At 60.6% G+C, this 57,671-nt stretch carries 49 protein-coding genes, 1 tRNA gene and 1 riboswitch (2 of these 51 cut by a window edge); of the genes, 30 read left to right on the top strand and 20 right to left on the bottom strand.

The genetic code is table 11. The features are described from left to right. From AA0535_RS00250 to AA0535_RS00285, 8 genes are all read left to right on the top strand, one after another. Nucleotides 1–190, top strand: the 3' portion of a protein-coding gene (locus tag AA0535_RS00250; protein ID WP_264813868.1) for a polysaccharide deacetylase family protein. Its footprint begins 836 nt before the window's first position; only the last 190 of its 1,026 coding nucleotides appear in the window; its start codon lies beyond the left edge, outside the window; its stop codon occupies nt 188–190. A gap of 191 nt (nt 191–381) precedes the next feature. Beyond that, the gene (locus AA0535_RS00255) at nt 382–636 is read left to right on the top strand and encodes a hypothetical protein (RefSeq protein ID WP_264813869.1); all 255 of its coding nucleotides are present in this window, start codon (nt 382–384) and stop codon (nt 634–636) included. A 149-nt stretch (nt 637–785) separates the two neighbouring features. After that, nucleotides 786–1,817 (top strand): LacI family DNA-binding transcriptional regulator, encoded by a 1,032-nt coding sequence (locus tag AA0535_RS00260; RefSeq protein ID WP_264813870.1) that lies wholly within the window; start codon nt 786–788, stop codon nt 1,815–1,817. Next, entirely contained in the window at nt 1,814–2,695 is an 882-nt protein-coding gene (locus AA0535_RS00265; protein ID WP_127101565.1) for a sugar phosphate isomerase/epimerase family protein, read from the top strand. The genes AA0535_RS00260 and AA0535_RS00265 overlap by 4 nt, the downstream gene beginning before the upstream one ends. Before the next feature lie 82 nt (nt 2,696–2,777). Next, a complete protein-coding gene (locus AA0535_RS00270; protein WP_264813871.1) occupies nt 2,778–3,794 on the top strand; it encodes a substrate-binding domain-containing protein in 1,017 nt (338 codons plus the stop codon). After that, complete coding sequence (locus tag AA0535_RS00275; RefSeq protein WP_264813872.1) at nt 3,791–5,278, top strand: sugar ABC transporter ATP-binding protein; 1,488 nt, start codon at nt 3,791–3,793, stop codon at nt 5,276–5,278. The genes AA0535_RS00270 and AA0535_RS00275 overlap by 4 nt, the downstream gene beginning before the upstream one ends. Continuing rightward, nucleotides 5,271–6,290 (top strand): ABC transporter permease, encoded by a 1,020-nt coding sequence (locus tag AA0535_RS00280; protein ID WP_264813873.1) that lies wholly within the window; start codon nt 5,271–5,273, stop codon nt 6,288–6,290. The genes AA0535_RS00275 and AA0535_RS00280 overlap by 8 nt, the downstream gene beginning before the upstream one ends. Beyond that, complete coding sequence (locus AA0535_RS00285) at nt 6,283–7,320, top strand: ABC transporter permease (RefSeq protein ID WP_264813874.1); 1,038 nt, start codon at nt 6,283–6,285, stop codon at nt 7,318–7,320. The genes AA0535_RS00280 and AA0535_RS00285 overlap by 8 nt, the downstream gene beginning before the upstream one ends. Nucleotides 7,321–7,386: 66 nt before the next feature. Here the strand turns inward: AA0535_RS00285 and AA0535_RS00290 are convergent, their stop codons facing one another. The 3 genes from AA0535_RS00290 to AA0535_RS00300 all read right to left on the bottom strand — a co-directional run bounded on the left by AA0535_RS00290 (nt 7,387) and on the right by AA0535_RS00300 (nt 12,370). Continuing rightward, entirely contained in the window at nt 7,387–8,799 is a 1,413-nt protein-coding gene (locus AA0535_RS00290) for an amidohydrolase (protein ID WP_264813875.1), read from the bottom strand. A 98-nt stretch (nt 8,800–8,897) separates the two neighbouring features. After that, a complete protein-coding gene (locus AA0535_RS00295) occupies nt 8,898–10,193 on the bottom strand; it encodes an MFS transporter (RefSeq protein WP_264813876.1) in 1,296 nt (431 codons plus the stop codon). Nucleotides 10,194–10,222: 29 nt separating this feature from the next. After that, a complete protein-coding gene (locus AA0535_RS00300; RefSeq protein WP_264813877.1) occupies nt 10,223–12,370 on the bottom strand; it encodes a TonB-dependent receptor in 2,148 nt (715 codons plus the stop codon). 449 nt (nt 12,371–12,819) lie between these two features. On the opposite strand from AA0535_RS00300, the gene AA0535_RS00305 reads away from it, so the two are divergent. Further along, nucleotides 12,820–13,761, top strand: a complete 942-nt coding sequence (locus AA0535_RS00305) for a LysR family transcriptional regulator (RefSeq protein ID WP_264813878.1) — start codon at nt 12,820–12,822, stop codon at nt 13,759–13,761. Nucleotides 13,762–14,151: 390 nt separating this feature from the next. After that, entirely contained in the window at nt 14,152–16,701 is a 2,550-nt protein-coding gene (locus AA0535_RS00310) for a membrane-bound PQQ-dependent dehydrogenase, glucose/quinate/shikimate family (protein WP_264813879.1), read from the top strand. Between the two features lie 490 nt (nt 16,702–17,191). Here the strand turns inward: AA0535_RS00310 and AA0535_RS00315 are convergent, their stop codons facing one another. The 3 genes from AA0535_RS00315 to AA0535_RS00325 form a co-directional block, all read right to left on the bottom strand. Beyond that, the gene (locus AA0535_RS00315; protein ID WP_264813881.1) at nt 17,192–19,906 is read right to left on the bottom strand and encodes a glycosyltransferase; all 2,715 of its coding nucleotides are present in this window, start codon (nt 19,904–19,906) and stop codon (nt 17,192–17,194) included. Nucleotides 19,907–20,053: 147 nt separating this feature from the next. Beyond that, nucleotides 20,054–21,493 carry a calcium-binding protein gene (locus AA0535_RS00320; RefSeq protein ID WP_264813882.1) on the bottom strand — a complete coding sequence of 480 codons (1,440 nt, stop codon included), beginning with the start codon at nt 21,491–21,493 and terminating at the stop codon, nt 20,054–20,056. Between the two features lie 688 nt (nt 21,494–22,181). Further along, nucleotides 22,182–24,218 (bottom strand): NAD(+) synthase, encoded by a 2,037-nt coding sequence (locus AA0535_RS00325; protein WP_264813883.1) that lies wholly within the window; start codon nt 24,216–24,218, stop codon nt 22,182–22,184. Between the two features lie 181 nt (nt 24,219–24,399). On the opposite strand from AA0535_RS00325, the gene AA0535_RS00330 reads away from it, so the two are divergent. After that, complete coding sequence (locus AA0535_RS00330) at nt 24,400–24,570, top strand: DUF1328 family protein (RefSeq protein WP_188425765.1); 171 nt, start codon at nt 24,400–24,402, stop codon at nt 24,568–24,570. A 110-nt stretch (nt 24,571–24,680) separates the two neighbouring features. On the opposite strand, the gene AA0535_RS00335 is transcribed toward AA0535_RS00330, so the two are convergent. Both AA0535_RS00335 and AA0535_RS00340 read right to left on the bottom strand, forming a co-directional pair. Then, nucleotides 24,681–25,334 carry a hypothetical protein gene (locus AA0535_RS00335; protein ID WP_264813884.1) on the bottom strand — a complete coding sequence of 218 codons (654 nt, stop codon included), beginning with the start codon at nt 25,332–25,334 and terminating at the stop codon, nt 24,681–24,683. 176 nt (nt 25,335–25,510) lie between these two features. Then, nucleotides 25,511–26,074 carry a DUF721 domain-containing protein gene (locus AA0535_RS00340; protein WP_264813885.1) on the bottom strand — a complete coding sequence of 188 codons (564 nt, stop codon included), beginning with the start codon at nt 26,072–26,074 and terminating at the stop codon, nt 25,511–25,513. A gap of 69 nt (nt 26,075–26,143) precedes the next feature. Here AA0535_RS00340 and AA0535_RS00345 point away from each other — a divergent pair, with 69 nt between their 5' ends. Both AA0535_RS00345 and AA0535_RS00350 read left to right on the top strand, forming a co-directional pair. Beyond that, on the top strand, nt 26,144–27,250 hold the full coding sequence (locus tag AA0535_RS00345; protein ID WP_264813886.1) for an A/G-specific adenine glycosylase: 1,107 nt from the start codon (nt 26,144–26,146) through the stop codon (nt 27,248–27,250). Nucleotides 27,251–27,322: 72 nt separating this feature from the next. Next, on the top strand, nt 27,323–27,925 hold the full coding sequence (locus AA0535_RS00350; RefSeq protein ID WP_264813887.1) for a hypothetical protein: 603 nt from the start codon (nt 27,323–27,325) through the stop codon (nt 27,923–27,925). Here the strand turns inward: AA0535_RS00350 and AA0535_RS00355 are convergent. Beyond that, a complete protein-coding gene (locus tag AA0535_RS00355) occupies nt 27,920–29,365 on the bottom strand; it encodes a cryptochrome/photolyase family protein (RefSeq protein ID WP_264813888.1) in 1,446 nt (481 codons plus the stop codon). The two genes, AA0535_RS00350 and AA0535_RS00355, sit on opposite strands and share 6 nt — an antisense overlap. Nucleotides 29,366–29,630: 265 nt before the next feature. Here AA0535_RS00355 and AA0535_RS00360 point away from each other — a divergent pair, with 265 nt between their 5' ends. The 8 genes from AA0535_RS00360 to AA0535_RS00395 all read left to right on the top strand — a co-directional run bounded on the left by AA0535_RS00360 (nt 29,631) and on the right by AA0535_RS00395 (nt 38,968). Continuing rightward, on the top strand, nt 29,631–29,825 hold the full coding sequence (locus AA0535_RS00360) for an entericidin (RefSeq protein WP_264813889.1): 195 nt from the start codon (nt 29,631–29,633) through the stop codon (nt 29,823–29,825). A gap of 229 nt (nt 29,826–30,054) precedes the next feature. Then, nucleotides 30,055–30,203: riboswitch (FMN riboswitch) on the top strand. A 121-nt stretch (nt 30,204–30,324) separates the two neighbouring features. Next, nucleotides 30,325–31,410, top strand: coding sequence for a bifunctional diaminohydroxyphosphoribosylaminopyrimidine deaminase/5-amino-6-(5-phosphoribosylamino)uracil reductase RibD (gene ribD / locus AA0535_RS00365; RefSeq protein WP_373319245.1), 1,086 nt, complete (start codon nt 30,325–30,327; stop codon nt 31,408–31,410). Further along, complete coding sequence (locus tag AA0535_RS00370; protein ID WP_264813891.1) at nt 31,410–32,021, top strand: riboflavin synthase; 612 nt, start codon at nt 31,410–31,412, stop codon at nt 32,019–32,021. The genes ribD and AA0535_RS00370 overlap by 1 nt, the downstream gene beginning before the upstream one ends. Further along, on the top strand, nt 32,018–33,307 hold the full coding sequence (ribB, locus tag AA0535_RS00375) for a 3,4-dihydroxy-2-butanone-4-phosphate synthase (protein ID WP_373319240.1): 1,290 nt from the start codon (nt 32,018–32,020) through the stop codon (nt 33,305–33,307). The genes AA0535_RS00370 and ribB overlap by 4 nt, the downstream gene beginning before the upstream one ends. A gap of 9 nt (nt 33,308–33,316) precedes the next feature. Then, nucleotides 33,317–33,790, top strand: a complete 474-nt coding sequence (gene ribH / locus AA0535_RS00380) for a 6,7-dimethyl-8-ribityllumazine synthase (RefSeq protein WP_264813892.1) — start codon at nt 33,317–33,319, stop codon at nt 33,788–33,790. Between the two features lie 116 nt (nt 33,791–33,906). Then, nucleotides 33,907–36,501, top strand: coding sequence for an MMPL family transporter (locus AA0535_RS00385; RefSeq protein WP_264813893.1), 2,595 nt, complete (start codon nt 33,907–33,909; stop codon nt 36,499–36,501). Nucleotides 36,502–36,619: 118 nt separating this feature from the next. Next, nucleotides 36,620–38,077, top strand: coding sequence for a carbohydrate porin (locus AA0535_RS00390; protein ID WP_264813894.1), 1,458 nt, complete (start codon nt 36,620–36,622; stop codon nt 38,075–38,077). 141 nt (nt 38,078–38,218) lie between these two features. Next, complete coding sequence (locus AA0535_RS00395; protein ID WP_264813895.1) at nt 38,219–38,968, top strand: TIGR00266 family protein; 750 nt, start codon at nt 38,219–38,221, stop codon at nt 38,966–38,968. Between the two features lie 27 nt (nt 38,969–38,995). Here AA0535_RS00395 and AA0535_RS00400 read toward each other — a convergent pair whose 3' ends face one another. Genes AA0535_RS00400 through AA0535_RS00410 form a run of 3 tightly spaced genes read right to left on the bottom strand, consistent with a single transcriptional unit; the run spans nt 38,996 to nt 41,807 of the window. Further along, nucleotides 38,996–39,724, bottom strand: coding sequence for a hypothetical protein (locus AA0535_RS00400; RefSeq protein ID WP_264813896.1), 729 nt, complete (start codon nt 39,722–39,724; stop codon nt 38,996–38,998). Nucleotides 39,725–39,780: 56 nt separating this feature from the next. Then, on the bottom strand, nt 39,781–40,596 hold the full coding sequence (cysE, locus tag AA0535_RS00405; protein ID WP_264813897.1) for a serine O-acetyltransferase: 816 nt from the start codon (nt 40,594–40,596) through the stop codon (nt 39,781–39,783). Then, nucleotides 40,593–41,807: a UbiH/UbiF/VisC/COQ6 family ubiquinone biosynthesis hydroxylase gene (locus AA0535_RS00410; protein ID WP_264813898.1), complete on the bottom strand. Its 1,215-nt coding sequence runs from the start codon at nt 41,805–41,807 to the stop codon at nt 40,593–40,595. The genes cysE and AA0535_RS00410 overlap by 4 nt, the downstream gene beginning before the upstream one ends. A 179-nt stretch (nt 41,808–41,986) precedes the next feature. Here AA0535_RS00410 and glnK point away from each other — a divergent pair, with 179 nt between their 5' ends. From glnK to AA0535_RS00440, 6 genes are all read left to right on the top strand, one after another. Continuing rightward, nucleotides 41,987–42,325, top strand: coding sequence for a P-II family nitrogen regulator (glnK, locus tag AA0535_RS00415; protein WP_127102951.1), 339 nt, complete (start codon nt 41,987–41,989; stop codon nt 42,323–42,325). Further along, nucleotides 42,322–43,662 (top strand): ammonium transporter, encoded by a 1,341-nt coding sequence (locus AA0535_RS00420; RefSeq protein WP_127102952.1) that lies wholly within the window; start codon nt 42,322–42,324, stop codon nt 43,660–43,662. Before glnK ends, AA0535_RS00420 begins: the two co-directional genes overlap by 4 nt. A 32-nt stretch (nt 43,663–43,694) precedes the next feature. Then, on the top strand, nt 43,695–44,198 hold the full coding sequence (locus AA0535_RS00425) for a hypothetical protein (protein WP_264813900.1): 504 nt from the start codon (nt 43,695–43,697) through the stop codon (nt 44,196–44,198). A 406-nt stretch (nt 44,199–44,604) separates the two neighbouring features. Next, on the top strand, nt 44,605–46,143 hold the full coding sequence (locus tag AA0535_RS00430; protein ID WP_264813902.1) for a hypothetical protein: 1,539 nt from the start codon (nt 44,605–44,607) through the stop codon (nt 46,141–46,143). A gap of 224 nt (nt 46,144–46,367) precedes the next feature. Next, nucleotides 46,368–47,057 carry a transaldolase family protein gene (locus AA0535_RS00435; RefSeq protein ID WP_264813904.1) on the top strand — a complete coding sequence of 230 codons (690 nt, stop codon included), beginning with the start codon at nt 46,368–46,370 and terminating at the stop codon, nt 47,055–47,057. A gap of 68 nt (nt 47,058–47,125) precedes the next feature. After that, entirely contained in the window at nt 47,126–48,100 is a 975-nt protein-coding gene (locus tag AA0535_RS00440) for a carbohydrate kinase family protein (RefSeq protein WP_264813905.1), read from the top strand. On the opposite strand, the gene AA0535_RS00445 is transcribed toward AA0535_RS00440, so the two are convergent. From AA0535_RS00445 to AA0535_RS00460, 4 genes are all read right to left on the bottom strand, one after another. Beyond that, nucleotides 48,075–48,332: a DUF4357 domain-containing protein gene (locus tag AA0535_RS00445; RefSeq protein ID WP_264813906.1), complete on the bottom strand. Its 258-nt coding sequence runs from the start codon at nt 48,330–48,332 to the stop codon at nt 48,075–48,077. The genes AA0535_RS00440 and AA0535_RS00445 overlap by 26 nt on opposite strands. Nucleotides 48,333–48,344: 12 nt before the next feature. After that, complete coding sequence (locus AA0535_RS00450) at nt 48,345–49,007, bottom strand: GIY-YIG nuclease family protein (protein WP_264813907.1); 663 nt, start codon at nt 49,005–49,007, stop codon at nt 48,345–48,347. Nucleotides 49,008–49,441: 434 nt separating this feature from the next. Continuing rightward, a complete protein-coding gene (locus AA0535_RS00455) occupies nt 49,442–50,614 on the bottom strand; it encodes a nucleoside hydrolase (protein WP_264813908.1) in 1,173 nt (390 codons plus the stop codon). Between the two features lie 516 nt (nt 50,615–51,130). Further along, nucleotides 51,131–51,216, bottom strand: a tRNA-Tyr gene (locus AA0535_RS00460). Nucleotides 51,217–51,311: 95 nt separating this feature from the next. Here AA0535_RS00460 and rlmB point away from each other — a divergent pair. The 3 genes from rlmB (at nt 51,312) to AA0535_RS00475 (ending at nt 53,894) form a co-directional block, all read left to right on the top strand. Then, nucleotides 51,312–52,103 (top strand): 23S rRNA (guanosine(2251)-2'-O)-methyltransferase RlmB, encoded by a 792-nt coding sequence (gene rlmB / locus AA0535_RS00465; protein ID WP_264813909.1) that lies wholly within the window; start codon nt 51,312–51,314, stop codon nt 52,101–52,103. 193 nt (nt 52,104–52,296) lie between these two features. Continuing rightward, nucleotides 52,297–53,295 carry a zinc-binding alcohol dehydrogenase family protein gene (locus AA0535_RS00470; protein WP_264813910.1) on the top strand — a complete coding sequence of 333 codons (999 nt, stop codon included), beginning with the start codon at nt 52,297–52,299 and terminating at the stop codon, nt 53,293–53,295. Between the two features lie 200 nt (nt 53,296–53,495). Next, nucleotides 53,496–53,894, top strand: a complete 399-nt coding sequence (locus AA0535_RS00475) for a DUF3597 domain-containing protein (protein ID WP_264813911.1) — start codon at nt 53,496–53,498, stop codon at nt 53,892–53,894. A gap of 145 nt (nt 53,895–54,039) precedes the next feature. Here the strand turns inward: AA0535_RS00475 and ptsP are convergent, their stop codons facing one another. The 4 genes from ptsP to rapZ all read right to left on the bottom strand — a co-directional run. Next, on the bottom strand, nt 54,040–55,866 hold the full coding sequence (gene ptsP / locus AA0535_RS00480; RefSeq protein ID WP_264813912.1) for a phosphoenolpyruvate--protein phosphotransferase: 1,827 nt from the start codon (nt 55,864–55,866) through the stop codon (nt 54,040–54,042). Beyond that, on the bottom strand, nt 55,859–56,143 hold the full coding sequence (locus AA0535_RS00485; RefSeq protein ID WP_264813913.1) for an HPr family phosphocarrier protein: 285 nt from the start codon (nt 56,141–56,143) through the stop codon (nt 55,859–55,861). Before AA0535_RS00485 ends, ptsP begins: the two co-directional genes overlap by 8 nt. Further along, on the bottom strand, nt 56,140–56,649 hold the full coding sequence (locus tag AA0535_RS00490) for a PTS sugar transporter subunit IIA (RefSeq protein ID WP_264813914.1): 510 nt from the start codon (nt 56,647–56,649) through the stop codon (nt 56,140–56,142). The genes AA0535_RS00485 and AA0535_RS00490 overlap by 4 nt, the downstream gene beginning before the upstream one ends. A 76-nt stretch (nt 56,650–56,725) precedes the next feature. Further along, nucleotides 56,726–57,671: the 3' portion of an RNase adapter RapZ gene (gene rapZ / locus AA0535_RS00495; RefSeq protein WP_264813915.1), read on the bottom strand. Its footprint extends 23 nt past the window's final position; the window shows 946 of its 969 coding nt (coding positions 24–969); the start codon falls outside the window, past its right edge — the gene reads right to left on this strand; its stop codon occupies nt 56,726–56,728.

Genomic DNA, 57,671 nt, shown 5'->3' on the forward strand with positions numbered 1-57,671 from the left:
AGACGGAACGCGCTTTATCACTCTGGAAGAGGCCCAAGCCGATCCTGCCTATGCTATCGAGCCCAGAATGGCTACCGTCTACGGACCTATGTGGGGCTATCGCTGGGCCAGGGAGCGCCATATTGCGGTCAATGGCGCGCTCGAGCCCGAAGCGCCCGCGTGGATACGAGGCTACTGCAAGACGAACTGAGTGATTTCTCTCGGCATTCTTGCGCAGCGCGTACTGTGTCGAACGGCGTATCCGACAGGTGCCGATAGCGGGAGGTGGCGCCCCAACGCAGTAATCCATCCGGTGCATCGTGATACAGGCAGGGTGGAGGTCAGAGGATCTGATATCCGATAATCGGGCGCGATGGCGACCTCGCGCGTGACCTGTATCTGGTGAATAAGTCCGATGGCTGGAGCTTCCATGCGTTGGGAGCAGGGGGGAGTCGCGATGCCGAATGTCTGGCTCTGCTCGCTGAAGTCTCTGCGCTGCCTTTCGCGGTGGAACTTCCCTTGCGTATGCGCCGGGGTATCGATGCTGCGCCCTGGCGCAGGGTGCGGCGTCTCGAACTGGCCTATATCGAAGAAAGGATCAATGATTCCCTGACTTTCGTTCGAGATATTCTGCCAAGCGAGGTCTCGGTTGCGTGACACCAGGCCTCTGAGCCATGCCGATCGCGCCGTTGGTAGGCGACGCCGAACCCTGGCGAGGCGTCAAGGTGACGAAAATGTCATTTCCCTGAAATGCGAAAGTCATCTTACCTCGTTTCCGCAAGTTAAACGTTTAACTAACGGGAGCGATGATGCCGCGCAGACCGGGTAAGGTGTCGATACGTCATGTCGCCGAGGCCGCGGGCGTGTCCGTTGCTACCGTGTCCAACGTCGTGCGTGGCCGCAAGAATGTATCCGATGCCGTTCGTGCGCGTGTCGAGAAGACGATCGATACACTCGGCTATCTGCCTAATCGTGCCGCCATGCAGTTGCGCGAGGGGCGCAACAGGATCGTCGGCGTGCTCGTGCCCAGCCTCGATAATCCTTTCTTTACTGCGATCATCGCGAGTATCGAAAATTGCGCCCGTCGCGACGGCTACGACATCATCGTGGCCAGTGCTGGCGAGGATAGCGCGCTGGCTTCATCCCGTCTGAAGGCGCTGCTGTCATGGCGACCGGCGGGTATGATCGTTCTGCCCAACGACGATTGTTTTGCCGATGCAGGGCTGCTCGACGCCTCAGGCGTGCCCTATGTCGTTCTGGACCGCCTGCCCGGTGCCAGCGTCGCCGATACGGTGGCCGTTGATAACGAGCAGGCAGCAACCGAAATCGCGGCGCATCTCGCCGGGCTCGGTCATCGTCATATGCTCGTCGTGGCCACCACGCTCTCTCTGGCCAATATCCGCGAACGCTGTGCGGGTATTCTAGCCTATTGCGCGCGCGCCGGTCTTCCCGAACCGCGCGTTCTTGAAGTCGGTCATCATTTCGAGGACGGGCCGCCCGGCCTGACCGAAGCGCTTGCCGGTGCGAACGCGCCGAGCGCCGTGATCGCCCTGACCAATTCCATCACTCTGGGGGCACTGCGTTGCCTGCACCAGAGCGGATACGCCGTACCCGGTGACATGTCGCTTGTCGGGTACGACGATTATGCATGGATGCGTGCCACCCTGCCGCCCATTACCGCCATCTGCCAGCCGGTGGATGCGCTGGGCGCCGAGGGCTGGTCGCGCCTCATGCTGCGTATTGCGGGCGAAGGCACTGCCCCCCTGCAGGTCAGACTGGCCTGCACGCTGGTGGTGCGCGGTTCGACCGCACCCCCCAGAACAGGAAATCTGTCATGAACAAGCTCGGACTCCACGCTTTTGTCTGGACTGCTGGCTGGACGCCTGAAGACGCCGCCATGGCCATCCGCTCGACGGCTGAACTCGGCTACGATCTGATCGAGGCCTCGACCATGGACCTCAAGGCCTTCGACGTGCCCGCAACACTGCGCGAACTCGAAGCCAATCGTCTCGGGATCACCATGTCCTTCGGCTTGACTGCAGATATGGATATCTCCTCGGGCGACCCGGAGCGTATCCGTCGGGGAGAGGCGCATCTGCTCGATGCCATTTCCCTTGCCCGAGATGTCGGGGCGACCCATGTCTGCGGCATTCTCTATTCCGCCTTCCAGAAATACGCGACGCCGGTGACGGCAGAAGGCGTGCGCGGCTCTATCGAAGTGGTGCGTCGTGTCGCTGAAAAGGCGCAGGCCAGTGGCATCACGCTGGGCATGGAAGTGGTCAATCGCTACGAGTCCAACGTGCTCAATACGGCACGTCAGGCGATTGCCTATGTGAAGCGCGTCGAGATGCCCAATGTGAAGCTGCACCTCGATTGCTATCACATGAATATCGAAGAAGCGGATTCCGCCGAGGCCATTCGCGAGGCGGGCGATCTGCTGGGCTATTTCCATACCGGGGATTCGCATCGCGGCTATCTTGGATCGGGTTCGGTCGATTTCCCGAGCATATTCCGCGCGCTGGAGAGCATTCAGTATCAGGGGCCGATCACTTTCGAATCCTTCTCCTCAGCGGTGGTCGGTCAACCGCTCGAAGGGATTCTGGGCATTTGGCGCAATCTCTGGGAAGACAGCCGTGATCTCGCGGCCCATGCCAAGGCCTTCACCGATGTGCAGATGAAATCGGCACGCGAGGCGCTCGGCCGCCAGAAGCGCTAAAGACGCGGCTTTTCTCCCGAACCCCATCCCGTCACGCGGGTGTCCCGACGACGCCCCGTGACGCTCTGAAAAGGTCGAGATCATGACCCTTTCCCGCCGCGGTTTCATGGGCGTCGCCGCCAGCCTGACCGCTCTCTCTCCTTTCGCTTCTGCCCGTTTCTCCGGTGCCTATGCCGAAGGGGGTCAGAAGAAAATTGCCATCGTTGCCAAGATCGGCGGCATACCGTGGTTCAACGCCATGGAGCGCGGTATCCAGAGCGCGGGCAAGGAGACCGGCTGCAATGCCTGGATGATCGGTCCCACCCAGGCCGATGCCGCCCAGCAGGTCAGTGCCATCGAGGATCTGATTGCACGCAAGGTCGATGTGATCGGTGTCGTGCCCAATGATGCCAGTTCACTGGTGCCGGTTCTGCAGCGTGCGCGCGCGGCGGGTATTCATGTGATCAGCCATGAAAGCCCCGGCCAGCAGGGCGCGGAATGGGATCTCGAATTCACGACCCCCGCTGCGGATGGCGAACGCCATATGGAGGCGCTGGCCAAGGCGACCGGCGGCAAGGGGGGGTACATCATCATTGTCGGGTCTTTGACCGTTCCCCAGCACAAGATGCGCGCCGATGCGGCCATCGCGTTGCAGAAGGCGCGATATCCCGACATGCATCTGATCGGGGATCGTTTCGGCTGCGGTGAAAGCGTGGATGACAGTTATCGCACCGTCATGGATCAGTTGCGCGCCCATCCCGATCTGACCGGGGTGCTCGCCTTCGGGTCGCAGGGGCCGATCGGAGCTGCACGTGCGGTCGATGCGCGCGGCAAGATCCGGAGCGTTGCGGTGGTCGGGCCGTTCTCTCCTGGGCAGGGGGCGAAATATGTGCGTTCCGGCGCAATACGCTGTGGCTATATCTGGAACCCGCTTCTGGCCGGGCAGACCTTGGTGCGTCTGGGCATGATGATGGCGACCGGCAAGCCCATCACCAATGGTATGGACCTGACCGATATCGGTGCCTTGCAGGTCGATCCGGCCCAGCGCAGCATTCTTGCTCCAAAGATGCAGATCATCGATCGATCGACCATCGATGCGCTGGTGGCGCTGGGGCTGTGACCGGCGCAGTCTTTCTGGAGCTCTGCCATGTGCACAAGACATTCGGCAGTTTCCAGGCATTGCGCGGGATCGACTGGGATGTGCGCGAAGGCGAGATCCATTGTCTCGTGGGCGAAAACGGATGCGGCAAATCCACGCTGATCAAGGCCGTATCCGGCGTACACGCCCCCGACCCAGGCGGGGACATCCGTATTGGCGGTCGGAATGTCCTGCCGCTCGATCCGATGCGCGCCCGTGCTCTTGGCATTCAGGTGGTGTTTCAGGATCTGGCTCTTTTCCCCAATCTGAGCGTGGCCGAAAACATCGCCTTCGATGCCAATCTGGGGCGTGGTTTTAGTCCGCGCGCTGCGATCCGGCGCAAGGCGAAGGAAATCCTGTCCCGTCTCGGGCATGATCTGCCTCTGGAGTGTCCGGTGGATGCGCTGTCGATTGCCGAGCGGCAGATCGTGGCCATTGCGCGCGGCCTTGCGGGTGAGGCGCGTCTGATTTTCATGGACGAACCCACGGCGTCGCTCACACGTGCCGAGGTGCGACGCCTGCTCGATCTGGTGCGCAAGCTCTCGGCAGAGGGGATTGCAATCGTCTTCGTGTCGCATCGTCTCGACGAGGTCTCTGCCATTGCCGAGCGTATCACGGTGATGCGCGATGGACGGATGGTCGGCACATATGCTGCATCCGGTCTCGACCAGAGAACGCTGATCCATCTCATGACCGGTATCGAGATCGCGACCCATCATGCTCCCCGCGATTGCAGTGCTCGTCCCGCCCTGCTTGAAACCCGGCAGCTCACGCGCAAGGGCGAGTATGAGAATGTCTCGATCACCCTGCATGAGGGCGAGGTTCTGGGCCTGACAGGCCTTTTGGGTGCCGGACGGACAGAATTTGCCCTCTCGCTTTTCGGCATGACCAGACCGGATTCCGGAACACTGCTCGTGCATGGCCGGGAATGCCGTTTTCGGACCAATCAGGATGCTCTGGCAGCGGGTCTGGCTTATGTCTCTGAAGACAGACTCAATCTCGGGATCAACGCCGAGCAATCCATCGTCGATAATCTCGATATTGCCGTTCTACCCCGCCTGGCCAATCGATTTGGTACCATCACCGATCGGGCGCGCGTGCAGCTTGCCGAGGACTGGGTGGCGCGTCTGAATATCAAGGTCAATTCTGTTCAGGATGCCATCAACACCCTGTCGGGTGGCAACCAGCAGCGCGTCATTCTGGCACGCTGGCTTGCATCCCATCCCAAGATTCTCATCCTCGACAGTCCCACAGTGGGTGTGGACATCAAGAACAAGGAGGGGATCTACGCCCTGATCCGCGAATTGAGCGCCCAGGGCGTGGGCATTCTCGTGATTTCGGACGAGATGATCGAGCTTTTCGCCACCTGTGATCGCATCCTGCATATGCGCAATGGCCGTATCGCGGGTGATTACTCCCCGGCACACATCACCGAACAGGCGCTGGAGGCGCAGATCTATGCCTGATTTTGCCACGCTGCGCAGTAGGCCCGAGTTCTGGCTGGCCGGGGTGATCGTGATTTTATGTGCAGCCCTGTCCCTGTCGACGCCAAGCTTTCTCAGCCTGTCGAATTTCGTCGATCTGACCGAAAGCTACGCCGTGCAGGCCATCATGGCTACGGGGCTTTTCGTCGTGCTCATCGCAGGGGGGATCGATATTTCCTTCGCGGCCACGGCTTCGGTGGCGCAATATGTCGCGGCTCTTCTGGCCACGCATTATGGGCTCTCGCCCTTCCTCGTTATCCCCGCCGGGCTTGTCGTGGGAACGGGGCTCGGCTTTTTGAACGCCGCGCTGATCCATTATGCGCGTGTCAATTCCATCATTATCACCATCGCCACCATGAATGTGTATTTCGCCCTGCTGATGTATGCGACGGGCGGTCACTCCATCTATAACCTGCCCGAATGGTGGAGCGAGCGCGTCACCTTCCTGCAATTCGAGACATCCGGGGGCGATCTCATACGCATCACTTTGCCCATCGTGGTCATGGTGGTGTCGCTCCTGTTGTGCTGGGTCCTTCTTACCCTGTCCAGAACCGGCAGGCAGCTTTACGCCATGGGCGGCAATGCCGAGGCGGCGCGTCGCATCGGCCTGAATATCTCGAAGCTGCAGTTCTTTGCCTATGGCTTTGCCGGTTTCATGGCGGCTCTGGCGGGGCTGGTCCAGGCCAATCGCGTGGGTGAAGCCGTACCGAATGCGCTTTATGGCACGGAATTATCGGTCCTTTCCGCCGCGGTTCTGGGCGGCGCATCGCTTCTGGGCGGCGTGGGGACGATCGGCGGGATCACGCTCGGTATCCTGCTGCTCGCCATCATCCAGAACGGGCTCAACCTGCTCGATATCTCGCCCTACTGCTTCGAGATCATCACGGGCGCGATCATTCTCGCCTCCACGACGCTCACTGCCCTTTCGGTCCAGAGCCGCAAGCGCTCCCGGCTTGTCGAGGAAGCGCCCATCCCGGAGCAAGCCCATGTCTGAAAATCTGCCCGTGACCGGCAATAAGACAGGACATTCCGCCTCCATGACCGATCTTGCCGCTCCGTTCCGGCGGCTGTTTCCTGCGCGTGTGTCGGGGCAGGCTCTGGCCGCGCTGGCGCTCGCCATCGGGTTCAGCCTCATCGTGCCCGGGTTTTTCAGCCTCGGCTCCATGCGCTCCATGATGTTCCAGCTCCCGCAGCTCGGTCTTCTGGCGCTGGCCATGGCGATCCCCATGATGTCGGGCGGGTTGAATCTGGCCATCATCGCGATTGCCAATGCCTGTGGCCTCGCCATGGTGACGGTGCTCGGCCATCTGCCTTTGGCGGGCCATGGCACGGGCTATGTCGGGTTCTGCATCGTGATCGTTCTCATGGTGGGGGCGGTGCTGGGGACGGCACTGGGCGGCGTGACCGGATGGCTGATCGTGCGGACGAAAGTCCATCCCATTCTGGTCACGCTGGGGATCATGTCGATTGTCGAGGGCACGAGCATCTGGCTGACGCGTGGTGAGGTGGTGTCGGGACTGCCTGCCCTTTATGGTCAGATCGGCAATGCCTCGCTGGCGCAGATACCGCTGGCCTTCCTCGCCTTTCTGGCGGTGGCGGGCGTGGTGCACCTTCTGCTTCAGCATACGGCTTTCGGGATTTCGATCCGCATGATCGGGTCGAATGCGCTCGCCACACGCTATTCGGCGGTCGATGTCGACCGCGTAACGATCAGGATATACGCGCTTTCGGGTTTCCTGTGCTTCTGCGCTGCCTGCCTGATGCTGGCGCGATTTAATTCGGCCAGCGCGGCTTATGCCAAATCCTATCTGCTGGTCACGGTTCTGGCCGCTGTTCTGGGCGGAGTCGATCCTAATGGCGGTTTCGGACGGGTGACAGGGCTGGTTCTGGCCATGATCATGCTTCAGCTGATTGCGACCGGGTTCAATCTGCTCGGCTTCAGCGATTATCTGACGCTCGCCATCTGGGGGCTGGTGCTGATCGGGGTGGCCTGTGCCCAGTCCATGGTTAAAAAGAGGCGCTGAGAGCGCCCCTTGACGACCTGAATCCTTAAAAGGGCGGCGGCTCTTACCCCGACCGCCCTGAGGGTTTTATTCGTTATCGGCAGAGGGCATGGTTTCCGCCGGAATGAGCGACACATAAGGCTGAACTGCCAGACGCGCCGCGTGATCGGCCTTCGCCGCTTCGAGCAACTCCGGATTGGTCGCAAGGTCGAGCCCGGTCAGGGCCATGATCTTCGCAACATGCACCATGCCCTTATGTGCCACCGCAGACTGCCCCTGGGCGGTCATTTGCCAGGAATGAAGCTGGGTACCGATAGCGCAGGTTGCGCCGAGCGCCTGAACGGTGGGCACGGTCCAGCTCACATCGCCCACATCGGTCGAGCCGAGAGACGAGCGATTGCCCCCGGCAGGCAGAACAAAATCGGCGAGCGGCTTGTCGAGATCGGGTCTGGTCCCGGCGTGATGAAAGGCGGCGATGATGTCGCTTTTGGGGAAGGTAGCCTGCATTTTTCGGGCGAAATCGCGGTCAGCCTCATCGAATGGCGGCGGTCCAAGACGCTCGACATGACCCTGCATGGCGGCTTCGAGCGGGGGGCAGGGCAGGATATTGGCCATGGCGCTGATCACGCGCTCTTCCACCTGTGTTTCGGTCATCAGCGCGGCACCCTGGGCAATCTTGCGTACACGCTCCGTCAGCGGCACCAGATCGGCCAGATCGAGCGTCCGTACCACGTAGCGTATGGTGGTTTTCGCCTGCACGACGTTGGGCGCAGCGCCACCTGCATCGAGATAGGCGTAGTGAATGCGCGAACTGGGCAGCATGTGCTCGCGCAGATAATTGACCCCCACATTCATGAGCTCTGCCGCATCAAGCGCGGACCGCCCCAGAAAAGGGGCAGCCGCAGCATGGGCGGCTTTGCCGGTGAAGGTGAAATCGAGACGGATATTGGCGAGAGAGGAGGGGGGGAACACGCCGGTGAAAAACAGCGGATGCCAGGAGATCGCGGCATCGACATCATCGAACACGCCTTCACGCACCATGAAGGCCTTGCCTGCGCCGCCTTCCTCGGCGGGGCACCCATAATAGCGCACGCGCCCCGGCAGATCATGCGCGGCAAGGAAGTTCTTCAATGCCGTGGCAGCGAGCAGCGCGGCGGAGCCCAGCAGATTATGGCCGCAGGCATGGCCATTCCCATTGCCGGGAAGCGGGGTGTGTTCCATGACCCCGGCGGCATTGGTCAGGTCGGGGAGTGCATCATACTCGCCCAGAAAGGCGATGACGGGTCCATCCTGGCCGGCCTCACCCATGACGGCTGTGGGCATGCCGGCTACGTTGCGTGTGACGCGAAACCCTTCTTCAGCCAGTTTCTCGGTATGGAGCGCACAGGAGCGGACTTCCTCGAAATTGGTCTCGGGCACTTCCCATACTGCATCGCTGAGCGCGATCAGGCTTGAAGCGCGGTCATCGACAAAGGAGAGGATGGCATCGGTGTTTTTCATGAGAAGAAGATCCTTGTCGGCGGAAGAGGAGAGCAGGCCCAGCGCGCGCGGAGGAGCGCGCTCAGGCAATGTCAGGAGGCCATGTTAGCTGGGGGATGTCACAAGGCGCGGTCGGGCAGGGGGGAAAAGGCGCCTGGGCGATGCTCTGGCTTCATGAGGTGCCGCAGTCCTAGATAGGCCAGAAGCGAGAGGGGCGTCAGCACACCGATCATCCAGGCAGGCACCATGGCATCATGGAAACGGGCGATCAGCAACACGGTAATCGGCTGTGTCAGGCCGCCGAAAACCGAGACGGCGACGGCATAGACGAGGCCAAAGATAAAGGCGCGGCTATGGTCGGGGATAGCGTCGAACAGCAGGCGCCATACGGGGGCGATGAGCAACCCCGAGGAGAGAAAGATCGTGACGTTCAGGCCTATCTGGGTCCAGAGCCCCGGATAGGTGATGGAAAGCCCATAATAGACCATGCAGAGCGGCGTGCCGAGGAGCGAAACCCAGAGCACGAAACGCATCGGATCGGGATTGCGATTGGCGATACGCATCCCGGCGATGACCGCCGTGACGCCGCAGATCAGGCCGATGGTCATGGCGAACATGGCGATACCGGGCGGCAGATGCAGCACCGCAATGGCATAGCTGACACCGAATGTGCGCAGGTAATTGGTGATGGTCCCGCAAATGATCAGTGCGAAGACCAGCAGGATTTTGGGCGTGACCAGCAGGCGCAGCGTTGCGCCGAAAGGATGGGGCTCATGCTGTGCCGTATGGGCGGCGGGAATTTGCTGACGGAGCCAGAATCCGAACGGGAGTATGGCAACGCCGATGACAAACGGCACGCGCCAGCCCCAGCTGTAAAGCGCATCATGGGAAAGGACGAGCGAGAGAATCAGCCCGAAAATGACCGCCACCAGCATGCCGAGGATCTGCGTCACATATTGCATGATGCTGATAATGCCGCCTTTGCCGGGCGGAGCGGCATCGTAGAGCATGGCGGTGGCCGGTCCGACCTCGCCACCATCGGAAAAGCCCTGCATCATGCGCGCCAGAACGATCATGAAGGGGGCGACAATGCCAAGCCAGCCTGCCGGCGGGGTGGCGGCCAGAAGCAGGGAGCCCACTGCCATGATGGCAAAAGTCAGCATGAGCGCGGCCTGATGGCCATGGCGTCTGGCATAGATACCGACGCAGAACGCGCCCAGAGGCCGCAGGAAAAAACCGGCACCGAAGGTAATGAGCGCATCGAACAGACCGGCCAGACCGCTCGTATTTGGGAAGAAGGCTCTCGCGATCATGGGCGCGAAAAACGCATAAGCCATGAAATTATAGAACTCGAGAAAATTCCCGACACAGGCGGCCATGATGATCCGCTTCCTGTCCTGTTCCGATCCTGTCATGGCGTCTCTTTCCTTGCGGGTGGGGGCGTTCAGTAGGTCAGGCCGATCCGGCCGCCGATAAAACGCGGCGGGCCGGGAATACGGAAATACGTCGTGGTCGATTGCGAACTCGTGGTGAAATACTCCCTGTTCAGGATATTCGACGCATAGAGCGTCGCTGTCCACGGTCCTTTGAGCGGATGCACAGTGAGATGCGCGCCGAGCAGGAAATAGGCCGGAAGCTGATAGGGACCGGTGCCGCCCGGCACCATGGATTGCGCGGATCGGAAATTCCAGTCGATCCCGGCCTCGCCTTCATAGCGCTTGAGGAAGGCGATGCGATAATCGCCGGAGCCATTAAGGGTCAGTTTCGGGTTCATGCCTTCTGTACCGGCATAATCGGTGTAGATGGGCGCCCATATGCCCGTGCGCGCGTATTGGGCATTGACGGCGGCAGCGTTGATGGCCTGGAAACGCTGGTATTTGCTGCGCAGATAGCCGAAATTCTGCGTCAGGTAGACATGGCGTATCGGATTGATTTCGGTATTGAACTCAATCCCCCAGATCTCGGATTTGGGGATGTTGTCGAAGCGCCCGAGAGGACCATAGCTGGGCACGACATAGGTGCCGAGATATTGCTGGTCGTGATAATCGTAATAAAAGGCGGCTGCATTGAGCCGGAAACGATTGGGAATGAGATCGGCCTTGAAGCCGAGTTCATAGGCCAGCACGGTTTCGGGTTTGAACGGGTCGAGCTGTCCCTGCACCACCGTGTTATTGGCGGTCATACCGCCCGGCTTCATGCCCCGGCTGACCTTAAAATAGGTCATGACGTCTTTCGTGGCCTGAAATTGCAGGCCCAGCGTGCCGGCAAACTGGTTCATGTTGGACCCGGTAGACTGGAACTGTAGGGAGCGCCGTCCGAACTGGACCGTACGCAGATCCAGCAATTGTCGGTCATCTGCCTCATGGGTCAGACCGCCGATCAGCGTCAGGCGATAGGGCAGCTTGTACGCCAGATGCACGAATTGCGAGAATGTCTGCTGGTTCTGGCCGAAGGATGTTTCCTGAAGATAGCCGCGTGTGGGCACGTAATCGGTGAAATCGAAAAAGGATTGCTGCGTCATGCGCACACGGTCGTAATAGGCACCGATCACCCAGTCGAGCGGCCGGTTCTTGCGTGATTCCAGACGCAGTTCCTGCGAGAAGCTGTTGGCAACGATATTGCGGTAGTTATCGCCCGTGGCCCAGAGCGTGCCATCCTGATCGGTATATTCGCCCACGCGCTCGGTTTCGAAGGCGCTGATGCTCCTGAGCGTCGCAAAGCCGAAATCATGCGACGCCTTGAGATCGGCCCCCCACATCGTATTATGCTCGCTGGGCTTCAGATTAGCCGGGCGGCCGATCAATCTGGCGAGACGCGTATTATAACCCCATTGGGCCTGCTGGTAGGTGAGTGACGGGTAGGGGCGGCTTGGCAGGAAATTCACGACGGGTTTGGCTGCGACGACCTCGGAATCATCCTGGACCCAATGCCCGCTCAGCATGATTTCCGTATGCTCTTCCGGCCGCCAACGCAGTTTGGCGCGCAACGCGCCCAGATTTGCATCCCCCAGATGGGCGCCATTGCTCGGATTGGTCTGCCAGCCGCCACCTTGCATGGTCTGCCCCGCGATCCTGAAGCTGAGCTTGTCTGTCACGATCGGACCGGACACAAAAAGATTGGTGCGGCTGCGGGCGTAGGAGGCAATATCCTGTGAAACCCCGCCATGCCAGTCATCGGTCGGGTCATTGGTATGAAATGCCACCTCTCCCCCTGTATCCGCCTGGCCATGAGAAAAACCGACCGGCCCGGGCTCGACAGCCGCGCCGGCGATATCGAACATCATGCCGGACGCCATGCGCGCCAGGGGATAGGCGACGTCGTCATAATAGACGAGAACCGAGGACATGTTGTTCTGGGTGTAGTCGTTCAGCCCTATGCCGCGCAGGAAGAAATTGGTCGTGCCTGTGCCGTTCACGCTCTGAACGGTCAGGTTTGGGGCCACACGGGGCAGATCGAGCAAAGACACCACTCCCTGACGCGTCAGGGTCTCGGCCGTAATATGGGTGGTGGCATCGGCTTCATGCTGGGCTGCGGTAAAATGGAAGCGCCGTCGTGCTGTGGTGACCGTCAGCGTTTCGGAGCCGCTTTTCATTGCCCCGGGACGTGATGCCCTAAGACGCGGTGCCCCGGGACGTGATGTCGCGTCCCGTGCGCTGCGGTTTCGTGACGATGCAGGGGCTGAGGCATGGCTGTATGCCCAGGTCGCCGGAGAGGCATGCCGCGAAAGCGCCTTGCGCGCTCCGTGCCCGCCTCCGGCAGAAGCAGCCTGAGTCTCAGCCTGGGCCTGAAAGCCGAGAGCTGGTGTCAAGGCCGTCGCTATCAACAAAAAGAAGGATGAACGGCACCACAGGGCCTTTTGGCGCGTCTGGAATGGCTTGTCTGTCATCATGCTTCCTGCCGGTTATTATTAGTGCAGGCGGCGGTAACACCTGCCGCCCTGCGCGGGCTGTAGGAAAATAATGAAATCAAAACGTTTCGTTATAGAAGCGAAATAAGGTTATGCTGCGTCAACCGTCTGGTTGTCGAAGGAGCGGGCAGGGCATGGTGACTGGATCGAGGCTGCATCGTCAGCTCAAGCTGCGCCATCTGCATTTGCTGGAAATGCTGAATGCGACGCGCAGCATGCGCCTGACCGCACAGAGACTGAACATCTCACCCGCCGCTGTCTCGAAATCCTGCATCGAGATCGAGGCCCTGCTCGGTCAGCGCCTGTTCGAGCGTGTGCATGGCCGTCTTGTGCCCCTGCCAGGACTCGAGCGTGTCTTGCTGGCAGCACGGCGGATCGATCATGAATTGCAGGCGCTGAGTGAGGATTTCGTGCGTGAGACGGCCCTGCTGCATGGCAAGGTCCGTATTGGCTTGCAGGCTCCGATGCTGGAGAGACCGCTTATCGCGTGGGTGTCGCGCATGAAGCGCGAGCAGCCCTTCCTCACTGTAAGTATCGAATATGGCATGCGTCAGCGTCTGCTCGATGACCTGCATGCCAGCAGGCTCGATATGGTGGCGATCAACCTCCTCGGGGTCTCCGTCTCGGGACGGTTCGAAACCCGGACGCTCTGTCTGGAGCATTGTCTGATTCAGGCCGATGGCGCGTTACTGACCGTCTCGGAGGTGCTGGATAACTGGGTCCATTATGTGGATCGCACCTGGCTGTTGCCCGTCAAGGGCATGGCGATGCGCGACCGCCTGGATCAGGTTTTACAGGCGCGAAGTCTGCCGCTGCCGGACAGGTTGATTGAAATCAGTGTGCCTCACAGGCTCGAAGAGTTGCGTAGCGCCTGTGATGCGGTGGCTCTGGTGCCGGTATCGTTACTTTCAGAGGCGCAGCATGCGCGTCTCCCGGTTCTGGATGGAGGATTGCCGGGGGATGATTTCTTCATGGAGCATGGGATTGCCTGGGCGAGGGGTATCGAACGTACCGCGCCGGTTGCCTATGCTCTGTCGGTGATGTCGAGCCTGCCCGAACCCTATGGCGTTTCCTGAAGTGCGGCTCCCGGGTCGGGCTCCCCAGGGGAGTCCTCTCCGACAAGGTATCGTCAGAGGTTACGCAGATAAAACGAAGGGGCAGGCAGGATATCGGACGGGCGTTCGCCAACAATAACGTTTTGGTGAAAATTTCTCTTTGATGAACTTGTGATGAAGCACAGTTAACATTTTTGACGCACATTGCCCATTCTTTGAGCCGTCGGATCATGTGGGGCGATCTGACTGTCGATACAGCTTGGAGTGACGGTTCTTCTTGCCGTTATCCAAAGTGTTGACAGATCTTCCGTCCATACAGGGCCGGTGGCTTCACTGCTCCAACGGCTTTCGGCATGGCGGGCCTGCATAGCGGGCAAAGCTTTGCCCGGGGGCGTAGCGTGAGGATGTCCCGTGCGACGCGTTGTTCCTTTATTATGCACCCTTGCTGGCCTGGTGATCGGGTTGCTCGGTGTGGCTCTGGCCCTCGGCGGGGCCTATCTCGCCTGGCTTGGCGGAAGCTGGGCCTATATCGTTCTCGGTCTGCTTATGGCCGGTGTCGGGTTCTCGGTCATGGCCCAGCGGACCATTGCCCTTCCCTTGTCGATTCTGCTCAGCCTTGTTGCAGCGGGCTGGGCGTTCGGTGAGGTGGGCGATGTGTTCTGGCTCGTCCTGCCGCGCGTCGGGGTGTTTCTGGTTCTGCCCATTGTGGTGGGTGTTCTGGCCCCCTTTTTCGGCTCGACAGAGCGTAACCCTGTCGGTGGAGCAGTGCGTTCGGGCGCCTTGCGCTCCGGCGGTGTCCCACGCGCCTGGGGGCTCGGGATCGCCGCGGTCTATGCGATTATCTTCTGTGGCGTCATACTCGGTGTGTTTCAGCCTCATGCCGAGGTCACGGCAGATGCATCGCAGCAGCCCAAGGCCGATGGGGCGCTGGGGCAGCAGAACGGCAATGACTGGCCTGCCTGGGGGCGCAACCTGACGGGTGACCGTTTCGCACCCTATACGCAGATCAACGCGCAGAATGTGACCGATCTCAAACTCGCATGGACCTTCCATACAGGGGACCTCGCCATTGACGGGTCTGAATATCAGGTTACGCCGCTCAAGATCGCGGATACGCTCTATCTCTGCACACCTCTGAACAAGGTGATTGCGCTCGATCCTGTCACGGGCAAGCAGAAATGGCGTTTTGACCCGCATATGCAGGTGACGCGCGGCAACAAGGGCTGGAAGCGCTGCCGTGGCGTCAGCTATGCCGATCTCACGACCATGTCGCTGCTGGGGCCCGATGCGAAAGCATTCGGCCCGGAGGAAACTCCTGCGTCTGCCGACCAGGCCTCCTCCGTGCCAGCGCCCGCTGCACCGCCTGTAGAAACCGCGACGCCCGCGCCTGTCGCCATCACGGCGGAAACGCCCTGTGCGCGTCGTATTGTCAGCACGACCAACGATGCCCGCCTCTTTGAACTCGATGCCGCGACCGGAGCGCTCTGCGAAGATTTCGGCGATCATGGCATGGTGAATCTGCTCGAAGGGCTCGGCCCGACGGCACCTGGCTCCTATTATCTGACCTCCGCCCCGCTCGTGGCTGATGGCGTGATCATGGTGGGTGGCAAGATCAACGACAACATGACCGTCGGTGAGCCCTCGGGCGTCATTCGCGGCTATGATGTGCGTACGGGCCGACTGGTCTGGGCCTGGGATGCCTCGCGCGGCGACAAGGACAGCCGCCCACTCCCCGCTGGACAGATCTATGCGACCGAAACCCCGAATTTCTGGGGCACGGCCTCCTATGATCCCAAGCTGGGTCTTGCCTTCATTCCCATGGGCAATCAGACGCCGGATTTCTGGACCGGTAATCGCCATGACTATTCGGACGAATATACCGACGCGATCCTGGCACTCGATATCCGCACGGGCCAGGAACACTGGCATTTCCGTACAGCCAATAACGATATGTTCGACTATGACGTGACGTCGCAGCCGATCCTGTACGATATGCCCGATGGCAAGGGTGAGACCACGCCTGTCGTGGTTGCTCTGACCAAGCGCAGCCAGATTTTCGTGCTCGACCGCCGTACAGGCAAGCCTGTCGTGCCTGTGACCGATCGCAAGGTCGCGACTGACGGTATGCCCGGGCAGCGCATCAGCCCGGTTCAGCCCTATTCCGCCCTCTCCATTGGCGTCGATCCGCTGAAGGAAAGCGATATGTGGGGCGGTACGGTGTTCGACCAGCTCTACTGCCGCATCGCTTTCCGGAAGATGCGTTGGGAGGGGGAATTTACCCCGCTGAGCGACAAGCAGAAAACCCTGATCTGGCCCGGCTATTACGGTGGCTCGAACTGGGGCGGCGGAGCGCTTGACCCGCAGACCGGTGTGCTGGTGGTGAACGACATCCGCATGGCGATGTGGGGACAGTTCATCAAGCGCGAGGACGCCGCCCATGCCGGCCTCGTTCCCTCGACCGAAGGCGAATATTCCGAGCAGCTTGGCACGCCCTGGGGCGTGGAGCGCTCGATGTTCGTCTCACCGCTCGGTGCGCCTTGCTTCAAGCCGCCTTATGGTTCGCTGACGGCCATCGATCTGAAGACTCAGAAGACGCTCTGGCAGGTGCCGGTTGGTAGCATTCAGGATGCCGCCATTCATGGTGTGTTCGGCCAGAAGGGAATCATTCCGCATCTCTACGTGCCGATTGGCATGCCGACCATGGGCGGACCGATGCTCACCCAGGGCAATCTCGCCTTCTTCCACGGGTCACTCGATAATTATTTCCGCGCTTTCGACCTGCGCACGGGTAAGGAAGTCTGGCGTGAGCGCCTGCCTGTCGGCGGTCAGGGTACGCCCATGACTTATGTCGAAAAGGGCAGGCAGTATGTGCTGGTGGTCGCGGGTGGCGCGACGCGTACCGGCACTAATGCGAACAAGGGCGATTACGTTCTGGCCTATGCCCTCCCGGCAACACCCTGACGATCCCTTTCGCTCCCTGCCGCCTTGACGCGGCATGGGAGCCCCTACGAGGTTCCGGGTCTATCGCGGAACCTTGGTCAGGCCCGCGCTCTGCCGGGTCTGACACCTGGGGAATGATGTCGGGTAACGCTGCGGCAGATGCATTCCCGCAACGAGGTCCGGCTCGGCCAATACTCCCTCGGAATCGATGACCTGGGGGCAGGATGATAAGGTCCCGCCAAGCAAGCCGAATATCCGCTTCATCTTCCCTGTCAGTGCTAGTCTGTCGGCGCAGTCCCGGCTGACGTGCCGGAAAAACCACCATTACCGCCTCAAGCGTGTCTCTCTATCTAAGCTCTCGACCTTTGGCCTTTCTCTACACAGTCGTGCGGGCCGTGTGATCCGCAATCATGCCGGTCGTGCGCTTTCCGGGTGAGACGATGGGCAAAAGAAAACCCCTCTCCCGTTGCCGGAAAAGGGGGCACGGCTGAGTCGTGGAGGCTTGGCTTGTTCAGGCTGTGCGTCCAAGAATGCGATTATAGAGCGTGACGAGTTCCTGCGCCTGATCCTCGTAGCTCGGAAGGCTGCCCTTGTTCGGGTTCACATAGGAATCGAACCTGCTCTTCTGATCGAGGATGGCTTCAATCGCGGCTTGGAGCGGAGCGGGATCGTCGATGATCGGGATGAGGGAGCCATTCACGCCATCCACGATTTCCTCAGCCTGGCCGCCCGGTGCCGTCGAGATCACCCAGACATCGCGCGACAGGGCCTCGCGCACGGTCAGGCCATAGCTCTCGCGCCATTGCGAGGGGAAGAGCAGCACGTCCACCTGATCATAGAAATCATCCAGTCCGGACTGGGTGTAGGCTGGAACGGTGCGGATCGTGCCCTTCACCAGCCATTCCGACGTATCGATTGAGGGAAAACCCAGATTGAGCGTGTTATCGACCAGTACCAGTTCCCAGTCATCGCGCTTGGTGCGCTCCAGCGCCTTGCGGATCAGGTCATAGCCTTTGACAAACCCGATGCCCCCGACAAAACCGAAGCGCAGCTTGCTGCCTGGCGGGCGTTTCGCCTTGGGCCGCGAGGGCCAGGTGAAGCCGTTACGATTGATCAGAATCCGGTCAGAGGGCACGCCATTGCGCACATAAAGCCCCTTATGCTCTTCCGAGGGGCTCAGAATGGCTGCCGCACCCGCCAAAGCCTGGCGCATGACCTTGCGGCGTTCATTCAGGTAATAGGCGCGTGTTGATTCACCAGGGGCAAGCGGCACTTCGTTCTTCTCAAGGTGGTACTGCCCGTCATCGCGTGTGATAAAAAGACTCTCTGATAGCCACCAGCAATCATGCAAGCTGATCACATAAGGCACGCCACGTTGTTGGCAGATGCGGGCCATGCCGACACCCATTTCCTGGATGGCATGAAAATGCACCAGTTCAGCGTCCCATGCATCGATCCAGCGCTCAATTTGACGGGCGATGGCAAGGTTGTCTGTCGCTGCGTTACGTCCAGCTACGATGGAAAAGACGTCCGTATCCAGAACTCTGTAACGTAAGGCTCCATCGGGCAGAGCGTCCAGCACAGGACGTGTCGTCATAACGCTGTTCTCGAAGCCGGCCTTGGCGAGCGGCTTGAGAAGGGCTTCCACTACGATCGTGGCCCCGCCGAAAGAGCGCGGGGCCATGAAGATGTTCACCTGCAGGACACGCGGCGCCTTGTGGGCATAGGCAGGAGGCTCGCCGAAGATGGGAGCGGCCTGCTGGGTCAGGATACGGTCGGGCGCATAGAGTGCGAGCGCCGTCTCGCGTGCTTTCAGACCGATGTGGCGACGCAATTGCGCGTCGCTGGCCAGTGCCAGAACCATGTCGCGCCACTCTTCGGCCGTGCACGCGAGATATCCGTTATCACCGGACTGGATGACCCGGTGATAGGTATCGGTAGGTGAGCAGATAGAGGGAAGTTCCAGAATGGCGGCTTCCAGAAATTTGATATTGCTCTTGCAGTCATTGAAGAGCGTGTCCTCGAGCGGCGCAATGGCGATGTCGGCTTTGGCCAGTTCTTCCAGATAGGCGGCATAAGAGAGTTCGTTCCGACGCTGAATGCGCGAGCCGAATTGTGCAAAGAGCGGAGAGATCTTCAGTGGGCCGATAATCAGGAGATTCAATCGCGGCTCTGCCTTCATGGCCGCGATCAAACCGGTTTCAGCGATCTTGAAATCCATGTCATGGGCGCGGCTGCCCGAACCGTAGCAGACCCAGATCCTGTCGTCATTGCGCGGGGCCGGGTTGGCAAGCAGGGTTTCGGCCACCTTAAGCGTCTGGGTGTCGAGCGCGTTCTCCAGAACCAGCACATCCTCGATGCCGACCTTGCGCATTTCGGCGGCCAGGGCTTCCGTGGAGGCCATGCCACGCCCACAGGCACGGAGCGCGCGCAGATAAAGATCGGCCAAATGGTAAAGGCCCTGGCGCTCATGATAACTCAATGTCGCGAGATTGCCGTTGCGCCGGTAGAGGATCTTGCTGAACAGAAGATCGTCGATCTCCCAGCGCGGCTTAAGACCTAGCCTTTTTGCCTCGGCGATCAAGCCGAGTATCGAGGGAACGCCCGGGACGCGATAGAACAGAATTTCGGTCGCCACCTGGAGCGAGGAGAGCGCCTCGCTGCTGTCCTGCCAGTCGACGATCTGTACGGTCCAGCCGAGACGACGGATCAGCTCGGCCTTCTGGGTCACGCGATATTTGGTACATTGCTGCAAACCTAGATCGGCGATCAGCAAATAATGGGGGCGCAGCATCTGTGTCGCCTTGGGCGCCGGGCGTCGCAGAAAGGCAGCAAGCTCCTTGGTCGGGACAAAAAGCGGATCGCCCGCCTGATCACTATGCCGTGAAAGACGCCGTTTCGCGATTCCCCCGGCATAAAACCGACCCATCGCTTTAAAGAACCCTTCGGTGCGATAGGAATCGAGCCACTGCTCCCAGGCCTCGTTGATAGGAATGCCGCGCGGCAATCTACCGAGGGTCAGGGCCCGAACCCAACGCAAAGGCTCCATGACTCGCCAGGATAGCGAACGGCGCATCAGCTTTAGCTGTTGGTTCGTCAGACGAAGCTCTGCCTGGAGTGAGTCTGCCCGAAGTGTTGCCAGATAGGCAGAGGATCCGGCTACATCTTCCTGAGGAGCATTCGGGTCAAAAGCAGATCGTGTCTGTCGGTCATCAATATCAGGCAAGAGGTACTCATTCGGCGACGAGGTGAGGGATCAAAATAGTAGTCCACCGCTCTTCTATAACCGAATTTTACCATCTGGAAAAACAAAGGCCCGATCTGGGAGATCGGGCCTTTGCAGAGGCAGGCGTCCTGAGATCGACGGCAGCAATCAGCTGATGACGATGTTCGATGCCTTCAGATCGGTCACGCCGAGGAAAGTGACCTTCATGTTGTTGTCGAGCTGCAGCGTGGTGTTGCCGCCGGTCACGGTTGCGGTGGCGAGCAGATCCTTCACGGCCTGATCGGCATCGGCAGGCTTGTAGTTGTACATGAAGAACATGTTGCCGGCAGCACTGCCGAAATCGGTGATGGTGATGTCGCCGCCATTATGGCCTGCCAGAACACCGAAGCTGTTGGCTGCGCCGTCACCACCGGTCACGGTGGCGAAGCTGTCACCGTTCGAGTTCTCGAACTGTGTGCCGAACACGAAGTGATCGGAACCCGAGGTGCCGATAACCGTGTTGTTGCCTGCACCGGTCCAGGCTTCGAGCGTACCCTTGGAGGAGGACGCATCGATATACTGGCTGCCCGTTGTGTTGGGCTGGTTTGCAGTGAACAGGGCGAGGCCGTTCGTGTCGACGGTAGCGTGCAGGTCGTTTGCGCCCCAGATCGTGCCGAGCCCGGCATTGATCGAGGTGTTGCCTGTGCCCGAGATGAACTTGAGAGCACCCGACACGCTGATGGACTGATCGCAGCCGTGATAGACCGAGAGGTCGCCTGCTGCCGAGATGGTGTCGCCGATGGCGCCGACGATGGTGCCCGAGTTGCCGGTGAAGTCGACCGTGGAGCCCGTGCCGCCGAAAACCGTGCTGTTGATGCCGACAGAGATGCGGCTGCCCACAAGGGCCGCATCGACGACAGCCGAGTTGGACTGCAGCGTGACGATGGAGTTGCCACCCAGCAGGGTGACCGTGTCGGAAGCGTTTTCGACACCGGTGATCGTGTCCTGACCTTCGGAGGCGACGAAATTCGCACCTGCGCCCAGGGTGATCAGGTTTTCGCCTTCACCTGCGCGGATGTTGTTCACGCCGTTGCCGGCAACGATAGTGTCATTGCCGTCACCCGTGGCGATCGTCCAGTTGCCTGTGCGATCATCTGCGTGGAACAGGTTGTTGCCCATCGTCGAGACGAAGGTGCCGTTATAGTTCCCGGCATAGAAGCTCACGCCTGCCGTATTGCCCGCAAGGATCGACAGGTTGTCCGTCACCACACCGGTAGCATCGACCGCAACCGGTAAGTTCAGGGGGGCGACCGGGGTGGCTTCCTCCGGGCTCAGATAGGGCGCACCCTGCGCACCGATCACGAGGTTGGAATACTTGCCCTGCATCGAGAAGGCGCCACCGGTCGTCACGACACCCTGGATGACACTATTCGCCGAAGACGGACCAGCATTCGACCCGTTGACCAGATCAACTGAAGTCAGGTTGCCGCTGGTCGTCGCGTCCAAGATCTGCTTCGCGTAGCTCGAGGCCAGCGTCTGCATACGGGCACCTTCCACAGTGACCTGCACAGTCATACCAGACGAACCGACTACCGTTACGATCGCCATGCGATCAGCTCCTTTATTATTTTTGGAGGCTTCAGACGCAAACCGTTACATTTGGGCTGTCGCATGGGGCCGGACGCTGTCGACCCATCATGCTTCAGTGGTTGTGCCGTCTGGCAAGACCCGCATTGAACACTAACTTCCTTATGAATGTCTTAACCTTCCCGCGGAGTCAATAAATTGCAGGTATTGGACATCATTCGATACCGGTTTGAAGAAAACCTACATATTGGGAAATCGTTCTCTATGTAGAAATGTTTTGAAATTCCCAGATTTCAGAGGGATATCCTTGCAAATCATAGGATTTATCCTGATGTCTTCAGCGTGACCGAAGCGCACCCGATCAAAAATATGTGATTATTACATAAAATTTCATGATTCCATGTCTCCGCTCGCTCGAGGCTTCGTCAAGCTGAGGCCGCATCGTTCATTCGCGATGATCTGGAAATCTCTAGAAGTCCGCGCATTCAGTGGCATTCGTGTTTCAATAATGACACGTCGTGTTACAGGAAGTCGTTGAGTAAAGTGCTGATTTAAAACAAAAAAAGGCGACGGATGCCACGCATCCCTCGCCGTAAGGTAAAAATGTACGAAAAATCTGGTAAAGGAAACCTGAATATTTCAGATAAATAACTAATAGTCCCTCACAGTTTTATGAAGAACATGTCCCCCCGGAGCGCAGGGTAAGCACTCAAGAAAGGTCGATACCCTCAAGTTCCTCCAGCCAGGCTGCCGCTGTCCCGTCAGAAGGCGCCCGCCACTCGCCCCTGGGTGAAAGGCTTCCCCCTGGAGAGAGCTTGGGCCCGTTTGGCAATGCTGAACGCTTGAACTGGCTGAAACCGAAGAATCGCTTCACGAAGAGGATGAGCCAGCGGTGAATGGTGTGGGGATCATAAGCATAGCGCCGGTCGTCGGGATAATGGGCTGGCCAGATACCACGCTCCGCTTCTTCCCATGCCTGCATGGCGAGGAAGAGGATCTTACCCGGCCTGAAGCCGTGACGAAGCGTGTAGTAAAGATTGAAATCCTGAAGCGGATAAGGGCCTATCTTTTCTTCTGTTTTCTGCACACCGCCGGCGTCGGCCGGTACGAGTTCGGGAGTGATTTCCGCCGAGACGATCGTCTCGAGAACCGTCCCTATTGATGTCCCGAGGATTTCTCGTCGGGCGAGCCAGCGTATCAGATGCTGGATCAGTGTCTTGGGCATGCCCGCATTGACATTATAATGAGACATCTGGTCACCCACGCCATAGGTGCACCAGCCCAGCGCCAGCTCGGAGAGATCGCCCGTCCCGATCACGATCCCGTTGCACTGGTTTGCCAGTCGGAACAGGAAATCCGTGCGCAGCCCTGCTTGGACATTTTCGAACGTCACGTCATGAACGGCTTCGCCGGCGGCGAAGGGATGGCCGATGGTGGCCAGCATCTGCATGGCCGTTGGTTTGATATCGAGCTCATGCGCCGAAACGTCGAGCGCGTCCATCAGCTCATGGGCCAGTCCGAGGCTGGTATCGCCTGTAGCGAAGCCCGGCATCGTATAGGCTTCCACCCGGTCGCGTGGCCAGCCCATCTCGTCAGCCGCACGTGCCGCGACCAGAAGCGCAAGGGTCGAATCGAGGCCCCCCGACACGCCAATGACTACCCGCTCGACCCCGCTCGATCGCAGGCGCTGGGTGAGCGCACGCACCTGTATGGTCCAGGCCTCGTAGCAGTCCTGATCGAGACGCTGAGGATCGCCGGGCACGAAGGGGAAACGGGGCACCTCGCGTTCGAACCCGATATCGCCCTTTGGGGGCGACAAAGTGAACCGGATACGACGCCACAGGGTCGTCGCGCTGGCGCGTGCGCAATCATGGAAACTGCCCATCCGCATCCGTTCCTGACGCAGCAGGTCGAGATCGACATCCACAAGAGTCTTTTGCGCGGTCTCCGGAAACCGGGTTGATTCGCCGAGCACCCGACCATTTTCGTAAACCGAAACCTGTCCGTCCCAGGCTACATCGGTGGTGGATTCTCCCGCCCCCGCCGCAGCATAGATATAAGCGCAGATTGCCCTTTGCGACTGCGCGCGGCAGAGCAGATGACGGTCTTCGGATTTGCCGATCGTGATCGTGCTGGCCGAGGGATTGCCGATGATCGTTGCGCCCGCCATGGCCAGAGCCGTGCTGGGCGGGCTGGGAACCCACAAATCCTCACAGATTTCGATTCCAAGTGAAAAGCCAGGGAGATCATCGGCCTCGAAGATCAGATCTGTTCCAAACGCGACCGTCTCGTCGCCCAAAACGAGCGTTTCGCCGGTTATCCCTGTTCCCGGGGTGAAATGACGGGAGTCGTAGAATTCGCGGTAATTGGGCAGATAGGATTTGGGGACAATGCCCAGAAACCTGCCGCGATGCAGAATGACGGCGCAATTGAACAGCCTGGCCCGATGCACGAGGGGGGCCCCGACCACCAGCACACTCCCCCAGGAGGCTGATTTCTCCCGCAGGATGAGCAAAGCCTCGATGACGCCTTCGAGCAGTGCGTCCTGCTGGCGCAGATCATCGATGGCGTATCCCGAAAGGCCCATTTCAGGAAACACAGCCAAAGCAGCGCCCGCGGCATCGCATTCGGCAGCAAGGGCGATGATCTGGGTCAGGTTATAGCGTGGGTCGGCAAGGCGTACAGGAACGGTGCAGGCGGCAACACGAGCAAAACCGTGCCGGTACAGAGAGCGGAACGTGCTCATGGGATCATCTCCTGTGCCTTATAGCCCACGGCGCACTGCCGGGTTCATGCCCAGAAACGTCTTTCCAGATTAAAAAACAAGGGGTGTGCAGGTGGAAGGCAAACCTGTCGCAGACTGATCCGTTCACGCTCAGGCCCGGACCATGACGATTTTGTTATGTTCCAATCAAGGAGTGATCGCCATGGACCTGTTGCGCTGGACAATCGTGTTTCTGATTCTTGCCCTTCTGGCAGGCCTTCTAGGTTTTGGCGGTATTTCTGCCGACTTTGCATCCATCGGCAAGATTCTCTTTTTCATTTTCCTCGTTCTGTTCGTGCTCAGCTTCATCTTCGGTCGCGGCCGTATGCGCTGATCCTCGGACCGGACGCCCGGCGGCCTCCCTGTGATGGGGAAAAGGCCGGGCTCGCCGGTCAGGACCAGGCAGAGGGATGAGCATCCTGCATTATCCCCTCCGCCTGGGTGTCAGTACCCGTTAGGATCCGGATCTCCCGGATAAGCGTAGCCCTGAGCAGGGTCGCACCCCGCGTAGCCACCGCAGGCATAGGTGTACGGGGCGGCGGCGTAGGGTTGAGCCCCATATGGGGCGGCATAGTAAGGCTGCGCCACGGCAGCGCCAATGACGGCACCTGTCGCCAGACCCACGCCGAGACCGCCCCAGCCGCCACCCCAACCCCAGCCGCCCCAGCCCCAGCCACCGCCCCAGCCCGGCATACCCCAGCCATAGCCCATCCAGCCCGGGCCACCCCAGCCCCAGCCGGGACCACGCCAGCCACCACCCCAGGGTCGGCCCCAGCCGCCCCCACCGTACCAGCCTGGCCCACGCCCACCCCAACCGGGGCGACCATAGCCAACTCGGCCGTAGCCAGGGCCACCACCCCGGTAGCCACCACCCCAGCCACCGGGGCGACCACCACCCCAGCCGCCGGGCCCACCAGGCATACCCCCGCCGGGGCCACCACCGTGGAAGCCCCCACCCGGGCCGCCTCCACCGCCGTGAAAGCCCCCGCCGGGACCGCCGCCTCCGTGGAACCCGCCGCCCCGCTGGGCTTGCGCAGGTGACATGAATGTCAGGGGGACGAGGCAGAGCACCGTCCCGACAAGATAGCGATTGCGCATGGGTTTGCTCTTTCCTTCCTCGGAAAGCGGATCAATCCGTCTCTCGTCACGATTATATCGTGCCTGGGAGCGGCGGAATAAAGTCGAACGCGTAACCGCCGGATGACGTTTCGTGACAAATTACCCGCCCTGGCGGACGATCAGCCCGACTGAACGCGCGAGCCCAGATCGTTTCGTTATCGCCGGGGGCGGCGGCGTATATGGCCACCCAGACGGGACAGGACCTCCTGAAGCTCACCCTGCTTCATGTCCGGTATCGTTATGGGGGGCGGAGGCGTACGCGCGGCCGGGGTTGAAGGGCGCATGACCGCGGGATCCTGAACGATTCTGATTTTCCGTACGAGGGTCGTCCCGTCATCGAAGCGCAGGTCGCGCCCGGTGCGCAGCGGGCCACAATGGTTGTTGATACGCTCGATAAGCTGTGGTGCCAGATGTTGCAGCTCCAGGGCAACGGGGCCCGTGCAGGCAATCGTCAGCGTTCCCTGGCTGACCCGGCGGGGCTCGGTCTGGGCCGCAAGAGCGGGGCCCACGATTTCGGCCCAGTCCAGGATCAGTCTCACAGCCGGGGCCGGACGCTTGTTGAACGCCGGACGCGTCACCTGCGGAATAATGGCACCCAGGGCCCGCCCTGCCATGTTCCGGCGTGGTTCCAGCGACCCAGCCTGCGCAGGCATGACGGATCCGGGTACCTTGCCGGTGACAGCGGGTTTGACCGTTCTGGCCGTGCGGGGGCGCGTCATACCATCAGTCTCCGCCTCACGAGGGCCGGAAAATCGGACACTGGAAGCGGTTCCTCGGGTGGGGGAGGGATGAACACCCTTGCCGGATACGTTCTCGCGCTTCATATCGCCCGGGTGACTCCTTCTGCCTCTTCCCTGCTCGACTGGTATGCCCGTCAAAGACGGATCCTTCCCTGGCGTGCCCTGCCGGGGCAAAGCGCCGATCCCTACGCGGTATGGCTGAGCGAGATCATGCTTCAGCAGACAACGGTCGTGACCGTTATGCCCTATTATGAGCGCTTCCTGAAGCGTTATCCCACGGTGCACGACCTTGCAGCGTCGCCCTTGCAGGATGTGCTGAGCGCCTGGGCGGGGCTGGGCTATTACAGCCGCGCACGCAATCTTCATGCCTGCGCCACGATCGTATCGGCGCGTGGTGGCTTCCCCGACACGGTTGAGCAACTCCAGGCCCTGCCGGGTATCGGCGCCTATACCGCCCGGGCTATTGCGTCGATCGCTTTCGGCGTGCCGGTCGTTCCGGTCGATGGAAATGTCGAACGCATCACGGCGCGGCTCCACGCAATGACGGAACCCCTGCCTCAGGCGCGTCGTCAGCTCGATAAACTCGCAGAGCACCTCAACCACGATCCCGACGCCCGACGTGCCCCTTCCGATTTCACTCAGGCTCTTTTCGATCTCGGGGCAGGGATCTGCACGCCGCGTCGACCCTCATGTCTCGTATGCCCGTGGCGCAACCCGTGTAAGGGGCATGAAACAGGGGATCCGGCTCGCTTTCCGGTCAAGGCGCCACGCAAGGCGAAACCGGAACGCCATGGTGTGATCTTTGTCATCAAGAGCAGAGAAGGCGCTCTCTGGCTGCGTCATCGGCCCGAGAAGGGTCTGTTGGGGGGGATGACCGAATTTCCGGGAACAGCTTGGCTCGACGAGCCGATATCCCTGGTCCATGCCCTGTCGCAGGCCCCCGTCGCGCTTGAGCCGGAGGGGCGGACATGGAAAGTCGCTGGACAGATCCGGCATGTTTTCACACATTTCGTCCTGAATCTGACTGTCGTGAATGTTGCGATTGCCGATTTTTCACCGCTCCATAATCAGGATGGATTTGCCTGCCCTCCCGACGCCCTGAAGGACCAGGCCCTGCCGAGCGTCATGAACAAATGTCTGGCTCTGGCCCAATAGGAGAGGTCAGTGATCCGCTCCCTTTCCCGGGAGCGCCGTCTGGCCCATGACTGATGAAAGGGACGCCTGTCCATGCTCTATGCCTCCGCACGTTTCTGGCTTCTCGATTTCTTCGGCCATGTTGTCGATCATGATCCGTTACGGGATTGCCTTTTCTCGGTCGTACCCCCTCCCGGTCGTTATCCAGGCCTCTTCTTCTTCGCCGACAGCGTTGCGCTTCAGCAATTCACTGTGACCCTGCGCAAGATCGTCTCGCTGCCGGTGCCTATTCCCCAACTCCAGGCCACCCGCCAGACGAATGGTCTCATCACGCTTCAGCGCCTCGACGGAACGGGGCGTTATCTGCGCAGCGTCGAGAATGCAGGGATCGATTTTCAGGCAACGGAGGCGAAGGACTGGGAGCATTTCCTGATCCTCTCCGAGCCGATGATGCACAGTTACGCCATTCTCAGTCAGGGAGAAGTGAGCGTCATCACCGACCCTGACGAAGAGATCCTTTCGCCGATGAGTTTCGTCGAGGGCTTCAAGGGGCGTATCGGACCTCACGATTTCAGCCTTGCCGCCAATCTCACAGCTCTTGAGGATCTCTCGTCGCTCGAGGTCGGAAGTGGTGCCCCCCTGGTCCTTCGTACCGATCAGGGAGAGGAAATCACCCTGACCGTCACACGGTCATGAACTGCGGGTCTGGCGATAGGCTTTCATGGCGCGATCGCGTCCTTCGTCGAGTGAAACAATCGGCTTCGGGTAGTCGCGCCCGAGTTTGATACCGGCCTTGTCGAGTGTTTCCGGATCGGCCTCCCAGGGGGCAGCGAGCGACTCTTTAGGGAGTTTGGCCAGTTCGGGAACCCAACGGCGGATATAATCACCCTCGGGATCGAATTTGGCCGCCTGGCGCAGCGGGTTGAAAATGCGGAAAAAGGGTGAGGCTTCGATGCCTGTGCCTGCAACCCACTGCCAGTTGACGGCATTCGACGCAGGGTCGGCGTCGATCAGCGTGTCCCAGAACCAGGACTCACCCTCACGCCAGTCGATCAGCAGATGCTTCGCCAGAAATGACGCAACGATCATGCGCGCCCGGTTATGCATCCAGCCTGTCTCCCAAAGCTGTCGCATCCCGGCATCGACAACGGGAATGCCGGTCTGGCCGCGCTGCCAGGCCAGGAGCTGCTTTGGGCTCCGCCGCCAGGATAACTTGTCGAATTGCGGTTTCAGATTGCGCTCGGGTAATTCGGGGTTGTGGAAAAGCGTGTACCAGGAGAAGTCGCGCCAGCCGAGTTCGGACAGATAGGTGTCGCGGTCGGGGGTACGCCCTTTATCCTTGCAGTCATGCCAGATCTGACGCGGTGAAAGCACGCCAAGCCTCAGATAGGGCGATAGTCGTGAACTACCCTCGGCCGCCATGTCATTGCGACCTGTATCGTATTGTCCCAGCGCTTCATGGGCGAAATCGTGTACCAGTTCGGCGGCCTCATCCTCTCCATGCTCCCAGTATTCACCCATCTTTTTCCCCCAATCCGGCTTGCTCGGCAGGAGAGCCTTGCCGAGGGCGCAGGGCTTGAGCGTCTTCTTGCCCTTGAGGGTGACATCCTGGAATTTAAGCTGTCCCGGCACCGGCAGAGGTGAGGGGGGCGTACCGAGCGCCTGAAACCCTTTCCACCAGGCCGAGAAGATCTTGTACGGCGTGCCTGTCTTTGTTGTGACAGATTCAGGATTGCGTAGCACGGTGCCATGGGATCGATTGAAAGCGCAGTCCAGCGCGTCGAGCTTTTGGGCAACCGCCTCATCCTGGGCGCGGGCCTGCTTCTGGTAGCGATGATGACAGAACACGGCACGCGCCCCTGTATGAGCCACCAGATCGGGAATGACCGTGACCGGATCGCCCTCGAGAATCAGGCAGTCGCCGCCATGCTCTCTGAGACTATCTCTAAGCGCCTCGAGCGCGCCATGCAGGAACCATTTATAGGCGCCCCCCGGTGCGCGTATGGCGTCTGATGTGTCCAGCACATAGACGCACAGGATCTTGCCTCCCTTCTCGCTGGCGGCAGTGAGGGCCGGGTGATCGGCAAGGCGCAAATCATCGCGGAACCATACGAGGGAAAGCGGGGCTTGGGTCATGGTCGGGCTACTCGGGAAGAGGGACGGGCCGGGAAGAGGCGAAGCTCAAATCGTGAGGCCATGAGCATCACGGTTGCGTGTCCAGCGCGTCAGAGCGGCTTTGGTTTGTCGGCTGCCCCACTGGCGGCGCATGCGTCAGGCTTTGTCGGTCCGCGAAAGCTGTGGCCGGGGCGCAACAGCCATGCCGATACCGATTTGTAACGAAGCGAACCCTCTCCCGGCAGGAGCGTTCTGAAGCCCAGAACTTTTGATAAGGAATTGTTTCATGACCACGGCTTCCTTCTTCCGCACCGGTGCTCTTGCTGTCCTTCTGGCTCTGCCGGCCCTGGGTCTATCGGCATGCAACACGGTTGACGGTGCCGGTCGCGATGTCAGCTCCATCGGTCACGACGTCAGCCGTGGCGCTGGCGCCACCCAAGGCGCGATCCACAACTCCGTGCCGCAGGCTGCCACGCACTGATCAGGGCAGACCTGAACCGGGCAGGCCTTTCCCGGTCTGTCCGGTAACGAACGCCGTCCCTCGTTTCATCGGGGTATCGGCAGAAAAGGCGGTGCCTTCGGCATCGCCTTTTCTGTATCGGCGTCCCGCAAGGCTCGCAGGGTTGTCCTGGGTAGTCCGGGCACGACTTGCAAAATTATCCGGACACAGCACATAGTAGAAAACCGGCCGGTCAGGTCGGCTGATAATTTGACGTTCTCAGGGCGGGGTGGAACTCCTCACCGGCGGTAGGTGCCTTTGCACGAGCCCGCGAGCGCCTTCGGTCCCTGGACCGAAGGGACAGCAGATCCGGTCCAAATCCGGAGCCGACGGTCATAGTCCGGATGGAAGAGAACAGGTTACGCTTTCGCAAGGGGCTCCCTCTTGTGAAGACGCCAGATGTTCGCGCCCGGGGACCGTCCAGACAGGATGGGACCGTATTACCGTGCCGGGAGATTTCTCCTCCAGCCCCGTTTTGCATATGGGGCAAGCGCCACAGAGCGTTTCAGCGTCGGAAAGCCGGGCAGTGCGCCAAGGCTTCGAGGCAGCGCTCAATGAGGCTGCACGCTATCTGGGCGCCACTTCTCCCAATCCTGCCGTGGGCTGTACTTTGCTCGACCGCGAAGGCGGTATCCTTGTGGTTGCCGCCCACCATCGTGCAGGCGCGCGCCATGCCGAAGCGCTGGCCCTGCATCAGGCGCGTGAACGAGGGGTGATCGACCGTGTCGTGACCGCGCTTGTCACGCTGGAGCCGTGCAATCATGTCGGGCGCACGCCGCCCTGCAGCGAAGCGCTGCGCGACAGCCCGGTCGAGACCGTCTGGGTGGGTGTGCGCGATCCCAACCCCGTGGCGGGCGGGGGGATTGCCCGGCTGCGGCAGATGCCAGAAGGGCGTCAGGTGCGCCTGCTGGAGGATGAACCCGGTTTTGCTGATCTTCATGAGGGCTGTCAGGCCCTGATTGCGCCTTTCGCAACGCGCATGGTCAAGCAGCGTCCGTGGATTACGGTCAAGCAGGCGCTTGATGCGCAGGGCTCCATGATACCGCCTGCAGGACGCACCACTTTCACCTCGCAACAATCGCTCGAGATCGCTCATCGCCTGCGTCGCGCAAGCGATGCGATCATCACCGGCATTGGCACCATCCTGTCCGATAATCCGCGTTTCGATGTGCGTCATGTGCCGGACCATGAAGACAGGGCCCCTCGGCTTGTCGTGGTGTGCGACCGGCAGAATCGCCTGCCGGATTCCTGGCGCGAGAAAATGATCGGCAGCGGATTTCGTGTACTCGTTTCACGTGATCTCGCCGAAATTCCGGCCCTGCTGGGCGATCATGGTGTGAACTGGGCCATGGTCGAGGCAGGCCCCTCCCTGCTCGACGAGATCAGGCGTCTTGCCCTGTGGGATGACTGGCTGGTTTTCCATGCCGGGGAGTCCGGGGCAGGGCAGTCCGGGAGCGCGCCCTCAGACAGGGATCGCGCCGTAATCACCTCTCATGGGCCTACGCCCCTGCGTTTCATTCTGGATGAAGGGGCGCATCCCCTTCCTGCTGACAAGGTTGCACTCTGATGTTTTCAGGCATTATCGAGCATATCGGCCGTATCAGGACTGTCGAGACACGCGATCAGGCCATTCTGTTGCAAGTCGAAACCGGCTTGTCGGACATGGATCTGGGAGAGAGCATTGCCGTCAATGGCGTCTGTCTGACGGTTGCCGCTTATGATTCGACCGGGCTTGCCGATTTCTTCGTCAGTGCCGAAACCCTGTCACGCACGGCCCTCGGACGTCTGTCGGATGGGGCGCGGGTCAATCTCGAGCGTGCCAGCACACCGGCCACGCGCCTGTCGGGACATATCGTGCAGGGTCATGTCGACGGTCTTGCGCATCTGGTTTCAGTCAGCCCTGTTGGTGAGTCGCGTCATATCGTCTTTCGTCTCCCTGCCGCCCTGCGTGGCTATGTGGTGGAAAAAGGGTCGATCGCGCTCGATGGCGTTAGCCTGACCGTCAATGAGGTCAGCGATGTCGAGGGCGAGGCCTTCACGATTGCCCTCATGATCATTCCCCATACCTGGGACCATACGGGGCTGTCCGAGATCAGCCCGGGTGATCCGGCCAATGTCGAGGTCGATGTTCTCGCCAAATATGTCGAGAGCCTGCTGAAATACGGGGTGCGCTCATGACCGCGATGCTGTCCTACCCGCTTGCGCGCGCGATTGCGGCGCTGCGCGAGGGGCGCATGGTGATGATGATCGACGATGAAGGGCGCGAAAATGAGGGTGATCTGGTGATTGCCGCCCAGTTTGCGACCCCCGACGCCGTCAATTTCATGGCCACCCATGCGCGCGGACTGATTTGCCTGCCGCTCGAGGCAGAGCAGATCGATCGGCTCGGTCTGCCCATGATGCCGCGCCGTGGCCATGATCCACGTGGAACGGCTTTCACGGTTTCCATCGAGGCGACCACCGGGATCACGACCGGCATCTCTGCGGCGGATCGCGCACGAACGATCCAGGTTGCGGGCCATCCTGATGCGCGGCCCGACGAGATCAGCACACCCGGGCATATCTTCCCGCTGCGTGCCCATCCGGAAGGCACGGTCGCGCGTGACGGTCATACGGAGGGCGCGATCGATCTGGCCCGTCTGGCCGGGCTCCATCCGGCGGCGGTGATCTGCGAAGTCATGAGCGCGGATGGCACGATGGCGCGTCTGCCTGAACTGCGTGAGTTCTCGGCTCGTCACGATATCCCGGTGATCTCGATCGAGGAGATCGCGGCGTGGTGCCGGGTGCATGGTCGTGCCGCGCTGGGTGATCGCGTTGCGCCGGAACCCGTACCTCCTGCGGTCGAGCGTATTGCCGAGGCCGCCCTGCCGAGCGTTTATGGCGGGCATGATCTGCGTATCCAGGCCTTCCGCGCGCCGGATGGGATCGAGCATGTCGCCCTCATCAAGGGGGATCCATCGCAGGGTGTGCCGCTTGTGCGCCTGCATTCCGAATGCGTGACCGGTGACGCGCTCGGTTCCCTGCGCTGCGATTGCGGTCCCCAGCTTCGTGAGGCGCTGGAGCGTATCTCCGCCGCGCCGTCGGGCGTGCTGGTTTATCTGCGTGGTCATGAGGGCAGGGGGATCGGTCTTGGCAACAAGATACGTGCCTATGCGCTTCAGGATGACGGCAAGGACACGCTCGAAGCCAATCTGGAACTCGGCCTGCCCGGTGACGCGCGCGACTGGGTGACCGGCGCGGCCATTCTGCAATCGCTTGGCATCGACGCGCTGACCCTGCTGACCAACAACCCGAGCAAGGTGTCGGGTCTCGAGGCGGCAGGGCTGCGCGTTGTGAGCCAGGAACGTCTGGAGGCGGGGTACAACCCGTTCAACCGGGCCTATCTTCATGCCAAACGCACCCGGATGGGCCATCAGCTGAGTGATGCCTGGCCGGATCTCGTCGATTCCGTGATTGAGAAATAAGGAAGCCCCATGAGCAAATCCATTCCCGTCGCCCCCGATCTCACACTGGTGCCGACGCCCAAGCTCGCCCTTCTGGTCAGCCGTTTCAACACGGATGTCACTCATGGTCTGCGCGATGGTGCACTCGAATGGCTGGAAGAACACGGCATTCGCGATGTCGACGTGTTTGACGCGCCGGGCGCCTTCGAACTGCCTCTCATGGCGCAGGCTCTGGCCAAGACAGGCACCTATGAAGGGGTTATCTGCCTTGGCTGCGTGATCAAGGGTGACACGGCGCATTTCGAGTTCATCAGCCTTGGCGCGACGATTGGCATCATGCAGGCGCAGCTCGCCACCGAAACACCGATCTGCTTCGGAATCCTGACCACTTATACCGATGAGCAGGCCCAGGCGCGGTCGCGCAAGGACGTGCATAACAAGGGGCGCGAGGCCTCGGCTGCCTGTGTGGAGACGCTCGCTTTCCTGCGCAACACCCGCAGCTGAGTCATTTCGTGACAGCCCTGTGACAGGGGCGGTTTCCCAATCAGGGGACAATGCTCTAAACCTGCCCGGACCATGGCGCTTTGGCGTCTCTCCGTGGCAGGGTTTAACAAACGTCAATGCTCGCAAATCTCATCGGATCGATCGTCGCGTTCTGCACAAGGCGCGCCCTTGTTGTTCTGACGCTATTCACGCTTCTGACAGCCGGAAGCCTGTATCTCACCGCCCAACGTCTTGGCGTCACCACCGATACCGATGAGATGTTCGCCTCCAGCCTGCCCTGGAAGAAACGCAATGCAGAGCTGAGCCAGCTTTTCCCGCAGAATGACGATCTGATGGTCGCCATCATCAAGGCGGACATGCCGGAACAGGGCCGCGCCACGGCGCGCGAGCTGGCCAGAATCCTGAAGGCGGATCACAAGAATTTCCGCACTGTGCGTCTGCCCGACGACTCCCCGTTCCTCCAGAATCACGGCCTGCTTTATCTCGACAAGCCCGTCCTGGGGTCACTGCTCGACTCTATCGTGGCAGCCCAGCCTTTCCTTGGCACGCTCTCCGCCGATCCGTCGTCGCGCGGTATTTTCACGGCGCTCGGTCTGCTGGGTGAAGGGCTCTCGGCAGGTGAGGACATTCCTGCGAGCTTCGATCCGGAACTCAGGGGCTTCGCCACCGCCCTGCAGGATGCAGCGGGTAATCACCCCAGGGACCTTTCCTGGCAGAATCTGCTGGCCGGACCGCTGGGCGATATGGCCGGGCGCTATCAGTTCGTGATGACCCAGCCGCATCAGGATTTCGGGTCCCTTCAGCCGGGGGGCGAGGCGAGCGCCGCCATGCGCAAGGCCATCGATTCCCTGCCTTTCGTGAAAAGCGGCAATGCCATCGCCATGATCACCGGCCCGGTCCAGCTGAGCGATGAAGAGTTCTCGACCGTTGCCCATGGCATGGGCTTTGGGCTGCTGACCTCGCTCGTGCTTGTGGCTGCCTGGCTGGTTCTGGCGGTCCGTTCCATGCGGGTCATCGTGCCGATCCTGATCACGCTCGTGATCGGCCTGCTGCTCACAACGGGGTTCGCGGCTATTGCCGTGGGCAAGCTCAATCTGATCTCGGTGGCTTTTGCTGTACTGTTCGTGGGTATTGCCGTCGATTTTGCCATCCAGTTCTCCGTGCGTTTCAGAGGGCAGCGTCAGGTATCGGGCGCCGCAATGACACCGGCCGATGCCTTGGCCGAGACAGGGCGTGAGACAGGGCATCAGATCCTGGTTGCTGCTTTGGCTACAGCCGCCGGGTTCCTGGCCTTTGTCCCGACCAATTTCGTCGGTGTGGCGCAGCTTGGTCTGATTGCCGGTATCGGCATGATCATTGCCTTTTTGTGCACCATGACGCTTCTGCCGGCACTGCTGCATCTTTTCCGTGCGCGCCTGAGCCGTGGCATGCCGGGCTTCACGCGACTTGCTCCGGCAGATCACTTCCTGCGGCGCTACCGCAAGCCGGTTCTGGCCTTTTTCGGCATTCTGGCCGTGACGGGCCTCGCGCTCATTCCGCGCCTCAGCTTCGATGCGGACCCGCTGCATACCAAGAACCCGGACACCGAAGGCATGCGGGCCATCCATCTTCTGGAACAGGACCCGCGCGCTTCGCCTTATGACGGTGAGGTAGTGGTTCCCAATCTGAAGATCGCGGCAGAGCGCGCCAGGCAGTTCGAGGCCCTGCCGAGCGTGTCGTCAGTCATGTGGCTGGGCATGTTCGTGCCGGAGAACCAGACCGAAAAACTGGCCATGATCCAGGATACGGCCTCTATCCTGCTGCCTACGCTGGTCGGGCAGGAGGTTCAGCCCGCGCCCGATGCTAATGCGCTGCGTGCCAGCGCGGCTTCTGCCGCGAGCAAGCTGGGCGCCGTGCTTGACAAGACTGCCCCTGACTCGCCGCTGCGCAGCATCCAGCACTCGCTTGCTGAACTTGCTAAGGCACCCGACGCCCAGATCCTGGCCGCCAATACGGCACTGACGCGCTTCCTGCCGGAGCAGCTTGCCCAGCTCGTCGATGTGCTTCAGCCCACGCCGGTCACCATCGAGAGCATTCCGCAGGATATCGCTCGTGATTATGTGGCCCCTGACGGGCGCGCGCTCCTCAAGATCCTGCCTAAGGGGCGTATGTCGGACAGCAAGGTGCTGTACCACTTCCTGAACGACATGCTCACCGTCGACAAGAATACGGCAGGCACGGCGCTCGAAGTGGTGGAGAGCGCGCATACGATGGTGCATGCCTTCTCTACAGCGGCGATTTCGGCTCTCGTGATGATCGCCATCATCCTGTTCGTGGCTTTGCGTCGCCTGCTGGACATGGTGCTGGTTCTGGCCCCGCTCCTGCTCTCCGCATTGCTGACCGTAATCCTCATCGTCACCGTGCCCGAGACGCTGAATTTCGCGAATATCATCGCGTTGCCGCTGCTTCTGGGCGTGGGGGTGTCGTTCAACATCTATTTCGTCATGAATTGGCGGGCGGGGATCAAGAGCCCGCTTACCTCGCCCACCGCGCGCGCCGTGCTGTTTTCTGCGCTGACCACTGGCACGGCTTTCGGCTCGCTTGCAGCGTCAGAGCATCCCGGCACGGCCAGTATGGGCCGTCTGCTGCTGATGTCGCTGGCCTGCACCTTGCTCGCCACGCTGACCTTCATTCCGGCTTTGCTGCCCAAGCGCAAGATCGACGCGGAGTGATCTCTTCCGCATCCCGCTTCGCAATGCGCGGAGCAGGGATGCGTAAAATCGGACTGGTCAGACACGGTTTTCCGGTGTTAGGGACGAGCGATAACGTATCTGTGAGTTCGTCCCGATCGTGCCGAGTCAGTTCTTTCGCTGGAGCCTCGCCGTTGCCTGTCTGGCGGGGCTTTCAGGGCCGTTGCCCGTCTGGGCGGCCGATGACGAGGATGAGGAAACCGGCTCGGAGCCGAGTTACCAGATCAACGATCCCTTTCCTGACCGACCCTTGCAGCCGACCAGCGTGCCTGCATTCGGTCAACCCAAGGCCGTTTTCTACAACCCGTTCGGTCTGACGGACTGGTTGCGTCGCCGGGGGATCGGGCTGCTCTTCGACAATATCAACGAATATGCGGCGGCGGTCACGGCGCCGACAAAGCATGTCGGCGATTACAGACAGGGCTCGAGCAATGCCGGGCAATATGCGCTCTCGCTCAACGTGGATTGGGAGCGTATTGCCGGGATCAAGGGGTTTGCGACCCATATGGTCGTGACCGGACGCTATGGTACACCCGCCAATCGCATGTTCGGCGACTGGCTCAATCATTCCTCCGAGATTTATGGGGGAGGCGGCAATGTGGTGGTCCATCTCGTCATGGCCTATGGCGAGGAGACGCTCTATGGCGGCAAACTCTCCATTGCAGCCGGGCGCATGGCCGAGCTGTCCGATTTTGCCGCAAGCCCCCTCTTCTGCACATTCCAGATCAATGCAATCTGCGGTCGTCCCCGTGCAGCGGCCGATACCGGCTATGCTTCGACTTTCCCGGCGGGGAACTGGGGAATCAGGGTGCGCGGCAGACCTTTGCCGCAATCCTATATCCAGCTCGGGCTCTACGTGACCGAAGAGGGTATGTTCTCCTACACGATGAACCGGAGCGGCTTCAAATTCGACGGCGCGTCGATCAATGGCGTGCGTTTGCCACTCGAGCTCGGCTGGGAGCCCAGGATGCGCGGGCATTTGCCGGGCCATTACCGCGTGGGCGCCGCCCTGACCACCACGCCCCTCTCGGACATCCATCAAGATCAGTATGGCCAGCCTTATGCCCTGACCGGGCTGAACCAGCGCCAGCATCGCGCCAGTTACAACACCTGGGTGATGATGGATCAGAAATTCCTGACCTATCGCAAGGACGCGGCAGGGCAGGATACGGATTCCGGCCTGACCGCGCTCTGGGGCTTTCTCTACAACGACAAGCGTGTGTCGCTTCGGAACTGGCAGGTCTATGGCGGTCTGATCAGCCGTGGCACCTGGAAGTCGCGCCCCGAGGACACGATCGCCGTCGCTTTCAGCTATACGGCGATCTCGCCGGGTGTGCAGCGCACCGAGGAACTGCTCAGAGCACGCGATGCGGTGCTGCCCTATCGTGCCACCGGCATACAGCGCCATGCCATCGTCATGGAGGCGAATTATGGCTGGCACGCATGGCGCGGGGTCTTGATGCAGCCGATGGTCGAGCTTTTCGTCAGACCCAACGGGCAGGGCAACCTCAAGGATGCCGTCCTGCTCGGCTTCAAGACCCACGTAGAGTTTCTCTGAAACCCGTTTCCCCTTGCGTATCGCGGCCAGGGCCGATGCACGGCAGAAACATGACGATCCGGCAAGCCTGCGTCTTTATGCGTGAATGCCGGGACGCTCTCATGCCATGATTCATGTCTCAATGTTTCAGGAGGATGCCGCATGGAAGCCCAGATTGACGGGTCGCTCTTTCCCGTATTGCGTATTGCCCTCCAACCGGGCGAACGCCTGACCGCGGAAACCGGCGAATTGTCGTGGAAGAGCCCTCATGTCACGCTCACCACCAGCACCTCGGGTGCGGGGAAGAGCGGATTTCTGGGCTCGGTCTCACGCATGATCGCCGGAGGTGGACTATTCATGACCGAGTATCGGGCCGAGGGGGCTCCCGGGATCGTGGCCTTCGCCGCCAAGATACCCGGACACATCACCGAGCATGCGCTTGACGGATCGCGCGCCTATCTTGTGCATCGTCATGGCTTCATTGCCGGGACCGAGGGGGTACGTCTCGACATGGCCTTCCAGCGCAAACTCGGTGCGGGATTATTCGGTGGCGAGGGGTTCATCCTGCAACGTCTCTCCGGATATGGCCGGTTCTGGGCGGAGATGGGTGGCGAGATCGTCACGCATGATCTGGCACCCGGGGAGCAGATCGATGTGCATCCCGGCCATGTGGGCATGTTCGAGGAAAGCGTGCAGTTCGACATCACGACCCTGCCCGGCATACGCAACAAGATCTTCGGCGGCGATGGCGTGTTTCTGGCCCGTTTGACCGGGCCGGGACGCATCTGGCTGCAGACACTCACCTTGTCCAATCTCGCCGGAGCGCTCAGCCCCTATCTCGGGATGACGGAAGCGACAGGCGCAGCCGAAGGCACTCTGCTCGGCTCCCTGGTGCGCAAGGCGTTCGACTGATCCCGACGCCGCGCGATACGCCCTGTTTCAGGGCAGTCGCGCCTCGCGCAATCTGGCGAGGAGCTTTTTTTCGGCCGGAGGATGCGCGTAGAGCACTCCGAGAGGAACAGCGTCATGGCCGAGCATCCAGGCGACTTCCAGATGATAAAGTCGATAGAGTCTGCTCCGTCGCACATCCATTGAGGGATCATGCGCCTGGAATCGCGCGAGATTGTCCCGCATATCGAAGTCACCACCCTTGCCGATGAGATCGGCATATCCCTCATTGAGCCATGTGGGGCGGGTCAGGGCAAAGAAGCGTCCGAAGCTGCGGCCTTGCATCACATGCGTCGCCTCATGGGCAATGTAATAGGCGAGCGGGCGTTCCTTCGCATCTGCCATCGGTCCGGCATGGGGAGGAATGATCCTGTCATGAGGGATATCCGACTCACGAAGATAGATATTGGATGTGAGCGGCGCGATCACGATGCCCCCGACGCTTGGGTGAAACAGCCCATAGAGCTGTAACCGCCAGCGCGCGTTGCAGAAAAAGACGCGGAAGCGCTGCTGTGGCGTGTAGAGGCTCGATGTCTGCAAGCGCCGGATCGCGTCGTCCAGAACGACGGTGACAGCGCTGTCGATAGGGCGATCCGACCAGAGGGCGAATTGCCGATACTGCATCCGATAGGCGAACGCCGGTTCAGGATAAGCCAGGACACCTATATAGGTGGCGACCAGCCCAGCCAGAGCGAGCGTCCCATGGCGCAGCCAAGGCAACAGCGTCCTCACTCGCGAGGGCGTTGTTGCCGGAGGCACTCCTGGAGGCCCCGATGTCAGATCACGTAATCCACGGGAGGCAGACGCTGATCCATACCCAGAGCTGGCATGGAGGTGTGGCGCGTGCCAATCCGACGGGCCGGATTACCGACCACCGTGGTATAGGGTGGCACGCTTTCGAGAACGACCGACCCTGCCCCGACCTTGGCCCCCTCGCCGAGTTCGATATTGCCCAGGACGATGGCGCCTGCCCCAACCAGGACGCCGCGTCGCACCTTGGGATGACGATTACCGGTTTCCTTACCCGTACCGCCGAGCGTGACACCCTGAAGCAGCGAAACGTCATCTTCGATGATGCATGTTTCGCCAATGACGATGCCTGCGCCGTGATCGAAGACGAGGCGACGTCCAAGCTGGGCTGCAGGGTGAATATCCAGACCGAAGCGCTCGCTCACAAGGCTCTGGAGATGGCGGGCCAGATGCTGTCGATCATGACGCCATAGCCAGTGCGCAATCCGGTAGGCCTGTACGGCGTGATAGCCCTTGAAGAAGAGGAATGGGGTCACGTAATCCGGGCAGGCGGCATCGCGCTCGCAAATGGCGATCATGTCTTCTGCGGCGGCGGCTGCAATTTCGGGCTGCTCGATGAGCGCCGACGTGACGAGGGCCGAAAGCACGGGGGCGGAGAGCGCGCGATCCGCCAGTTTCGTACCCAGCAAGGCTGCCAGCGCACCCTGAAAATTGCGGTGATCGCTGATCCCTGTCGCGAAAACGCCCTGAATCAGCACATCGCAACAGACATCGCTCTGTTTGAGCATTTCCTGCCAGATGGCCTCGAGATCGGGCGAGGGCTGGTCCGAAGGGGCGCTCATAGTCCCATGGCCTTCTTCACGAAGGCGCGCTTCAGACCGGGAAGGCGACTCATGGCCTCCAGACCCAGATCGCGCCCGAAGCGCAAAATCGGGTTGTCATTGCCGAAAAGACGCTCCAGCCCGTCGCAGGCGGCCATCATGGCCATGTTGCCCGGTCGGACACGACGCTGGTAGCGGGCCAGAAGATCGCTGGCGCCAAGATCACCGCCTTGCTTGAAGCGCGTTTCCAGCAGATCGGTCAGGGCAATGATATCCTTGAACCCGACATTGAGTCCCTGGCCCGCGATAGGATGCAGTCCGTGGGCTGAATCACCGGCGAGGGCGAGGCGTGTCGCCGTGTAGCGCTGGGCGTATTGCGCCGAAAGAGGATAGATCCAGCGTCTCCCGACAGGCACGCAAGCCCCCACATCATCTCCCAGACGCTCCATGATGGCACGGGCGAATGCTGTGTCGTCCAGCGCATAGAAGCGTTCCGCCCTGCGGGTAGCCTCGGCCCAGACAATGGCCGAACGATGCGGATGGTCGCTGCTGGCAGGCAGGGGGAGGCGCGCAAATGGCCCCTGGGGCAGAAAGTGTTCGAGCGCCCGGCCGTCATGAGGGCGTTCATGATGGATGATGCTGATCAGGCCGCACTGGTTATAGGGCAGCTTCGTGACCATGATTCCGGCCTGCTGGCGCAGCGGGCTCTGTCGACCCTCTGCCGCAATCACGAGAGACGCCCGATAGACAGCGCCTGAGCTCAGCGTCACCTCGGCATGGGTGTCATGGAAGATGAATTCTCCGGTTTCCGGCGCAGCGAGTGTGAGCGGCCCCTCATGGGCGGTCAGAGCCCGGTTGAGCGCCGCCCGCAGATCGCGTGCCTCGATCATCCAGCCAAACGGGGTTGCTGCACCGTTTTCGACCGGCGCGTCCTCAGGACCGAAACGCAGCCCATGGGGGGAGGCGGGCTCGCCCGGTCGGCCATCGCTGACGGCGATGCTCTTGATGGGCTGCGAAGGAGCGGGCAGGTGCTGCCATATTCCCGCCGCGTCGAGCATGCGGCGCGAGCCCTCGGTGATGGCATAGGCGCGTCCGTCAAGCGATGGATGCTCCATGCCGGGCAGGGGAGCGCGGTCGATGAGCAGAACCCGAAGCCCCGATGCCGCGAGACGACAGGCCAGAGTCGCCCCGACAGGACCCGCGCCGTTGATGCAGATATCGACCTGGTTCATGGGGCTTTCTTCTCCACAGCTCTTGTGACCGTGGCTTTTTTAATGCAGCCGCAGGAAATGGGAAATGGAGCTCTCTAGGCTCTTGCCAATCTCGTTATGAAACTGGCACGATTTGGTCTTACGAGAACTGGCAGGACTGTTTGTAGAAACAGGGGCCTCTTGCGGTGCGGAGGAATGTAATGAAGCTCATTACGGCGATTATCAAGCCGTTCAAACTGGATGACGTTCGCGAAGCCCTGACCCCATTGGGGGTACAGGGCCTAACGGTTACCGAGATCAAGGGTTTCGGTCGTCAGAAAGGTCAGACGGAGATTTATCGAGGCGCGGAATATCAGGTCAGTTTCTTGCCGAAGGTCAAGATCGAGATCGCCGTTACTGACGATATCGTCGATGAAGTGGTCGATGCGATCCTGAATGCCGCCCGCACCGGCAAGATTGGCGACGGCAAGATTTTTGTCTCGCCGCTCGATACTGTCATCCGCATCCGCACCGGCGAAACGGGAGAAACCGCCATATGAGCCGTATCCTCAAGGCGATCGCACCCCTCACCGTCGCATTGATGCCTCTTCCCGCCCTCGCAGCCCCTCCGGCCATCGACACAGGCGATACTGCCTGGATGCTGGTCAGCACGGCGCTTGTCCTGCTGATGACCATTCCCGGCGTCGGCCTGTTCTACGCGGGCATGGTGCGCAAGAAGAACGTGCTGGCAACGCTGATCCAGTCTGTCGCGATCTGCTGTATTGCCAGCATCGTCTGGATGGTTGTCGGCTACAGCCTGGCCTTTGGCACGGGCACGCCCTGGATTGGCGACATGTCGCGCTTCATGCTGAACGGCGTGGCCGAGCATATCAGCAAGGGGGCCGATCAGGCCTTCGTCATGGGGGCGAACTCCGCCAATCCCGTGGCGATGACCATTCCCGAGAGCGTCTGGGTCATGTTCCAGATGACCTTCGCCATCATCACCCCGGCTCTGATTGCAGGCAGCTTTGCCGAGCGTATGAAGTTCTCGGCGCTCTGTGCTTTCACGGTGTTGTGGTCCATTCTCGTCTATGCGCCGATCGCGCATTGGGTCTGGAGCCCTCTCGGCTGGGTGGCCGGTATTGGTGCCGTCGATTTCGCCGGTGGTACGGTCGTTCATATCAATTCCGGTGTGGCCGGTCTGGTGGCCGCTCTCGTTCTCGGCAAGCGTCGTGGTCTCGGGCATGAGGATTTCTCGCCCTTCAACCTGACCTACGCCATCATTGGTGCCTCGCTGCTCTGGGTTGGCTGGTTCGGTTTCAATGCAGGTTCGGCTGGCGGTGCCAATGGCCGTGCAGGCATGGCCATGCTGACCACGCAGGTTGCAACGGCAGGCGGTGCCATGGCCTGGATGGTTGCGGAGTGGATCCATTCGCGCAAGCCGACCGCACTCGGCATCATCTCCGGTGCCGTGGCCGGTCTCGTGGCCATTACACCTGCTGCTGGTTTCGTGCTGGCGGGTCCGGCTCTGATCATCGGCCTCGTGGCGGGTGTTGTGTGTTTCTGGGCTTCTGCCATTCTCAAGCCGCGCCTTGGCTATGACGACAGCCTCGATGCTTTCGGCGTGCATGGAACGGGCGGTATCGTCGGCGCATTGCTGACGGGCGTGTTCGCCTATGGTCCGCTTTCCGCCACCGATGCCAATCCGGCTGGTGTGGTGGGTTCCTTCGCGCAGTTCGTCCGTCAGGCCGAAGCTGTGGGCGTGACCATCGTCTGGTGCGTGATCTTCACCTTCATCATCCTGAAGGTTGTGGACCTCACAATCGGCCTGCGTGTCACCCGTGACGAGGAACTCGAAGGTCTGGACATGGTTCTTCATGGCGAGCGGATCAACTGATCCGCAAGCTTCTTCACTTCGGGGACATACCCATGGCACTGAAACTCTCTCATGGCCGCGTCTTGGTGGCCGGTCTTCTGCTCGGTGGGGTGGCTGTCGCCAGCCCCTCCGCCCTGGCCCTGTCGGCCAAGGAATGCCATGCGAAGTTTCAGGCTGCCGAAAAGGCCGGTACGCTGAACGGGCAGAAATACAAGGATTTCAAGGCTGCGCAGTGCGGTGACGTGTCGACGGCCACGGCGCAGCAGGCGATGCCCACCCAGGAAAAGGAAGCCGCGACCGACAAGAAGGTCACCACCGAAGCTCCTGCATCGCCCGGTGCCGGGATCGCCTCAAAGCCCTCAACCACGGCTTCCGGTAATGTAGTCTTCCCGACCTCTGTTTCTGCGGCCTATGCCAAGCTCTCGCCGGGCAAGGCACGTATGAAGACCTGCCTCGACCAGTATCATGCCAACCAGCAATCTGGTGGCAACGGGGATCTGAAATGGATCCAGAAAGGCGGCGGGTATTACTCGCAGTGCAACGCAAAGCTGAAGTGATCAATTCACCCTGACGCTATTGTTCGAGAAAAGGCCCGGTAACGGGCCTTTTTTTATGACATGATCATCCTGATAGGCGGGAAAACAAGTCGTCGCTCACTCGGGGCGTCGCCACGGGAAGGATGACAGAGCCCTGTGTCCTGACGGGCAATGATCTTTCGGGCGGACTCTCCTCGACCTTGGCAGAATGCAAGCAGGGGGTTCGTTTTGCGAACACTGCAAAGCTCACGGATCTCCCCAGGATCCGTTTCGAAGATGGAGTCATTGTGACCTGGGTTCCGTAAGGCCTCCCGATTAGGCGCTGCACCAGGATCAAATTGTCATTATATTTTCGGTAAGATTATTGTCGAATCGATAATTATTATCTCTATAATAATAAAAAATGTTCAACGCAGAGAGAAATGGCATGAGTAGGTTCGTATTCGCCACAAATTATAACGAGGGAGAAGATTTCCTCGCACTCTACATCGAAAATTTCCTTCACTATACGGATGAATCCTGTTCCCTGATCATCAATCTGGCCCCCGGCCGCCGATTGGCTGATCCGGCACTACGCAGTGCCGGTCGAGTCCATATCTTCAACGGCGAGACACACAGATCAAAATGGGGAATGGGCATCGCGCTCGGCCATCTGGAGTCTTACGCCTACGCAGCGCGTCATCTCGGATCGTTCGACTATTTTTGCACCCTGGCCTCGAACGCGCTGTTTTTCCGTGCACTCGACAAACAGGCCATTCTGAACCGTCTCGCCGCGGGAGGCATTTTTCCAGAAGCTCACGGGCGAGATTACCGGGCGGACCATGACATTCCGGTGACGGGTTTCGAGAGAGATGAGGGCAGTTGGGCATGGGTCGGGTTCAACCAGTCTGCAAGTTTTCGACGTTGTCTGGCCGATATCTGCCGGATCGAGCGCTGCACGGTCACACAGATCGAGGGGTTCGTGGCAAGCAGGGAAGACTGGGACATCATTCTGGCCTTTGAGCCGCAGATCCGTCTTCTTCAGGCTGCGCTGGCCATGGACCCGGATGATCCGCGCAATTACATGGCCGTTGAGGAAATGCTGTTCTCGACTTTTGTCATGCAGCACGGAAGTGGCCGTTTTACCCATCTCTGTTTCATGTTCTGGGACGGTCTGGGTCGCGTAGGCCCGAAAGAGCTGCTGTCCACCCTGCCAGCGCTGCCTCCCTATCTGTGCAGTGCAAAGTGGTTCGAACGCAGCATCACCGATCCCGGGGCTATTCTGGTCGGTACTGAGGCGGGGCGTGCATTGCTCGATGCCTGTCGGGGCGGGCCTGCCATTCGCTCGACGATGCTGGCACAGCTGCGGCACGGGCTCGATGGTCTGGAGGCTGCGCCGCTGGAGGAAACCAGCATTGCCATGCACTGGGGCGATCTTCCAGGATGGATGGGCTCTGCCTCAATCCGGCGCACACTCTACCTTGCGCGGCAATATGAACAACTGCTCGCTGGGCCGGGTGACCCGCTTGCGACTCATGCGCCGTTTTTCCTTGCCGAAATGGCGCATGTGCCCTTCGAACTCTCGCTTGAACTCGCCGGTGCTGAGAACGAACTGAGCGTGGTCGCCACGGGCTCGTTTCCGCTCCAGAGACAGAGCACGGCTCTGGCCGGGTATGTCTATCTTTCCTGCCGGCGCCCGGTCAGTGAGTTCATCCTCGCCTTCGATACGAGGGAGGGTGCCGAGCGTGTGAAGGACAGGATCGTCGTTTACGACAACGCCCATGACTATCAGCTCATGTCGCCGATCAGGATCTCTGGCTCGGAGGGTAATGTGCGTTTGCACTACCAGATGCGCAATGAGGCAAAGCACCGCATCATGTCTATCGGTTTGCCCTGCTACGGAAGGCTGTTCACCGCGACACGCATGACCGTTCTGGAAACACCGGTTCAGGCTGAGTTGTCGGAGGCCCCTGCACTTGTTGCCTGACAGATCGGTATGAAGGTCCAGCAAAGAGCCAAACCGCGCCAAACCTCTTGGCAGAACGATGGTATGCGTCGACGCTGATCATGGGTCGGCGCACAACCATACTCTGGGGTGAGTTTCCGCGGGGCTGGTGACGCATATGTGTGAACGCACACGGATATATGTCCTGACAATCCTCTACGAACGATCTCATTCTCATGGCGAAAACTGTACAGGCAGATAAGATCATGACGTCCAGAATAGTGCCAGGCGAGCGTTCCGGGGTGAGACTTTTTCTCGATACGGCCGATCGCGAGGCGCTGCAGCGATGGCTGTCGACCGGGCTTTTCCATGGCGTGACCACCAATCCGACAATCCTGGATCGCTCCGGACTGCGCAGTACGATCGGCGATATTGCGCCACTGATCAGCGAGATCCTCGACTATGACGTGCCTGAGGTACAGGCGCAGTGCTGGGGGACCGAGACGGAGGCGCTTGTCGAGTCAGGGCTGGCCCTGGCAGCGCTCGACCCTCGCCTTGTGGTCAAGGTGCCGATCACCGAGAAGGGAATCAGGGCCGTGTCGGTGCTGCACAAGCATGGCGTCCGGACGACGCTCACCGCTGTGTATGCTGCGCATCAGGCCCTTACGGCTGCCGCAGCCGGGGCAGATTATGTGGCTCCTTATTTCGGTCGTATCGGCGATAGCGGACAGGATGCACCAGGTATCCTGAGGACCATGCAACAGATTCTGGTGGCCAGCGGTCGCTCCACCAGGCTGCTTGTGGCGAGCCTGCGCCGAGCAGATGATCTGGCTCTTCTGGCCTCGATGGGCTGCGATACCTTTACCTTCAGCCCTGCTGTGGCCGAACAGTTGTTCAGCGAGAGTCTGACTATCGACGCAGCAGCCGTTTTCGAAAGAACGGCGGCCGGGCTCTGAATGACGTCCGGCTTGAGCAACGCCGCCATTATGGTGGCTCCGACGGGCCAAGATGCGAAAGAACAGTCATGGGCGGTTCAATACTCTGCCTTGGTGAGGCAGTGATCGATTTCATTCCGGTCCGCGCCGAAGGGGGAGCGGCCTACCGCCCCTGCCTGGGGGGCTCACCCTATAATGTTGCTCGCGCACTCGGGCGTCTTGACGTGCCGACCGAATATGGCTGCGCAGTCTCGACCGATCTGTTTGGCGACCAGTTTGTCGAGGGGCTGACGCAGAGCAGGGTAGGGCAGCGCTTCCTTCGAAGGCTCGACGCTCCTTCCACGCTGGGTTTCGTCAGTCTCGAGCAGGCGGAACCGGCTTACGCATTTTTTGATCAGGGCGCTGCAGACCGTATCTGCCGTGACATGCCTTCTGGCAGCGCGCTTGCCGGGGTTGGTACATTGCATTTCGGGTCTATCGCTCTGATCCGTGAGCCTGCCGCGTCGGCGTATGAAACACTGTTCCTTCGCGAAGCACGTGGGCCACGCCTGATCAGTTTCGATCCCAATATCCGTGCCTCCCACGTGAGAGACGAGGCTGCCTACCGTGCTAGGCTGGAGCGGTTGCTCCACAACGCCGATATCATCAAGATCAGCGGGGCCGACCTTGACTGGCTGCTTCCGGGCCATGCTCACGCGGAGGCCGCGCGCAACTGGCTGGGCCACGGGGCGAAACTCGTTGTGATCACGCATGGCAAGGCGGGGGTCAGCGGCTGGACCCAGGATAGTTATGCCCATGCCGAGGCGCTCAGCGTGGAGGTTGTCGATACGGTGGGGGCCGGAGACAGCTTTATGGCAGGACTGCTTGCCGGGCTTCATGAGGGCGGGTGCTTGACCCGGGAGACGCTGATCTCCCTCAGTCCTCAGATCCTGCATGAGGCACTCGCCTATGGCCAGTGCGTCGCCAGCCAGACCTGCACCCGCCGCGGCGCCGACTCGCCCTGGCGGGAGGAGATATCCGCGCTTCAGGCGCCTCCCATCACGTTTCCGGATCACAGGGCATAGGTCCGGGGCGCTTGCGCCCCGTGAGGTCTGAGAGGGTATTCCCGGCCTCGTCCTTCCACTCGGTCCAGCCATTGGTAGACCGGCCATTCACCATGTCTCCGGCAGCGCTGGGAGAGCTGAAGTTCACGTCCTTGCGGAAATAGAGGCGTTCACCCACTATTTCCAGATCACCCGACCCGATGAGGATATCACGTTTCTTCAGGCGATTCGGTGTGATCGATTGCGTCGACATTTGTGCGCGTCCCTAGGAGCCGGCCAGAACAACCAGCCCGGTCTCAGTGTAGCGCCCCGTCGCCTGGGCGCGATCATTGCGCAAATAGATCGCAATATCCCTGGACGCGTCTTGGACTGGCGGTTGTTGCTCCCTGTCGCCTGAAGCCGCGAGCATTGGAGCCTGCCGGAGAAGCGGTTCGAAAAGGGGATAGCCGAGCGTGGTCAGGAGGATATCGATGGTCGCGAAAATTTCCCGGCATTCCGCATCGAGCGCGGGTGGCGCATGGGGCCTGCTTCCCGCCGTGCCGTTCATGAGGCCGTAACGATGCGCCTCAAGGGCGCGATTGATCGACTGCCATTCCAGATAATGGGCGTGAGTGACGGTCAGACTATGGGTGAGGGAGAGGGCGACGAGCGCCCGGTTCCAGAAATCCTTGCCGTCGTGATGCTGCTTGAGGCGCGAGCCCAGGGCACTGGTCTGCCCGATATAGGCTTTGGGCTGTCCGGTTTCTTCATCCTCCCCGAAAAGCCAGTAAACCCCCACATGAGCGGCCTCCTTCATGGTCAGAAAATCGCTCAGCCGCGCACGCGGTATTTCTATGACCTGTATGATTCGGGTCGTGATTGCAGCGATGCGTATACCTTGGGGATCTCCATCCGGAAGGAAGATCTGGATTGTCTGGGGATGAGCCATGGATGAAGCTTTTTGGTTTTGATGAGATAGAGCCAGAGACGCTCGGTCATATGGTGCGAACCATTGAATTTTGACGTCGCCGTTGGGGAAGAATGCGCGAACGCAGTATATTTTCCTACCCTAGAAGCGAGAGGCCGGACTTGCCATTCTGTTTCGAGTGGAATTGGAAGTAATTGAACCGGTTTCAGTGCGATTACCTTACCGCCAGTTCCAACCAATAACAGAAATGTTTCCAAGCGGCTTTCCCGCTCCGGAATTAACTCAGGCTGGAACCGCCTGTTCCATGCCGCGAGATATCGGAACACCTTCCTTGAGAGGCAAGGCCGTCTACGCTCGAGATGGCCGAGAGGTCGGCTTTTCGTTTGCCGACCTCAATGATGCGCCTCCAGTCAGGCAGGGAAAATCCCGGCCTGGCACTGCTCAGCTTATGAAGCTCAGGGCAACGGCTTGCCGCTGAGGGGTTTCTGGGGAGCGGCCACGAGACGGTCCATCAGATCCTCGAACCGGGGGACGTCGATCTTCTGCACCACGATCGTCTTTCCTTCGCCCAGACCGGGTTGGTAGCCCGGCGTCCAGGAGAGGATATCGCCATAGGAGGGGCCGAACTGGCTGTTCACATCTACGTAGAGTTCAGCCTTCTGGGTGATCAGGCTTGGGTCGAGCCAGACCGCCGCGGCAATTTCGTCCCAGAGGGGGAAGCCGGGCTCTCGTGTCTTGAGCGATTGCGCAACCGGGGTGCCGGAGCGTGACAGGCGCTTGAGCAGCGCAGGGGTCAACTCGGTATCGGTTGAGGGGTCCACAGGGATCATCGTGATCCTGGCCCAGGGTGCGCGTAGGGCGATGCTCGCCCCCTCGGGATCGAAGCGGATATTGAATTCGCGACGCGGGGCATTGAGGAATTCGCGCGCAAATTGATGGGCGACCTCATCCGGGCGTGTCTGACGCGGATTGAGGCAGCCCCCCATATAGACCAGTTCTTTCGCCAGAGAGGCGAATTCAGGATCCAGACGCTGGGCCAGGGCCAGATTGGTGAGCGGCCCCGTGGCGATGATCGACACCTGGTGCGGGTAGCGATGCACCATATCGATCATGAAATCGGCCGCGCGCTCCTGCTGCGCCTTGATGGTGGGGTTGCCTTGCGGAAGATCGGGCACCACGTCCGGGCCGTGATAAGGCGGGAGTTTCTGAAGGGTGGGTTCCACCCAGTGCTTCATCCATACGCCCTTCCAGACCAGCTTGCCGTACAGCGCTTCCCAGCGTTCGGTCTGAGCCTCCGTGTTCACCAGAGGATAGGTGGCTCCGGTATAGACGGGCAGGTCGGGGCGTCCCGCAATCTCCACACCGCGCAAGGCGTCGGCGGTGGCTTCCTTCGTCCAGGCATCGCCCGTGACCGTCGTCACGCCCAGAACCTGCACATTCGGGGCCTTGATGACCATCCACTGCGCGAGGGCAAAGCCATCATCATCAAGGATCACCTTGCGAGGCTCGGCATGAGCGGCCGCAGCGCTAGTCAGCAGACCCGCAAAGGCCAGCGCCATACGCCATGACAGCAGGCGTCTTGGTCCGGTTTGGCTCATTTCTTCAAGGCTGCGGGCATCACGAGGCATGGGTGAGGAAACTCATCATCTTGGGGGCTCCTTAAATCGATAGCGGCAATCGGAGCGGGGCACACCCTGATTGCCTTGGCCAGACGCGGATAAGACGCGTGACAGAGACGAGCGATTAGTGTGAAGCCTGAGACCCCAACCAGCAATCGGTTAAAGCCGGCTGCAACCTGACAATGAGGCGAGGAGGGATAGGAGTCATGGCCAGGAATATGCTGCGGGGCGCCTTTGACAGGCACGCCCGGTGCCTTGTCGGGACAGACATCGCCCGGTCTGGCGGGCCCGGCCGGACGCAATGCGGGATTTCCGCACACCTCTGATTCAGAGCCCATATCTGCCCGGACAGGCCAGATTGTGAGCGCGTCAGCCTGTGCAGGACTTAAGATGTCAGGGGAAGCGAAAAGTTCGCCGTAAGGCGCACGTTCAGGCAGAGAGGCGCCCGTGCTGGACTGTGTCTCAGGCCGGTTTTTCCAGCGGATACCCTGTCGGTAGGATTTCGGATTTTCAGGAAAGGGGACCTGGTGGAGAGAGTTGGATTCGAACCAACGTAGGCGTACACCAGCGGATTTACAGTCCGCCCCCTTTAGCCACTCGGGCATCTCTCCAGGTCGGGACGGGGAATATGGCGGATCAGGATCGGTGTCAACGGGCATTCTTCATTTTTGTTGCATGATACGGCCGTTGCTCCCATAGAGCGCTGATGTCCAAACGCCCCTCCCGCCCTTCCGCCGCCCGCGCTCCGGCTGGCCGTTCCGCACGCTCATCCGAGGGGCGCTCGACCGCCTCGGGCTACTGGATGTACGGCCTTCACGCCGTTGAAGCCGCCCTGCGCAATCCGGACCGCCAGGTTCATGAGTTGCTGGTGACCAAGGAGGCTCTTTCGGCGTTAGAGGCCAAGCAGGCACCGATCCGTCTCTCCCCCAATGTGGTGGAGCGCCAACGTCTCGATCATCTGTGCGAGCGTGACGCCGTACACCAGGGTGTATGCCTGCGTGTCGAACCGCTCACACCGCCTTTCCTCGATGAGGTGCTCGAAAGCCGGGAGGGGCCGCTTCTGATTCTCGATCAGGTAACCGACCCGCGCAATATCGGTGCGATCCTGCGTTCGGCCGCGGCTTTTGGCGCCGCAGCGCTGGTCGTGCAGGATCGCAATACCCCGCAGGAGGGTGGCGCTCTGGCCAAGGCGGCCTCGGGTGCGCTGGATGTCGTGCCCGTACTGCGCGAGGTCAATCTCTCACGCATCATCGCTCAGCTTCAGAATGCAGGCCTCTGGACGGTCGGTCTCGATGCCGACGGCTCGGTGCTGAACGGGCGGGGCTTCGCCGGGCGACGTGTCGCTCTCGTGCTCGGGGCTGAAGGGGCGGGACTGCGCCGCCTCACCCGTGAAAGCTGCGACGAGATTGCCAGCGTCTACATGCCGGGTGATATGGAGAGCCTGAACGTCTCGAATGCCGCAGCAGTCGCCCTTTACGAGCTCGTACGCCCGGCCTGAGAGGCGTTCGCTGACGGCGCGCTGACAATCCCGAAGCGCATGAAAAGCGCATAAAGAAGTGCGCGCCGGGCCAGCGAATCCCATGGCCGCGTTTCCTTTGAGAGCCTTGATGTTCTTCTGATCAGGGCTGCGTCTTACAGTGGCACTGTGTTAGCCTTCCCTCCTGCTGAGTCGTCTCAAGAGGGGAGCCCGCATGAAAGCGGTTGGCTACAAGGCGCCTGGCGCGCCGGAAATCCTTGAGGATATCATCCTCCCCGACCCCCTGCCGCCTCAGGGGCGTAACCTTCTGGTACGGATCAAGGCGGTCTCGATCAATCCCGTGGATACGAAGATCCGATCCCGCGCGGGTGCGCTCGAAGGCGCGACATGGCGCGTTCTCGGGTGGGATGCCGCAGGGATCGTTGAGGCGATTGGCCCGGATGTGACGTTCTTTAAACCCGGCGACCATGTTTTCTATGCGGGCGAGCTCATGCGGCAGGGAAGCAATGCCGAGCTTCAACACGTCGATGAAACCCTCGTCGGGCATATGCCGCAAGGTCTTGACTGGGGGCAGGCGGCATCGCTCCCCCTGACAGGCGTGACGGCGTGGGAAATGCTCTTTGACCGCATGGGGGTTACCAGTCTGACCGAGGGCATTCTGCTGGTCGTCGGTGGGGCCGGGGGTGTTGGGTCGATCCTGATCCAGCTTGCACGCAAACTCACGGGACTGACCGTGATTGCAACTGCATCACGCCCCGAAACGGAGGCATGGGTACGTCGTATGGGGGCGCATCATGTGATCAATCACCGCGCCGATTTGGCGGCCCAGATAAGGGCGCTGGGAGACGATTCAATAACTCATATCGCCTCGCTCACGGCCAGTGACCGTCACCAGGCTTTCTACGAGGAAATTCTCGCGCCGCAGGGGCATGTGAGTCTGATCGATGACCCGGCCAGTTTCGATATCATGGGGTTCAAGCGCAAGAGCGCGGTGATCTCGTGGGAGTTCATGTTCACGCGCTCGCTCTTCGCCACGCCCGATCGGGGGCGTCAGCACGAGATACTGGAGCAGATTTCCTCGCTCGTTCAGGCAGAGGCAATCCTGCCGACCGATCATAAACGCGCCCAGGGTCTGAGCGCCGGCATTTTGCGCGGCCTGCACGAGGAAAGCGAGAGCGGTACAAGCATCGGCAAGACTGTACTGGTCTATTGAGACCCGGCTCCCACAGTCACGACGCTACCGAGCCAGCCCGGTGCGTAAAAGTCGAAACGACCGGGTAAGGACAACCTTGTCCGCTTTCAGGCGCTGTTACAGGGATGAAGGAGGGTGGATGGGTACGCCTCATTCTCGCTCCGCCGTTTGGGCCTCTCGCACTGGCGCCCGATGGCTGTCTGAACTGAACAGAGGAAATCATGGGTATTTTCAGCACGATCATGACGAAGATCTTCGGACACGCGGAAGCTGCACCGGCTAGCGGGTCTGCGGGCAATGCCACGCCTGCTGCCGAAACCGCACAGGGTGCCGCGCCGAACGTCCCTTCGGCACCGAGCGCCCCGGTGGATGTCGATGCCGTATTGACCCATATGGCCGCCGAGAAGGGGCAGACGCTGAACTGGCGTACATCGATCGTCGATCTTTTGAAGCTGCTCGATATGGATAGTTCTCTTGAGGCACGCAAGCATCTCGCCCAGGAACTGCATTATACCGAAAGCACTGAAGACAGCGCTGCCATGAATGTCTGGCTGATCCGTCAGGTCATGCAGAAACTGGCGGAAAACGGCGGAAAAGTGCCTGAAGATCTGCGCCACTGATCCGGGGATGAGGGATTGCCCCAACGACCGGGGCGGTCCCTTCTGTTGCGGCCTCTGTCATCGCATGAGGCCCACATCGATAAACCGGGTGGATCCTCGTTCGGTGTGAAGCGGAGCTTGCAGGCAAGGCTGGTGGAGCCTGAGCCTATACGGCGAACTGACGCACCATCTGATTGAGCAGCAGAGGGTCCTCAGTCAGCATGACCTGACGATAGAGATCGTCGCATCCTGTCAGGGACAGAGAGCGTATCATCCGCTTGACTGGCGGAAGAAGCGCCGCCGACATCGAAAACGACCGCAGCCCCATGCCGATCAGCAGCGCGACCACCCGTGGGTCCGAGGCCATCTCGCCGCAGACACAAACAGGCCTGTGCGCCCTCAGAGCCTCATCGACCGACAGGCGCAGCAGGCGCAGAACGCCGGGGTGCAGAGCCGTATACAGTTCCGATCCCATGGCTGCCGAGCGATCGACAGCAAGGGTGTACATGGTCAGATCGTTCGTTCCCAGGGCGAGAAACTCTGCCTGACGCACGAGGGCCCCTGTGGTCAGGGCGGCTGCCGGGGTCTCGATCATGACGCCAAGCGGTGGAAGCTCCTGAGGGAGCTTGACGCCCCGACGGCGCAACCTCTTGGCGCATCGCTCATAGATCTGTCGCGTGGCAGTCACCTCGTTGACCGAGCTCACCATGGGCAGGAGAACACGCAGCCTGCCATGGAGGCTGGCACGCAAAATGGCGCAAAGCTGCGTTTCGAGTATCTCGGGATGACGGAGCAACAGCCTGAGTCCGCGCACACCGAGCGCCGGATTCTCTTCTTCCTCTTCCCGATGGATGCCAAGTTGCCGCAGACGCGCCAGTCCCTTTTCACCACCCCAGTCCAGAACCCTGATGGTTGTGGTCATGCCCGGCATATCGGCTACGATCCCGGCGTAGGTCTCGTATTGTCCGTCCTCATCCGGCAGGGCTTCGCTCTCATCAAAGAGGAACTCTGTGCGAAGCAGCCCGATCCCGGCGGCACCATTACGATGCAGCAGGGGTAGTTCGTTGGCCAGCTCGACATTGGCCAGTAATTCGATGTCTTCGCCGCTCACCAGCCGGCTCGGCAGACGCCTCAGCCTGCCGATTCCCTTTCGCTCCCTGGCTTCGTCGGCCATGACCGAACGCGCCTCGGCGAGTGTGGCCGAATCAGGATGCAGGATGACCTTGCCGGTCGTGCCGTCGATGATCAGCAGATCGCCGTCATTGATCCGGTCTGTCAGATGGGGCACGGCCAGAATAGCCGGCACATTGAGTGCCCGGAGCATGATGGCCGTGTGGTCGGTGACTCCGCCGCCTTCGGACAGTACCGCGGCGATCCTGTTCGGGTCGATCACGGCGGCGTCTGCCGGGCGGATCTGTTCGGCTACGAGGATCGAGCCCCCGGGGATATCGGAAAACGCCCGGAAGGAAACACCGGTCAGATTGCGCAACAGGCGGCGTGCCACCTCCCGGAATTCTCCTTCCCGACGACGCGCGCCTTCGATTTCCTCTTCCGGCATGCCGGGCTGCGGTCCGGCCATGGCTGCAAGGGCATCGCTCTCGACCTGGACCGCCGCTTCGGCAGTGATACCGTCTTCGGCGATGCGTCTTTGAGCCGCGCGAACCAGACGGGAGTGATTGAGCATCCGCTCGTAAACGCTGAGCAGGGCGTCGATCTCGATGCGCCCTTCTTCCGGAAGGGCATTGAGCTTGGTACGCAGCTTGCGCAATTGCTTGAGCGTCAGGGCGATCGCCTGATCGAGACGAGCCTGTTCAGCCTCGATAGTCAGCTCCGAGGGGAGACGTTCGATGACCGGAAGCGGGCGCTCATAGGTCAGGCTGGCCCGTGCAATGACAACCCCGGGGGAGATACCTGCCCCGCGGAGCACTTCCATGGGCAGGTCATCGACGGGCAGAACGGCTTCGCTGGACGGGCGCCGCAGTCGCTTAATCACGTTCGCCGAAGCCGTCCGCAACGAGGGCTATCAACGCGTTGAGCGCGGCACTGGCCTGCGGGCCAGTCGCAGAGAGACGTACGGTTTCGCCCCGGCCAGCACCCAGCATCATCAGCCCCATGATGGAAAGGGCCGACACGCTCTGCCCCTGACGGCTGACATCGATGCTGGCGTCGAATCCCTCGGCAAGGGTAACGAATTTCGCCGCCGCCCTTGCATGAAGACCGAGCCGGTTGACGATGGTCACATCGCGTTCCAGCGTCGGCGCGAGGCTCATCGGGCGACCTGGCGCATGGGGGCCAGCAACGGGGAGATTGGGGGGAGGGGGGACACGTATTTCATGGTGGTCGTCACCACCATTTCACAGCTTTTCCCACCTTGCAAACATGAGGGCGGCAACTGGGATGCGGCGGCAATGTATTTACGCCCCGCCATAGTGGCCAGTTCGGCGCACTCGGCCAGACTGCGTGTGCAGCGTGTCTTGGCCAGCTTGACCAGCATGGGCACATTGACCCCGGCCAGTACCTCGACACGTCCTTCCTGACGCAGGGAAAGCGCGAGGTTGGAGGGGGTGCTGCCGAACATGTCGGTCAGGAGAAGCACGCCGTCTCCGGTATCGACCGAGATGATGGCGGCGTCGAGCAGAGGGCGGGCCGCGACGATATCGTCGTCGGGCGAAATTCCCATTGTCGCAATCTGGCGCTGGGGTCCAACGACATGGGTCACGATTTCAAGAAGAGACTGGGCCAGAGAGCCGTGTGTGACCAGAACGATCCCGATCATCGGGGCCTTCCTTCATGGGGTATGTGACGCCAGTTTTGCGGCGACCCCAGAAGATATTGGTCATCCAAAGACGTTATCAAGACGGCTCGGTCCGTATCTGTTCATCCGGCGTGACATGCTGCTGGGGAGCACGAACCCATCGCCATGAGCTGCGTCCCTGACGTGCCAGTTCACGATGCATGACGACGATCGGCACGTCTGACAAGAGTTTAATCTCGTCCAGGTTGCATAACGTTGTCGCGAGTTCTTCAACAAGTGTTACCGAACGGTGTTGGCCGCCTGAGCAGCCTATCGCAATCGTAGCATGCTTCTTTCCCTCGGCGACGAAACGAGGCAGTACAAGTTTCAACAGGTCGAGGATGCTCGTAAAAAAGACCGGGTAATCGGGATCCTGCTGAACGTATTCGCGCACGTCGACGTCCAGCCCGGTTTTTGCCTTCAGTTCCGGGTCGTAATGCGGATTGCGCAGGAAACGTGCATCGAAGACCAGATCGGCTTCACGCGGTAATCCTGCGGGATAAGCGAAGGAAAGCAGGGTGAGCGTCATCGAGTCGCCATCATTCTGATGACCGAATCGCGATTCGATGAGTCGTCTCAGATCATGCGGCGGCAGGTCTGAAGTGTCGATCACGAGATCGGCCGCCCCGCGTAACGGGGCAAGCAAGGCGATTTCCTGATCGATGCTGGCGACCAGCCCTGGTGCTGTGCCTGTGCTGTTATCAAGCGGATGGCGGCGTCGCGTCGCAGTGAAACGGCGAAGCAGCACATCTGTCTCGGCAGTGGCATAAAGCAGTTCGACATGAAGATCGTGCTGGGTACGCAGATGGGCGAGCGCCAGCAAAACTGCACGGGCTTCGAAGCCGCGCGTACGGACATCGATGCCGATGGCCAGAGGGTGTTCCGTGCGCGCCGCGAGGGCATCGAGCAGGGTCAGAGGCGGGTTGTCCGTCACTTCATAGCCAAGATCCTCCAGCACGCGCAGGATCGATGACTTGCCCGCTCCCGAGAGACCCGTGACCAGA

Source organism: Asaia krungthepensis NRIC 0535, from assembly GCF_025995175.1.
Classification (GTDB): Bacteria; Pseudomonadota; Alphaproteobacteria; order Acetobacterales; family Acetobacteraceae; genus Asaia; species Asaia krungthepensis.

Excerpts from the sequence above, each read along its gene's own strand:
- rlmB (WP_264813909.1), top strand. The coding sequence starts at position 51,312 with ATGTCCAAACGCCCCTCCCGCCCTTCCGCCGCCCGCGCTCCGGCTGGC.
- AA0535_RS00385 (WP_264813893.1), top strand. The coding sequence starts at position 33,907 with ATGCTCGCAAATCTCATCGGATCGATCGTCGCGTTCTGCACAAGGCGC.
- AA0535_RS00350 (WP_264813887.1), top strand. The coding sequence starts at position 27,323 with ATGCTCTATGCCTCCGCACGTTTCTGGCTTCTCGATTTCTTCGGCCAT.
- glnK (WP_127102951.1), top strand. The coding sequence starts at position 41,987 with ATGAAGCTCATTACGGCGATTATCAAGCCGTTCAAACTGGATGACGTT.
- ribH (WP_264813892.1), top strand. The coding sequence starts at position 33,317 with ATGAGCAAATCCATTCCCGTCGCCCCCGATCTCACACTGGTGCCGACG.
- AA0535_RS00320 (WP_264813882.1), bottom strand. The coding sequence starts at position 21,493 with ATGGCGATCGTAACGGTAGTCGGTTCGTCTGGTATGACTGTGCAGGTC.
- AA0535_RS00270 (WP_264813871.1), top strand. The coding sequence starts at position 2,778 with ATGACCCTTTCCCGCCGCGGTTTCATGGGCGTCGCCGCCAGCCTGACC.
- ribB (WP_373319240.1), top strand. The coding sequence starts at position 32,018 with ATGACCGCGATGCTGTCCTACCCGCTTGCGCGCGCGATTGCGGCGCTG.
- AA0535_RS00340 (WP_264813885.1), bottom strand. The coding sequence starts at position 26,074 with ATGACGCGCCCCCGCACGGCCAGAACGGTCAAACCCGCTGTCACCGGC.
- AA0535_RS00485 (WP_264813913.1), bottom strand. The coding sequence starts at position 56,143 with ATGAGCCTCGCGCCGACGCTGGAACGCGATGTGACCATCGTCAACCGG.
- AA0535_RS00395 (WP_264813895.1), top strand. The coding sequence starts at position 38,219 with ATGGAAGCCCAGATTGACGGGTCGCTCTTTCCCGTATTGCGTATTGCC.
- AA0535_RS00355 (WP_264813888.1), bottom strand. The coding sequence starts at position 29,365 with ATGACCCAAGCCCCGCTTTCCCTCGTATGGTTCCGCGATGATTTGCGC.
- AA0535_RS00360 (WP_264813889.1), top strand. The coding sequence starts at position 29,631 with ATGACCACGGCTTCCTTCTTCCGCACCGGTGCTCTTGCTGTCCTTCTG.
- AA0535_RS00300 (WP_264813877.1), bottom strand. The coding sequence starts at position 12,370 with ATGAAAAGCGGCTCCGAAACGCTGACGGTCACCACAGCACGACGGCGC.
- AA0535_RS00260 (WP_264813870.1), top strand. The coding sequence starts at position 786 with ATGATGCCGCGCAGACCGGGTAAGGTGTCGATACGTCATGTCGCCGAG.
- AA0535_RS00325 (WP_264813883.1), bottom strand. The coding sequence starts at position 24,218 with ATGAGCACGTTCCGCTCTCTGTACCGGCACGGTTTTGCTCGTGTTGCC.
- AA0535_RS00295 (WP_264813876.1), bottom strand. The coding sequence starts at position 10,193 with ATGACAGGATCGGAACAGGACAGGAAGCGGATCATCATGGCCGCCTGT.
- AA0535_RS00420 (WP_127102952.1), top strand. The coding sequence starts at position 42,322 with ATGAGCCGTATCCTCAAGGCGATCGCACCCCTCACCGTCGCATTGATG.
- AA0535_RS00455 (WP_264813908.1), bottom strand. The coding sequence starts at position 50,614 with ATGCCTCGTGATGCCCGCAGCCTTGAAGAAATGAGCCAAACCGGACCA.
- AA0535_RS00490 (WP_264813914.1), bottom strand. The coding sequence starts at position 56,649 with ATGATCGGGATCGTTCTGGTCACACACGGCTCTCTGGCCCAGTCTCTT.
- AA0535_RS00285 (WP_264813874.1), top strand. The coding sequence starts at position 6,283 with ATGTCTGAAAATCTGCCCGTGACCGGCAATAAGACAGGACATTCCGCC.
- AA0535_RS00370 (WP_264813891.1), top strand. The coding sequence starts at position 31,410 with ATGTTTTCAGGCATTATCGAGCATATCGGCCGTATCAGGACTGTCGAG.
- AA0535_RS00345 (WP_264813886.1), top strand. The coding sequence starts at position 26,144 with ATGAACACCCTTGCCGGATACGTTCTCGCGCTTCATATCGCCCGGGTG.
- AA0535_RS00430 (WP_264813902.1), top strand. The coding sequence starts at position 44,605 with ATGAGTAGGTTCGTATTCGCCACAAATTATAACGAGGGAGAAGATTTC.
- AA0535_RS00440 (WP_264813905.1), top strand. The coding sequence starts at position 47,126 with ATGGGCGGTTCAATACTCTGCCTTGGTGAGGCAGTGATCGATTTCATT.
- AA0535_RS00425 (WP_264813900.1), top strand. The coding sequence starts at position 43,695 with ATGGCACTGAAACTCTCTCATGGCCGCGTCTTGGTGGCCGGTCTTCTG.
- AA0535_RS00265 (WP_127101565.1), top strand. The coding sequence starts at position 1,814 with ATGAACAAGCTCGGACTCCACGCTTTTGTCTGGACTGCTGGCTGGACG.
- AA0535_RS00475 (WP_264813911.1), top strand. The coding sequence starts at position 53,496 with ATGGGTATTTTCAGCACGATCATGACGAAGATCTTCGGACACGCGGAA.
- cysE (WP_264813897.1), bottom strand. The coding sequence starts at position 40,596 with ATGAGCGCCCCTTCGGACCAGCCCTCGCCCGATCTCGAGGCCATCTGG.
- AA0535_RS00305 (WP_264813878.1), top strand. The coding sequence starts at position 12,820 with ATGGTGACTGGATCGAGGCTGCATCGTCAGCTCAAGCTGCGCCATCTG.
- AA0535_RS00470 (WP_264813910.1), top strand. The coding sequence starts at position 52,297 with ATGAAAGCGGTTGGCTACAAGGCGCCTGGCGCGCCGGAAATCCTTGAG.
- AA0535_RS00410 (WP_264813898.1), bottom strand. The coding sequence starts at position 41,807 with ATGAACCAGGTCGATATCTGCATCAACGGCGCGGGTCCTGTCGGGGCG.
- AA0535_RS00290 (WP_264813875.1), bottom strand. The coding sequence starts at position 8,799 with ATGAAAAACACCGATGCCATCCTCTCCTTTGTCGATGACCGCGCTTCA.
- AA0535_RS00445 (WP_264813906.1), bottom strand. The coding sequence starts at position 48,332 with ATGTCGACGCAATCGATCACACCGAATCGCCTGAAGAAACGTGATATC.
- AA0535_RS00435 (WP_264813904.1), top strand. The coding sequence starts at position 46,368 with ATGACGTCCAGAATAGTGCCAGGCGAGCGTTCCGGGGTGAGACTTTTT.
- AA0535_RS00335 (WP_264813884.1), bottom strand. The coding sequence starts at position 25,334 with ATGCGCAATCGCTATCTTGTCGGGACGGTGCTCTGCCTCGTCCCCCTG.
- AA0535_RS00450 (WP_264813907.1), bottom strand. The coding sequence starts at position 49,007 with ATGGCTCATCCCCAGACAATCCAGATCTTCCTTCCGGATGGAGATCCC.
- ribD (WP_373319245.1), top strand. The coding sequence starts at position 30,325 with ATGGGGCAAGCGCCACAGAGCGTTTCAGCGTCGGAAAGCCGGGCAGTG.
- AA0535_RS00280 (WP_264813873.1), top strand. The coding sequence starts at position 5,271 with ATGCCTGATTTTGCCACGCTGCGCAGTAGGCCCGAGTTCTGGCTGGCC.
- AA0535_RS00330 (WP_188425765.1), top strand. The coding sequence starts at position 24,400 with ATGGACCTGTTGCGCTGGACAATCGTGTTTCTGATTCTTGCCCTTCTG.